Annotated in this window: 43 protein-coding genes; 34 read left to right on the forward strand and 9 right to left on the reverse strand. The window is 68.0% G+C overall.

Annotated features, from left to right (window positions below):
* The 6 genes from DI526_RS11460 to DI526_RS11485 all read left to right on the forward strand — a co-directional run.
* Positions 1-3,441, forward strand: a 3,441-nt coding sequence (locus DI526_RS11460; RefSeq protein WP_304277720.1) for a translocation/assembly module TamB domain-containing protein, incomplete at its 5' end; no start/stop codon positions are given.
* A gap of 148 nt (positions 3,442-3,589) precedes the next feature.
* A complete protein-coding gene (locus tag DI526_RS11465; RefSeq protein WP_304277722.1) occupies positions 3,590-4,846 on the forward strand; it encodes a hydrolase in 1,257 nt (418 codons plus the stop codon).
* Positions 4,847-5,851 (forward strand): arginine N-succinyltransferase, encoded by a 1,005-nt coding sequence (locus DI526_RS11470; RefSeq protein ID WP_304277724.1) that lies wholly within the window; start codon positions 4,847-4,849, stop codon positions 5,849-5,851.
* Positions 5,848-7,299: a succinylglutamate-semialdehyde dehydrogenase gene (gene astD, locus DI526_RS11475; RefSeq protein WP_304277726.1), complete on the forward strand. Its 1,452-nt coding sequence runs from the start codon at positions 5,848-5,850 to the stop codon at positions 7,297-7,299. The genes DI526_RS11470 and astD overlap by 4 nt, the downstream gene beginning before the upstream one ends.
* Positions 7,296-8,636, forward strand: a complete 1,341-nt coding sequence (astB, locus tag DI526_RS11480; protein ID WP_304277728.1) for an N-succinylarginine dihydrolase — start codon at positions 7,296-7,298, stop codon at positions 8,634-8,636. Before astD ends, astB begins: the two co-directional genes overlap by 4 nt.
* A complete protein-coding gene (locus DI526_RS11485; protein ID WP_304277730.1) occupies positions 8,633-9,130 on the forward strand; it encodes a GNAT family N-acetyltransferase in 498 nt (165 codons plus the stop codon). The genes astB and DI526_RS11485 overlap by 4 nt, the downstream gene beginning before the upstream one ends.
* On the opposite strand, the gene DI526_RS11490 is transcribed toward DI526_RS11485, so the two are convergent.
* Positions 9,127-10,062: a LytTR family DNA-binding domain-containing protein gene (locus tag DI526_RS11490; protein WP_304277732.1), complete on the reverse strand. Its 936-nt coding sequence runs from the start codon at positions 10,060-10,062 to the stop codon at positions 9,127-9,129. The genes DI526_RS11485 and DI526_RS11490 overlap by 4 nt on opposite strands.
* Here DI526_RS11490 and DI526_RS11495 point away from each other — a divergent pair.
* Positions 10,061-11,278, forward strand: a complete 1,218-nt coding sequence (locus tag DI526_RS11495; protein ID WP_304277733.1) for an acyltransferase family protein — start codon at positions 10,061-10,063, stop codon at positions 11,276-11,278. The genes DI526_RS11490 and DI526_RS11495 overlap by 2 nt on opposite strands.
* Here the strand turns inward: DI526_RS11495 and phhA are convergent.
* Together phhA and hspQ are read right to left on the reverse strand one after the other, a co-directional pair.
* Positions 11,233-12,117 carry a phenylalanine 4-monooxygenase gene (gene phhA, locus DI526_RS11500; RefSeq protein ID WP_304277735.1) on the reverse strand — a complete coding sequence of 295 codons (885 nt, stop codon included), beginning with the start codon at positions 12,115-12,117 and terminating at the stop codon, positions 11,233-11,235. The two genes, DI526_RS11495 and phhA, sit on opposite strands and share 46 nt — an antisense overlap.
* A gap of 81 nt (positions 12,118-12,198) precedes the next feature.
* Positions 12,199-12,528 carry a heat shock protein HspQ gene (gene hspQ, locus DI526_RS11505; RefSeq protein WP_099535869.1) on the reverse strand — a complete coding sequence of 110 codons (330 nt, stop codon included), beginning with the start codon at positions 12,526-12,528 and terminating at the stop codon, positions 12,199-12,201.
* 163 nt (positions 12,529-12,691) lie between these two features.
* On the opposite strand from hspQ, the gene DI526_RS11510 reads away from it, so the two are divergent.
* The 9 genes from DI526_RS11510 to DI526_RS11550 all read left to right on the forward strand — a co-directional run bounded on the left by DI526_RS11510 (position 12,692) and on the right by DI526_RS11550 (position 22,329).
* Positions 12,692-13,798, forward strand: a complete 1,107-nt coding sequence (locus DI526_RS11510; RefSeq protein ID WP_304277738.1) for a Ppx/GppA phosphatase family protein — start codon at positions 12,692-12,694, stop codon at positions 13,796-13,798.
* Positions 13,795-14,502 carry an RlmE family RNA methyltransferase gene (locus DI526_RS11515; RefSeq protein WP_304277740.1) on the forward strand — a complete coding sequence of 236 codons (708 nt, stop codon included), beginning with the start codon at positions 13,795-13,797 and terminating at the stop codon, positions 14,500-14,502. Before DI526_RS11510 ends, DI526_RS11515 begins: the two co-directional genes overlap by 4 nt.
* Entirely contained in the window at positions 14,499-15,545 is a 1,047-nt protein-coding gene (locus DI526_RS11520; protein WP_304277742.1) for a TrkA family potassium uptake protein, read from the forward strand. Before DI526_RS11515 ends, DI526_RS11520 begins: the two co-directional genes overlap by 4 nt.
* Before the next feature lie 136 nt (positions 15,546-15,681).
* On the forward strand, positions 15,682-15,885 hold the full coding sequence (locus DI526_RS11525; protein WP_304277745.1) for a hypothetical protein: 204 nt from the start codon (positions 15,682-15,684) through the stop codon (positions 15,883-15,885).
* 135 nt (positions 15,886-16,020) lie between these two features.
* The gene (guaB, locus tag DI526_RS11530; RefSeq protein WP_304277747.1) at positions 16,021-17,484 is read left to right on the forward strand and encodes an IMP dehydrogenase; all 1,464 of its coding nucleotides are present in this window, start codon (positions 16,021-16,023) and stop codon (positions 17,482-17,484) included.
* Between the two features lie 9 nt (positions 17,485-17,493).
* Positions 17,494-17,883: an MAPEG family protein gene (locus DI526_RS11535; protein ID WP_369691982.1), complete on the forward strand. Its 390-nt coding sequence runs from the start codon at positions 17,494-17,496 to the stop codon at positions 17,881-17,883.
* Complete coding sequence (locus DI526_RS11540) at positions 17,883-19,163, forward strand: RsmB/NOP family class I SAM-dependent RNA methyltransferase (protein ID WP_304277751.1); 1,281 nt, start codon at positions 17,883-17,885, stop codon at positions 19,161-19,163. The genes DI526_RS11535 and DI526_RS11540 overlap by 1 nt, the downstream gene beginning before the upstream one ends.
* A 30-nt stretch (positions 19,164-19,193) precedes the next feature.
* Entirely contained in the window at positions 19,194-20,756 is a 1,563-nt protein-coding gene (gene guaA / locus DI526_RS11545) for a glutamine-hydrolyzing GMP synthase (protein ID WP_304277754.1), read from the forward strand.
* Positions 20,757-21,072: 316 nt separating this feature from the next.
* Positions 21,073-22,329 (forward strand): tyrosine-type recombinase/integrase, encoded by a 1,257-nt coding sequence (locus DI526_RS11550; protein ID WP_304277757.1) that lies wholly within the window; start codon positions 21,073-21,075, stop codon positions 22,327-22,329.
* 15 nt (positions 22,330-22,344) lie between these two features.
* Here DI526_RS11550 and DI526_RS11555 read toward each other — a convergent pair whose 3' ends face one another.
* A complete protein-coding gene (locus DI526_RS11555; RefSeq protein ID WP_304277759.1) occupies positions 22,345-22,635 on the reverse strand; it encodes an AlpA family transcriptional regulator in 291 nt (96 codons plus the stop codon).
* A 527-nt stretch (positions 22,636-23,162) separates the two neighbouring features.
* Here DI526_RS11555 and DI526_RS11560 point away from each other — a divergent pair.
* From DI526_RS11560 to DI526_RS11570, 3 genes are all read left to right on the forward strand, one after another.
* The gene (locus DI526_RS11560) at positions 23,163-24,770 is read left to right on the forward strand and encodes a hypothetical protein (RefSeq protein ID WP_304277761.1); all 1,608 of its coding nucleotides are present in this window, start codon (positions 23,163-23,165) and stop codon (positions 24,768-24,770) included.
* 544 nt (positions 24,771-25,314) lie between these two features.
* Positions 25,315-25,632, forward strand: coding sequence for a DUF736 domain-containing protein (locus DI526_RS11565; protein ID WP_304277763.1), 318 nt, complete (start codon positions 25,315-25,317; stop codon positions 25,630-25,632).
* 375 nt (positions 25,633-26,007) lie between these two features.
* A complete protein-coding gene (locus DI526_RS11570) occupies positions 26,008-26,340 on the forward strand; it encodes a DUF736 domain-containing protein (protein WP_304277765.1) in 333 nt (110 codons plus the stop codon).
* Positions 26,341-26,349: 9 nt separating this feature from the next.
* Here the strand turns inward: DI526_RS11570 and DI526_RS11575 are convergent, their stop codons facing one another.
* Positions 26,350-26,844 (reverse strand): helix-turn-helix transcriptional regulator, encoded by a 495-nt coding sequence (locus tag DI526_RS11575; RefSeq protein WP_304277767.1) that lies wholly within the window; start codon positions 26,842-26,844, stop codon positions 26,350-26,352.
* 335 nt (positions 26,845-27,179) lie between these two features.
* Between DI526_RS11575 and DI526_RS11580 the strand changes: the two genes are divergently transcribed.
* The 3 genes from DI526_RS11580 (at position 27,180) to DI526_RS11590 (ending at position 30,779) form a co-directional block, all read left to right on the forward strand.
* Entirely contained in the window at positions 27,180-27,797 is a 618-nt protein-coding gene (locus DI526_RS11580) for a GntR family transcriptional regulator (protein WP_304277769.1), read from the forward strand.
* Positions 27,798-28,295: 498 nt separating this feature from the next.
* Positions 28,296-28,940: a lasso peptide biosynthesis B2 protein gene (locus DI526_RS11585; RefSeq protein WP_304277771.1), complete on the forward strand. Its 645-nt coding sequence runs from the start codon at positions 28,296-28,298 to the stop codon at positions 28,938-28,940.
* A 3-nt stretch (positions 28,941-28,943) separates the two neighbouring features.
* Positions 28,944-30,779 carry an asparagine synthase C-terminal domain-containing protein gene (locus tag DI526_RS11590; protein ID WP_304277773.1) on the forward strand — a complete coding sequence of 612 codons (1,836 nt, stop codon included), beginning with the start codon at positions 28,944-28,946 and terminating at the stop codon, positions 30,777-30,779.
* On the opposite strand, the gene DI526_RS11595 is transcribed toward DI526_RS11590, so the two are convergent.
* The 4 genes from DI526_RS11595 to DI526_RS11610 all read right to left on the reverse strand — a co-directional run bounded on the left by DI526_RS11595 (position 30,674) and on the right by DI526_RS11610 (position 38,000).
* Positions 30,674-33,115 (reverse strand): prolyl oligopeptidase family serine peptidase, encoded by a 2,442-nt coding sequence (locus DI526_RS11595; RefSeq protein WP_304277775.1) that lies wholly within the window; start codon positions 33,113-33,115, stop codon positions 30,674-30,676. The two genes, DI526_RS11590 and DI526_RS11595, sit on opposite strands and share 106 nt — an antisense overlap.
* Positions 33,116-33,152: 37 nt before the next feature.
* A complete protein-coding gene (locus DI526_RS11600; protein ID WP_304277777.1) occupies positions 33,153-36,068 on the reverse strand; it encodes a TonB-dependent receptor in 2,916 nt (971 codons plus the stop codon).
* A gap of 292 nt (positions 36,069-36,360) precedes the next feature.
* A complete protein-coding gene (locus DI526_RS11605) occupies positions 36,361-37,401 on the reverse strand; it encodes a FecR family protein (protein ID WP_304277779.1) in 1,041 nt (346 codons plus the stop codon).
* Positions 37,377-38,000 carry an RNA polymerase sigma factor gene (locus tag DI526_RS11610; protein ID WP_304277781.1) on the reverse strand — a complete coding sequence of 208 codons (624 nt, stop codon included), beginning with the start codon at positions 37,998-38,000 and terminating at the stop codon, positions 37,377-37,379. Before DI526_RS11610 ends, DI526_RS11605 begins: the two co-directional genes overlap by 25 nt.
* Positions 38,001-38,019: 19 nt before the next feature.
* Between DI526_RS11610 and DI526_RS11615 the strand changes: the two genes are divergently transcribed.
* From DI526_RS11615 to DI526_RS11670, 12 genes are all read left to right on the forward strand, one after another.
* Positions 38,020-38,238: a helix-turn-helix domain-containing protein gene (locus DI526_RS11615; RefSeq protein WP_304277783.1), complete on the forward strand. Its 219-nt coding sequence runs from the start codon at positions 38,020-38,022 to the stop codon at positions 38,236-38,238.
* Between the two features lie 102 nt (positions 38,239-38,340).
* On the forward strand, positions 38,341-38,562 hold the full coding sequence (locus DI526_RS11620) for a helix-turn-helix domain-containing protein (protein WP_304277785.1): 222 nt from the start codon (positions 38,341-38,343) through the stop codon (positions 38,560-38,562).
* A 159-nt stretch (positions 38,563-38,721) separates the two neighbouring features.
* Entirely contained in the window at positions 38,722-39,465 is a 744-nt protein-coding gene (locus tag DI526_RS11625) for a DUF2285 domain-containing protein (RefSeq protein ID WP_304277787.1), read from the forward strand.
* 119 nt (positions 39,466-39,584) lie between these two features.
* Positions 39,585-39,872 carry a helix-turn-helix domain-containing protein gene (locus DI526_RS11630; protein ID WP_304277789.1) on the forward strand — a complete coding sequence of 96 codons (288 nt, stop codon included), beginning with the start codon at positions 39,585-39,587 and terminating at the stop codon, positions 39,870-39,872.
* A 13-nt stretch (positions 39,873-39,885) separates the two neighbouring features.
* Positions 39,886-40,344 carry a DUF2840 domain-containing protein gene (locus DI526_RS11635; protein ID WP_304277791.1) on the forward strand — a complete coding sequence of 153 codons (459 nt, stop codon included), beginning with the start codon at positions 39,886-39,888 and terminating at the stop codon, positions 40,342-40,344.
* Positions 40,341-40,853 (forward strand): S26 family signal peptidase, encoded by a 513-nt coding sequence (locus DI526_RS11640; RefSeq protein ID WP_304277793.1) that lies wholly within the window; start codon positions 40,341-40,343, stop codon positions 40,851-40,853. The genes DI526_RS11635 and DI526_RS11640 overlap by 4 nt, the downstream gene beginning before the upstream one ends.
* Position 40,854: 1 nt before the next feature.
* Positions 40,855-41,691, forward strand: coding sequence for a lytic transglycosylase domain-containing protein (locus DI526_RS11645; RefSeq protein ID WP_304277795.1), 837 nt, complete (start codon positions 40,855-40,857; stop codon positions 41,689-41,691).
* 225 nt (positions 41,692-41,916) lie between these two features.
* Positions 41,917-43,635, forward strand: coding sequence for a DUF3363 domain-containing protein (locus DI526_RS11650; protein WP_304277797.1), 1,719 nt, complete (start codon positions 41,917-41,919; stop codon positions 43,633-43,635).
* A gap of 13 nt (positions 43,636-43,648) precedes the next feature.
* Positions 43,649-45,604, forward strand: a complete 1,956-nt coding sequence (locus DI526_RS11655) for a conjugal transfer protein TraG (protein ID WP_304277799.1) — start codon at positions 43,649-43,651, stop codon at positions 45,602-45,604.
* Between the two features lie 8 nt (positions 45,605-45,612).
* Positions 45,613-46,029, forward strand: coding sequence for a CopG family transcriptional regulator (locus DI526_RS11660; protein ID WP_304277801.1), 417 nt, complete (start codon positions 45,613-45,615; stop codon positions 46,027-46,029).
* Between the two features lie 331 nt (positions 46,030-46,360).
* Entirely contained in the window at positions 46,361-47,011 is a 651-nt protein-coding gene (locus tag DI526_RS11665) for a hypothetical protein (RefSeq protein ID WP_304277804.1), read from the forward strand.
* Positions 47,008-47,547, forward strand: a 540-nt coding sequence (locus tag DI526_RS11670) for a hypothetical protein (protein ID WP_304277807.1), incomplete at its 3' end; no start/stop codon positions are given. The genes DI526_RS11665 and DI526_RS11670, both read left to right, overlap by 4 nt.

Raw genomic sequence — 47,547 nt, forward strand, 5'->3', positions numbered from 1 at the left:
GATCTGAAGGCCAAGGCCGACGGAACGATCAGCCAGGCGGTCTTCGATGTTGTCGCCAAGTCTGGCGCCGACACGCCCCTGCAGGCCAGCGGCGCCTGGACGCCGCAAGGCGGCTCGGCGCGCGGCCGCATCGATCTGGGGGCCTCTCGTCTGACCCAGCGCCTGGAGAAGATGTTCGGGGCCGAGGCCAGTTTCAATATCGATGGAAAGAAGGCGACCGCCGATGGTCTCTCGGCCCTGACGCTGGACGTCCGCGCCGAAAATCTGAGCCTTCAAGCGCGCGGCCTGGCTGACTTGGCCAAGCGCCGGACAGGCCCGGACGGTCTGGCCTTCAGCGCCCGCATCGGGGCGCTCAAGCGCATCGTCTCGATTCCGCAGATGGGGCAGGGGCTCGCCGACGGGGTGTTCAAGCTGGAGAAGGGCGGCTTCTCGGTCGAAGGAACCGCCGATGTCGCCGACCTGGAACTGCTGGGCTATCGCCTTAAGCGCGCCAAGGGCCCGGCCCTGGTGCGCTGGGCCGACGGTGAGCTGGAGATCAAGGCCCAGGCGACCACCTCGGGCGGCGGCGGCTCGGGGCTGCTCGCCGTGCTCGGCGCGAACCCCAAGGCCAGCTTTGAGGGCGCCCGGGTCAAGGGCGGGCGCTTCCTGATCCGCTCGGCCCGGATCGACGCGCCCAACCTGGTCGTCACCGGCAAGGGCGAGCGGGGCGTGTTGGGTGGGCTGTCGTTCGATGGCGAGATGAAGGTGGCGAGCCTTGGGCCGGTGCGTCCCGGCGCGCAGGGCTCGGTGATCGCCAAATGGACCGCGTCCAGCTTCGCGGGCCGGCCGTGGGCCTTCACGGTGGACAGCCGCGCGGCCAACTTCGCCACCGGCTATGCCGAGATCGACCGATTGCTCGGCGCGACGCCCCGGCTGAGCGGCAAGGCGAGCTGGAACGAGGGAGTCCTGAGCGTCGCCGAGGCTCGACTGGACGGCGCGGCCGCCAGCGCCACGACCTCGGGCAAGCTCGGCCAAGGCCTCTCGCTCGACTTCGGCCTCGACTGGACCGCCACGGGACCGTTCCGCGCGGGGCCGGTCGAGGTCACGGGCAAGGCCAGCGGCGACGGCAGGATCGGCGGCGTCCTCTCGGCCCCGAGAGCCGAGCTGAACGCTAATTTCGACGCGATCGATCTGCCTAGCCTGCCGTTGACCAAGGCGCGCCTGAGCTTAGTTTTCGCGCGCGGAGCCAACGCGACCGACGGAACCGCGGCGCTGCAGGCCCAGAGCGCCTATGGCCAGGCGCTGGGGCGGACCGCGTTCCGCTTCTCGCCCGGCGGAATCGAGTTGAGCGAGCTCGACGTGGACGCCGGCGGCGCCAAGGCGCGTGGCGCCATGTCGTTGCGCAATGGCCTGCCGGCGACGGCGGACGTGACCGTCGCCATTGGCCCGGGGGCCTTCATCCCGCAGGGACAGATCAAGGGCTCGGCCCGCCTTGTCGACGCGCCTGGCGGTGGCGCGGCCCAGGCGGTCCTGAACCTGACGGCCCAGGAGATCAGCTTCGGCGGCTGGAAGGTGCGAACGGCCGCGATCAAGGCCGATGGCCCGCTTTCGCGCCTGCCGCTCTCGATCGACGCGCGGGGCGACGCCCCCAACGGCCGCTGGCGGTTGGGCGGTTCTGGCGAGCTGGCGCAGGCCGGTCGCGCTTACGACCTGACGCTGAATGCGGCGGGCCGCGTGGGGCGGACCGAGATCAAGACCAATGAACCGGCCAAACTCCGCTTTGGCGATGGCCCGACCCAGGCGCGGCTGCGCTTGGGGATCGACAAGGGACGCGCCGATATCGACGCGGACCTCGGCGGCGCGACCGCGATGCTGCGGGCTGAATTGGCGGGGGTCGCCCTGACGGCCTTCAACCCCGACCTGGACGGCGACATCGACGGCGCGTTCAATCTGCGCGGCCAGGGCGAGACCTTGGGCGGCGACTTCACCATGCGGCTGTCGAACGCCCGCGAGCGCGGCGCGAAGGTCGAGCAGTCGCTGGACGCCAAGATCCATGGCGATCTCACCGACAGCCAACTGACCATCGTCGCCGACGGCGACAACCGGCAAGGCCTGAATGCCGAGGCCAATCTCGTCCTGCCCGTCGAGGCTTCCGCCAAGCCGCTGCGGCTGATGATCAACAAGAAGCGCGGCGTGCAGGGCCGGTTCTCGGCCCAAGGCGAGATCAAGCCGCTGTGGAACCTGCTGATGGGCGCCGACCGCTCGCTCTCGGGCCGCATCAACCTGCAGGCCAGCCTGGGCGGCACTCTGGCCGATCCGCGCCTGCTGGGCACGGCGACGCTCGACAACGGCGGCTTCGAGGACGGACAGACCGGGCTAAGGCTGCGCAACGTGACGCTGCGATCGTCGATGGCCGACAACGCCATCGACGTCCTGCAGGCGATCGGCGAGGACGGGCAGGGCGGCTCGGTGTCGGGCGCGGGGCGGATCAGCCTGGCGCGCGACGGCGTCGGCAGCTTCAAGCTCGACATGAAAAGCTTCCGCCTGATCGACAACGACCTGGCCTCGGCCGTGGCGACCGGCTCGGCCAGCGTCAACCGGTCGGCGGACGGCAAGATCAAGCTGTCTGGCGCGGTGACCCTGGATCGCGCGGACGTGTCGGCCCAAACCAAGACCCCCGCGGGCGTCGTGGCGATGGACGTCGTCGAGCGTAACCGGCCGCAGGACCTGGATCAGGGGCTCCAGCGGCGCCCGACCACCGGCGGCATGATCCTGGATCTGGATCTCAAGGCGCCGCGCCGTGTCTTCGTCCGGGGGCGTGGCCTGGACGTCGAGCTCTCTCTGGACGCCCATGTCGGCGGCACCTCGCTGGCGCCGGCGCTGAGCGGCGTCGCGCGTGTTGTCCGCGGGGAATATGACTTCGCCGGCAAGCGCTTCGAGTTCGACGACGACGGCACCGTTTATCTGTCCAGCCAGCTCGACCGAATTCGCCTCGACCTGTCGGCCACGCGGCAGGACACCTCTCTCACCGCCGTCGTGCAGATCAAGGGAACGGCGGCCAAGCCTGAAATCACGCTCACCTCGAAGCCCGAGCTGCCCAGCGACGAGGTGCTCAGCCAGGTGCTGTTCGGCTCCTCGGCCGCCCAGCTCTCGCCGATCGAGGCCGCCCAGTTGGCCTCGGCCCTGGCCTCACTGGCGGGCGGCGGCGGCTTCGACGTTATCGGCAACCTGCGCAGCTTCGCGCGCCTGGACCGTCTCGCTTTCGCCGAGAGCGCGACCGGCATGACGGTGGCCGGCGGCAAGTACCTGACCGACGACGTCTATCTGGAGATCATCGGTGGTGGTCGCGAAGGACCGGCGGCCCAGGTCGAGTGGCGTATCCGGCGGACGCTTTCGCTGGTCTCGCGGATCGGCGGCCAGAACGACGCCAAGCTTTCGGTGCGCTGGCGCAAGGATTACTGAGCGTCGGGCTTGCGCGACGCTCCGGACTCGGCTCGAAATAACCGAGCTCCAGCAAGGCTGTTGCGCGGGCCCTCGGTTACCTCGCTTGAGGTAAGCACGATTTGCCCGCGGCCCTTGGTTATCGTGACTGAGGGAGGACAGGCTATTGATGCGTCTCGATTCAGACGACCAGACGGTTCTAGACCGCGTCGCGCAGGCTGGCGGTCAGATCGTCGACCGCGCCGTGGACTGGTGCGCGATCAATTCCGGCAGTCGCCACCTGGCCGGGCTGGAGCGTCAGCGACAGGTCCTGCTGGACGCCGCCGCCGGGCTGCCGGCCGCTGCGGTGGAGATCCCTCTGTCGCCATCGCGAGAAATCGCCGCCGATGGCCGCGAAACAGAGCTGGCTCATCCGCCCTCCATCGCCGTGATCGCCCGCCCCGAAGCTCCGGTCCAGGTCGTGCTGACCGGCCACTATGACACGGTCTATCCGGAGATGAGCGTCTTCCAGCAGGTTCGCACGCGGCCTGACGGGGCGCTGCACGGCCCTGGAATCGCGGACATGAAGGGCGGCATCTCGGTGATGCTGGCGGCGCTTCAAGCGCTGGAAGGACATCCCGCCGCCGCCAACCTCGGCTATCGCGTGCTGCTGTCGCCGGACGAGGAGATCGGCTCCATCGCCTCGGCGCCTGTGCTCGCCGACTTCGCGCGACGCGGTCATGTCGGCCTGACCTACGAGCCGGCCTTGGCCGACGGCGCGCTCGCCTCGGCTCGCAAGGGCTCCGGAAACTTCCACATCGTGGTCCACGGCCGCGCGGCCCATGCCGGGCGCGACTTCGCGGCGGGGCGGAACGCGGTGATCGGCGCGGCCCGCATCGCCGAGAAACTCCACGCCCTGAACGGCCAGCGCGACGGCGTCACCGTCAACGTCGCCCGCATCGATGGCGGAGCGCCGCTAAACATGGTCCCGGACGTGGCGGTGGTTCGCTTCAACGTCCGCTTCCCCCAGGCGGACGCCGCGGCCTGGTTCGAGGCCGAGGTCGCGCGGATCGTCTCGGAGATCGGCGATGACCTGCACGCGCATCTGCATGGCGGGATCACTCGAGCGGCCAAGCCCTTCAACCTCGCCCAGCAGCGTCTGTTCGGCGCGATCAAGGACGTCGGCGCGCTGCTGGGACAGGATATCGCCTGGAAGCCCTCCGGCGGGGTCTGCGAGGGCAACAACCTGTTTGCGTCCGGCCTGCCCAATGTCGACACCCTGGGCGTTCGCGGCGGCGATATCCACAGCGAGGCCGAGCACGCCTGGCCCGAGAGCTTTGTCGAGCGCGCCCAGCTCTCGGCCCTGATCCTCATAAAACTGGCGACCGGCGAGATCGACGCTCGGGCGATCCACGACGCCATGACCGCCCTGCGGGAGACCCACTAGATGCTCATCGTCCGCCCCGCCGGCCCCGCCGACTTCGACGCCCTGATGGAGCTGGCCGTCCTCTCGGGACGCGGCTTCACAAGCCTGCCGGAGGACGAGGCGACCCTGCGCGCGCGTCTTGCGCTTTCAGAGGCCAGCTTCCAGGCCGGGGTCGCGCCGCCCGAGGCCTGGTACACGCTGATGCTCGAGGATCTCGACAGCGGTTCGGTCGAGGGTGTGGCGGGCGTCAAGGCTGGCGTCGGCCTCAAGCGCCCGTTCTTCTCGTTCCGGGTCGTGACCCTGGCGCAATCCTCGCCGACGCTCGAGATGCGCTTCGATCACAAGGCGCTCGTGCTGGTGAACGAATGCGCCGGCTGGTCGGAGGTCGGCTCGCTGTTCCTGCGGCCGGAGAAGCGCAAGGGCGGGGCCGGGCGTCTGCTCGCCCAGTCGCGCTACATGCTGATCGGCATCGAGCCCCAGCGTTTCGCCGAGATGGTGCTGGCCGAGCTGCGGGGCTGGTTCGACCAGGACGGCCGCTGTCCATTCTGGGAGCACGTCTCACACAAGTTCTTCCGCCTGGACTTCGACCAGGCCGACCTGATGAGCGCTTCGACCGACGGTCAGTTCATTCTCGACCTGGCCCCGCGCCATCCGATCTATACCGAGCTGCTGCCCGAGGAGGCGCGCGACGTGATTGGGCGCGTCCATCGCGACGGCGAGGCGGCGCGGGCGATGCTGGAGCGTGAAGGTTTCCGCTACCAAGGTCTCGTCGATCTGTTCGACGCAGGCCCGACGGTCGCCTGCCCGCGCGACGACATCCGGACGGTCCGTGACGCCAAGCGACTGCGGGTCAAGGCGGGCGAGGACGCCTTTGGCGAGGAGGCGCTGATCTCGACGGGCGAGGTGTCCCGCTTCCGGGCGATCCGCGCGCCGGTGCTGATCGACGGCGATGCGGCCATCCTGGGACGCGAGGCGTTGGAGGCGCTCGGCGTCGGCGAAGGCGAAGTGGTGCGGGTGAAGGCATGAGCGGACTGTTCATCGACGGCAAGTGGCGCTCGGGCGAGGGGCCTGAGCTGGTCTCGATCGACCCGGCGACGGGCGAAGCGGTCTGGCGCGAGGCGACCGCCACCGAGCGCGATGTGGTAGGCGCGGTCGAGGCCGCGCGGCTCGCCTTTCCCGCCTGGGCCGACCGTCCGCGCGAGGCGCGGATCGCCATCCTTCGCCGCTACAAGGAGATCCTCGTTGAGCGCACGGGCGTCTTCGCCGAGGCGCTGAGCCGCGAGACGGGCAAGGCGCTCTGGGAGACCAAGGCTGAACTGGGCTCGATGGCCGGCAAGGTCGACCTGTCGATCAAGGCGTATGACGAGCGGACCGGCTCGACTGAGAACGCCATGCCGTTCGGCCGCGCCGTGCTGCGTCACCGCGCCCATGGCGTGATGGCGGTGCTTGGCCCGTTCAACTTCCCGGGGCATCTGCCGAACGGCCACATCGTGCCGGCGCTTCTGGCCGGCGACACGGTGGTGTTCAAGCCGTCCGAGGAAACGCCGCTGGCCGGCCAGCTGATGGTCGAGGCGCTGGAGGCGGCGGGTGTTCCGGCGGGCGTCGTGAACCTCGTGCAGGGTGGCCGCGAGACAGGCCAGGCCCTGATCAACCAGGAGATCGACGGCCTGCTGTTCACGGGCTCGGCGGCGGCCGGGGCCTTCTTCCGTCGTCACTTCGCCGATCGGCCCGACGTCATCCTGGCGCTCGAACTGGGCGGCAACAATCCCCTGGTCGTGTGGGACGCCGACGACGCGGAGGCGGTCGCGGCCCTGGTCGTGCAGTCCGCCTATATCACCACGGGCCAGCGCTGTTCGTGCGCGCGGCGGCTGATCGTGCCGGACGACGCCTTCGGCAAGACGGTGATCGAGGCGACGGCGGCGCTGGCCGACCGGCTGGCGATCGGACGTTGGAACGGCGACGCCGAGCCCTTCATGGGGCCGCTGATCTCGGCGCGCGCCGCGAACGCCGCCCGCACGGCGGCCAGGGCCATGCCGGGCGAGACGGTTCGCGCTCTTGGATCGGCGCCGGGGCTGAGCGAGGCGTTCGTCACGCCAGGGCTGATCGACGTTACCGGTGTGGAGACGCCTGACGAGGAGCTGTTCGCGCCGTGGCTGCAGGTCCGCCGCGTCGCCAGTTTCGACGATGCGCTGAAGGCCGCCAACGCTACGCGCTATGGCCTGTCGGCGGGACTTATCTCAAATGAGTCAAAGCGTTGGGAGCTGTTCCTGAACCGCATCCGCGCCGGGGTGGTGAACTGGAATCGTCCGACGACGGGCGCGGCCGGCTCCATGCCTTTCGGCGGACTTGGCGCGTCCGGCAATCATCGTCCCAGCGCCTATTACGCCGCCGACTACTGCGCCTATCCGGTGGCGAGTTTCGAGGCCGAGGCGGTCGCCGATACGCTGAAGGATATCAAAGGCTTGCGAGCATGACCTTCGCCGTCGAGGCAAACTGCGACGGCCTGGTCGGGCCGACACACTCGTATGTCGGGCTCTCGCCCGGAAACCTGGCCAGCACCCGCAACGCCGGCGAGGTCTCGAACCCCCGCGCCGCGGCGCTGGAAGGGCTGGCCAAGATGCGTCGTCTCAGCGATTTGGGTCTGCCGCAGTTCGTGCTCGCGCCACATGAGCGTCCGGCCATCCGCTTCCTGAAATCCATCGGCTTTTCCGGCGCGGACGAGACGGTGCTTGAAGACGCCTGGAAGGCCGCGCCGGCGCTGGCGGCGGCGGCTTGCTCCTCCTCCTCGATGTGGGCGGCCAACGCCGCGACGGTGACGCCCAGCGCCGACGCCGCCGATGGCCGTGTGCACTTCAGCCCCGCCAACCTCCTGACCAACCTGCATCGCAGCCTCGAGGGCGAGCAGACCACCCGCGCCCTGCGACGCCTGTTTCCGGACGCGCGGCGTTTCGCGGTTCACGATCCGCTGCCGGCCCAGCCGCACTTCGCCGACGAGGGCGCGGCCAACCATGTGCGGCTCTGCGCCGAGCACGGCGGACCGGGCGTCAATCTCTTCGTCTGGGGACGCCAGGCCTGGGAGGATTGGGATGGTGCGTTTCCCGCCCGTCAAACGCGGGAGGCGTTCGAGGCGATCCAGCGTCGCCATGGCGCGGCGCGGGGCGTCTTTCCGCGTCAGGCCAAGGCGGCCATCGCGGGCGGCGCCTTCCACAATGACGTGGTCTGCGTCGGGACGCGCCAGTGCCTGTTCTTCCACGAGCGCGCCTTCGAGGATCGCGTGGCGATGGAGCGCGCGGTGAGAACCGCCGCCGCCGATCTGTTCGAGCCGGTGTTTGTCGAGGTCTCGGAAGCCGAACTGCCCATCGCCGATCTCGTCGCCAGCTACCTCTTCAACTCCCAACTGCTTGCGGTCCCCGGCGAGGATCGCCTGGTTTTGCTGGCCCCGGCCGAGACGCGCGACAATCCTCGCGCCTATGCGGTCGCCGAGGGACTGGCCGCCTCGAATGGCCCCATCGGCCGCGTCGACTATGTCGACGTCCGCCAGAGCATGCGGAACGGCGGCGGGCCCGCTTGCCTGCGTTTGCGCGTCGTGCTGACCGACGAGGAGCTGGAAGCCGTCAATCCCGCCCAGCGCTTCAGCCCGGATCTTCACAAGACGCTGGCCGATTGGGTCGAGCGTCGCTATCGCGACAGCCTTGCGCCGGGTGACCTCGCGGATCCGCTGTTGCTGACCGAAAGCCGCGAGGCGCTGGACGAACTGACCCGGATCCTGAGTCTGGGCGGTGACTTCTATCCGTTTCAGAGGACCGCTTGAACATCACCATCCGCGCCGCGACGCCTGCGGACAGAGACGCCATTGTCGCCCTGCACAAGGCCGCCGCGGTGACGCCGGGGGCCCTGGCGCGTGCGCCGGAAGAGGTGACGTCGGCCTATGCGCAGAACGCGATCAACAGCGACATCTGCCTGGTGGCGGTTGGCGCCGAGGGCTTGGTCTGCGGCGAGATCCACGCCAAGCGCGAAACGGTCGCGCTGTTCGCCCATGTCCTGGGAGGCCTGACCGTGGCGGTTCATCCTGAACGGCAAGGGCAGGGGATCGGCTCGAAGTTGTTCGAGGCCCTGATCGCTTGGGCGAAGGCGCAGGATCCAGCGATCCTGCGTATCGAACTGGCGGCGGGAGGCGGCAATCCTGGCGCGATCCGCCTCTATGAGCGGTTGGGGTTCAAGCAAGAGGGGCGGCAGGTCGCGCGGGGACGGCTGCCGGACGGTCGCTTCGAGGACGATATCCTGATGGGAATGCTGCTGCTCTAGCCGCGCAGCGCGGCCAGGGCGTCGGGAAAGCGCCGGGAGAGCGGGGCTTCGACGTCGCCCAGCTCGACGGCGTAATCGCCGGACCCTTCCGGCTTCAGGCCGGTGACCCGCGACGTATTGACCAGCCAGGACTTGTGAGTGCGCACGAAGCCGTGCCGAGCGAGGCTCTCAAGCGCGGCGGTCAGCGATGATCGGGTGAGGGGACGTCGGCCATCGCCCAGGATGAACTCGACATAGTTGCCGGCGGAACGCACCGCGACGATCTCCGCCACCGGCACGCGGATCAGGCGGGCCCCGTCCTGGATGTCGAAAACCGCTGGCGGCGCGGAGCCGCGGTCGGCCAGCTTTTGCGATCCACGCATCAGCGCCAGCCAGCAGATGATCGTCGCCGCCGCATAGCCCAGCATGTCCTTGCGGAACTCGTAGAGGAATTCGCCGGGCAGCGGACCGAAGCGATAGGTCTCGTGAAGCAGGACGCTGTGCGCGACCTTTCTCAAGGCCACGAAGGCTGCGACGTGGATCGCCGAGTAGACGAGCGCCACGATAATGTGGGCGGGCGCGGCGGCCCACCAGCGCGGCTTGGCCCTCACCATCCAAACGGCCATGGCGGCCGGAATGGCGGTGAGCGCCAGGATGACCAGGGCGCTGCTGATTTCCCAGATCGCCGGCCTGATCGGGCCCAGGCTCGGCGCGTCGTGCTGCACGGTCAGGATGTTGACCAGACAGATGGCCACGAACAGGCTCACGCAGAGCGCGTAGGCGCGGGTCAGCCAGAGACGCTCCTCGCCGGTCATCCCCCACAGAGCGCCGCTTGGCGTCGAACCATCGCCGCTTGTCCCCAGCGCCGGCCGCTTGTCACGACGTCCTTGGCCATTCGGGGCGAGGCGCGGCAGGTCATGGGCGTCGCCGTTCAAGCCGGACTTACCTTTCATGACCACGACCGCCTCCCCCATCGACCGACGCTATGACCTGGACTGGATTCGCGTGGGCGCGTTCTTCCTGCTGATCCTCTATCACACCGGCATGTTCTACGTGCCGTGGGAATGGCATGTGAAGACGCCCCACGTCGTCGAGGGCCTGATGCCCTTCATGCTGCTGACCAATCCCTGGCGGCTGACGCTGCTGTTCCTGGTCTCTGGCGCGGCGACGCGGTTCATGGCCGACAAGACCTCGGTCGGAAAATTGACCAGCGCGCGGATCGCCCGCCTGCTGCCGCCGCTGCTGTTCGCGATGTTCGTGATCGTGCCGCCGCAGTCGTACTATCAGGTTGTCGAATACATGGCCTCGCACCCCGGCAGCGGTCTGTCGGTCGACAACTTCTGGATCCGTTATGTCACGGCGTCGGGCCATTGGTGCGGCGCGGACGGCGAATGCCTGACCACGCCCACCTGGAACCACATGTGGTTTGTCGCCTACCTGCTGTTCTACACGCTGGTCCTGGCGCTCGAGCTGCTGGTCTGGAAGAAGGCCGGCGAGCGCATCCAGCAGGCCTCGGAATACCTGTTGAAGGGCGTTGGCCTGTTCGCCTGGCCCATCCTGTTTCTCGCGATGCTGCGCGCCACGCTCTACGCGAAGTACGGCGAGACCCACGCGCTGGTCGGCGACCACTATGTCCACGCCGTCTCGTTCAGCGCCTTCCTGCTAGGCTTTGGTCTCGCCAAGTCCGAAACCCTGCGTGAACGCTTGGTCGCGGTCCGCTGGCCCGCCCTGACCGCCGCTGTCGCCGCTTGGGCGGGCTGGAGCATCTATGTTTGGATCTATCGCCATGACACGCCTATCCCGTCGCCGCAGTTGAAGCTCGTGATGCGGTTCGTCTTCGCGACCGACACTTGGTGTGCGATCGTCGCCATCCTGGGTTTCGGGGCCAAACACCTCGCCGCTAAGGGGGGGCCGGTGCTGCGCTACCTGACCCTGGGCGTGTTCCCGTTCTATCTGGTTCACCAGACCCTGATCGTGGTGATGGCCCATCATCTGGCCAAGCTGCACCTGCCGCAGGCGCTCGAGGGCGCGATCCTGGTGGCGGCGACCTTCGCGGGGTGCTTCGCCACCTACGAGATCGTGCGGCGCATTCCAGGCGTGCGAATCCTGTTCGGCCTGAAAGGTCAGCCGGCCGGGACGCTGGACAGCCGACCGCCGGCCCTGGCGTAGGCCTGGGTGCCACGGGTGATCACGGTGTCGCCGGGAGCGATCTCGGCGACGCCGATGTCGCTGGCGCCGGCCAAGCGATCGTAGAGCGCGCCGAAGTCGCGCAGCGTCACGTCCTGCAAGGTCTGGATCGAGTCGATCACGAAATAAACCTGCTGGAAATCGTCGATCCGATAGAGCGTGCGCATCACCCGCTCCAGGTCGAAGCCGATGCGGTTGGGGGAGGGATCGTCCAGGGCGAAGATCGACTCCGTTCGCGACGAGACGATGCCGGCGCCATAGATCCGCAGGCCCGCCGGGGTGTTCATCAGGCCGAACTCCACCGTGTACCAGTAGAGCCGGGCCAGATTGGCCAGACGTCCCAGGCCCAGGGCGCGGCGGCCGCCTTCGCCGTAGGCCTGCATGTAGTCGGCGAAGGTCGGGTCGGTCAGCATCGGCACGTGCCCGAAGACATCATGGAAGATGTCCGGCTCTTGCAGATAGTCCAGCTGGTGCGGCTTGCGAATGAACTGGCCGGCCGGAAAGCGGCGATTGGCGAGGTGGTCAAAGAAGACGTCGTCGGGCACGAGGCCAGGCACCGCCACCACGCTCCAGCCGGTCAGCCGCTGAAGCTCCTCGTTGATCCGCCTGAAGTCGGGAATGCCGGCCCGATGCAGGTCCAGGGCGTCGAGGCCCCGCAGGAACGCGTCGCAGGCCCGGCCGTGCAGCATCTGGGCCTGGCGTTCATAGAGGGTGATCCAGACGTCGTGCTCGGCCTGGGAATAGGCGTCCCAGCCCTGATCGATCGTCCAATCCTGGTTCGCTCCCGGCGGGGGCGAAATGTTGAAGCCTTCTCCGCTCATGAGAGAACGCTACGCCCCGATTTTCGCAAAAGCTGTTCGGAGTTTGCGCCGAATGCGCGATCACGCGGACGGGTTTGCCGGCTAGTGCGAGATTCGAGGACGAAGCTTGTACTGGCCGTGATCGAACGACTCGAAGATCACCGCCGTCTGCGGATGGCCGACGGGCTCGCCACTGTCATCGGGCAGCAGGTTCTGTTCCGACACATAGGCGACGTAGCTGTTGTCCTCGTTCTCGGCCAGCAGGTGGTAGAACGGCTGGTCCTTGGTGGGACGGATCTCCTCGGGGATCGACTGCCACCACTCTTCCGTATTGGCGAACACCGGGTCGACGTCGAACACCACGCCCCGGAAGGGGAAGATGCGGTGGCGGACGACTTGGCCGATCGCAAACTTGGCGAGTCTCGAATTCATGGTCTGAAGATTAGCACGGCTAGCTGACTGAAAGCTGAACGTAGAGACTTCAGCCAACGGAAGACACGGCGGGCGCCTTCCTGAGCGCCAGTCACGTGCTATGGTCGAGTCGAAGTGAGGCGCCGCACCGTTCGCGACGCTTGCGAGACAGGTGGTTTGAACCATGTCGGAGGCGCCGCGCGCGCCCGGCGCCCCGCAAGGGCGGCGCCGGCGGTCGCCGGAGGAGTCGTCGTGCTATGCGGCGCTCGATCTTGGCACCAACAACTGTCGCCTTCTGGTGGCGACGCCTTCGCCGCGCGGCTTCCGCGTGGTCGAGGCCTATTCCCGTATCGTCAGGCTGGGCGAGGGGCTGTCGCAGAGTGGCCAGCTCTCCGAAGCCGCCATGGATCGCTCCCTGGCGGCCTTGAAGGTCTGCGCCGAGAAGATCCGCCGCCGCAAGGCGGTGCGGGTCAAGGCCGTGGCGACCCAGGCCTGCCGGGGGGCCACCAATGGTCCCGACTTCGTGCGCCGCGTGCACGAAGAAACCGGGCTCAAGTTGCAGATCATCACGCCCCGCGAGGAGGCCCAGCTTTCCGTGGCCGGCTGCATGAGCCTTTTCGACCGCCAGCAGGACGCGGCCCTGGTTGTCGATGTCGGGGGTGGTTCGACGGAGCTGTCCTGGGTGGACTTGAAGGGCGGTGGGCTCGACGCGAAGCCTCGCCAGTTCGCCGCCTGGAAGCTGCCGATCAAGGCTTGGCTGTCGATCCCCGTCGGCGTTGTCACGCTCGCCGAGCGCTTCCCCGAGGGCGAGGTCGCCACGGAGGCCTGGTTCCGGGCTATGGTGGACGACGTCAAGGCGCGGATCGAGGGCTTCCCCCACGCCGAGCCGATGCGGCAGGTATTTGCGGAGGGGCGCGCGCATCTGGTCGGCACATCGGGCGCGATCACCAGCCTGGCGGGGCTGCATCTTGGGCTGCCGCGCTATGATCGAAACGTCGTTGACGGCCTCTGGATGCGGCGCGACGATTGCGACGCGGCGGCCGCGCGCCTCCTGGCCCTGACCTCCGCCGAACGGGCGCAGGAGCCCTGCATCGGCGCGGACCGGGCCGACCTGGTGCTGGCCGGCGCGGCCATCCTGCAGGCCGTGCAGGAGCTATGGCCATGTTCGCGCGTGCGTGTCGCCGACCGAGGGCTTAGAGAGGGGCTTCTGATGTCCCTGATGTCCGACCAGCAAAAGCGTCCGCGCCGGCGCCGCCGCGGCGGCGCATCCAAGAAGCCGGTGTCCGCATGAGCGAAGATCCTCCCCGCCGTCGCATGGTCAAGCCGCCCTCGGGCGGCTCTGAAGGCGGCCGCGGCAAGCCGGCGCGCCTGAAGACGGCCTATGGCCGCACGCCCAGCCAGCAGGCCTGGCTGGAGCGGCAGATCAACGATCCGTTCTCGGCGAAGGCGAGGGCGCTGGGCTATCGCAGCCGGGCGGCGTTCAAGATCAGCGAGATCGACGATAAGTTCCACTTCTTGCGCAAGGGCGCGAGGGTCATCGACCTGGGCTGCGCGCCCGGCGGCTGGCTGCAGATCGCCGTCGAGCGGGGCGTGACCAACCTGGCGGGTATCGACCTGCTGCCGGTCGATCCGGTCGCGCCGGCCCATATCCTGGAGATGGACTTCACGGCCGACGGTGCGCCCGAGAAGCTGATGGAACTGCTGGGCGGCGAGCCGGACCTGGTCATGTCGGACATGGCGCCCAACACCGTGGGACATCGTGAGACCGACCACCTGCGGATCGTCGGCCTGATCGAGATCGCCGCGGAGTTCGCCGTGGATGTGCTGAAGCCCGGCGGGGCCTTCGTCGCCAAGGCCTTCCAGGGCGGCGAGACCGCCGACGTCATCGCCAAGCTCAAGCGGCACTTCACCAAGGTGCAGCATTTCAAGCCCAAGGCCAGCCGGCAGGACAGTTCGGAGGTCTTCCTCGTCGCGACGGGGTTCAAGGGACGGTGAGCGACCGGGGGGGCGTCATCGGAGGGCTGGTCGCCAGACCGTTTCGCAATCTGGCGATCGCCGTCGGCTTCGTCCTGCTGGTCGCCGCCTGCGCGATGGTCGGCTACATGCACGCCGGCTGGTCGTTCGACGACGCGCTCTACATGGTCACCCTGACCATCTTTACGGTCGGCTATGGCGAGGTCCGGCCGATCGACACCGATTACTTGCACGCCGTCACCATGGCCACGATGGTGTTCGGGTGCACGGGCGTCATCATCGTCACCGGCTCGCTGGTGCAGGCGCTGACCCAGTCCCAACTCGAACAGTTCTTTGGAAAGCGCGTGGAACGCGACATCGACCGGCTGGATGGCCACATCATCATCTGCGGCTTCGGTCGCATCGGGCTCATGCTGGCCGCCGAGCTGGCCTCGGTGGGCGAGACCTTCGTCATCGTCGAGCGTGACGAGGCCCGTTGCCAGGAGGCGAGGGACCTCGGCTACCTCTGCCGGCACGCCGACGCCACCGACGAGGAGGTTCTTCGCGCCCTGCACGTCGAGAGGGCGAAGGTCGTCGCCACGGTGCTGCCCGACGACGCCGCCAACGTCTTCATCACCCTGTCGGCCCGCAGCCTCAATCCCAAGCTCGAGATCATCGCGCGCGGCGAGCGGCCCACCACCGAGCGCAAGCTGCTGCAGGCCGGCGCCAACCGCGTCGTGATGCCGACCCATATCGGCGCGGAACGCATCGCCGAGCTGATCCTCCATCCGCGCCTCGCGCACTTCCTCCATGGGGCGGAGCCACAGGGGGACCGGACGGACGAGCGGCTGGCCAAGCTGGGTCTGGACCTGCGTGTTATCACCGCGCCGCCCAACCTCGGCGCTCGGAGGGCCACCATTCGGGAGCTTGAACGACGGGGCGGCGGCATACTGGTCGTGCGTATCCAGCGCGCCGACGGAACGGTGATCGAGAGCCCTGCGCCTGGCGAGATCATCCGGACGGGCGACGCCCTGGCGGTGGTGTCCAAATCCGGAAGCGCGAACCTCGACGGGTTCGACGACTGACGTCAGAGTTGTTGTTTCTGGAGTGCGCTCTTTTAGGTCGCTGAATTTTCTCGGAAACTTGTGTTTCTGATCTCTCGTTCGCGTTGGCGTCAGCGCGATCTCCCGCGGAGCCGTCCGCGCTTACGAGAGACATGCCATGTCCAAGACCCTCAGTCTCGCCTTCGCGCTTGCTGTCGCCCTTTCCAGCGCCAGCGCCGCCTATGCCGCCGCGCCGTGCCGCGACGCCAAGGGTAAGTTCATCAAGTGCCCGGCCGCCGCCGCGCCGGCCAAGCCGACCAAGTGCAAGGACGCCAAGGGCAAGTTCGCCAAGTGCGGCACGCCGGGCGCCAAGCCGGTCTAGGCGGTGAGGGCGGCGTCGCGCCCTCGTTGACGCCGCCGCTGTCCGCCCGGAAAAATTCCTCTCCATTTCGCGCCGACTCCGGGTCGACAACCGTCGACCTCGCGGCTATATCCGCGCCGCAAAATGGAGACTCCGATGGAGATTCGCGAAGGGCTCACCTTCGACGACGTTTTGCTCGAACCCGGCCCGTCCGACGTCATGCCCACCCAGGTGACGACCGAGACCCGGTTCACGCGTGAAATCAGTCTGAACATACCGCTCGTGTCCGCCGCCATGGACACGGTGACCGAAAGCCGCCTCGCCATCGCCATGGCGCAAGCCGGCGGCCTGGGCATTCTTCACCGTAACCTCACCAACGAGGAGCAGGCCGACCAGGTCCGCGAGGTGAAGCGCTACGAAAGCGGCATGGTCATCAATCCGCTGACCATCCACCCCGACACCACCCTGGCTGAAGTCCGCGAGATCAAGGCCCGCCGCAAGATCTCGGGTTTCCCGGTGGTCGAGCGCGGCTCGGGCAAGCTGGTCGGCATCCTGACCAACCGCGACATGCGCTTCGAGGGCGACGACAAGGTCCCGGCCTCGGCGCTGATGACCCGCGAGAACCTGATCACGGTGGGCGAGGGGGTCGATCACCGCGAGGCGCGCGAGCTGCTGCGCAAGCACAAGATCGAACGCCTGATCGTGGTCGACGAGGCCTATCGCGCCGTCGGCTTGATCACGGTGAAGGACATCGAGAAGGCCCAGGCTCATCCCCTGGCTGCCAAGGACGACAAGGGCCGCCTGCTGGTCGGCGCGGCCTCGACCGTCGGCGACGCCGGCTTCGAGCGCTCGATGGGCCTGGTGGACGCCGGCGTCGACGTCGTCGTCATCGACACCGCCCACGGCCACTCCAGCCAGGTCGCCCAGGCGGTCTCTCGTCTGAAGCGCGAAGCCAACCGCGTCCAGATTGTGGCCGGCAACATCGCCACCTACGACGCCGCCCGCGCCCTGATCGACGCCGGCGCCGACGCGGTGAAGGTGGGCATCGGCCCAGGCTCGATCTGCACCACCCGCATCGTCGCGGGCGTGGGCGTGCCGCAGCTGACCGCGATCATGGAAGCCGTGCGCGCGGGCCGTGAGAGCAACACGCCGATCATCGCCGACGGCGGCATCAAGTACTCGGGCGACCTGGCCAAGGCCATCGCCGCCGGGGCCTCGACCGCCATGATGGGCTCGATGTTCGCCGGCACCGAAGAGGCGCCGGGCGAGGTGTTCCTGTACCAGGGCCGCTCGTACAAGAGCTATCGCGGCATGGGCTCGGTGGGCGCCATGGCCCGCGGCTCGGCCGACCGCTACTTCCAGAAGGAAGTGACGGACAGCTTCAAACTGGTGCCGGAAGGCATCGAGGGGCAGACCCCGTTCAAGGGCCCGATCTCGCCGGTGCTGCACCAGCTGGTCGGCGGCCTGCGCGCGGCCATGGGCTATGTCGGCGCGCCGACCATCCCCGAGCTGCAGAAGCGCGCCAAGTTCGTTCGGATCACCGGCGCGGGCCTGCGTGAAAGCCACGTCCACGACGTGATGATCACCCGCGAGGCCCCGAACTATCCGAGCGCGGTTTAGCCGATGCGCATGGCGTTCGAACTTCAGATGCTGGGCGTGGCGGTCCTGATCGGCCTCGTCCACCTGCTGGCGGCGGCCCTGGCGGGCGTGTCGCAGCGGGGCCTGAAGTGGAGCGCCGGTCCGCGCGACGAGCCCGTTCCGGTCAGCGGCCTGGCCGCGCGGCTGGAACGGGCCTTCGCCAACTACCGCGAGAGCTTCCCGTTCTTCGCCGCCGCCGTGCTGGTCGCCTATCTGGGCGGTCGGTTCGGGAGCCTGACCTTGATCGGTTCGGGCCTCTATGTCGGCGGTCGCATCGCCTTCCTGCCGCTCTACGCACTGGGCGCGCCCTGGGTGCGCAGCATCGCTTGGGCCGTCTCCTTCACGGGGATCTTCCTGACCCTCCTGGCTCTGGTCGTCTGATGCGCGACGGAGGACGGGTTTCGGCGGCGATCGAGGTTCTGACCGAGATCGAGGCGCGGCATTTTCCGGTCAAGATGGCGCTGAAGCGCTGGGGCGAGGCCGCGCGCTACGCAGGCTCCAAGGATCGCGCCTTCGTCTCTGGCCTGGTGCTCGACGCCCTGCGTCGTAAGCGCTCGCTGGGCTGGATGATGGGCGATCCGAGCGCCCGCGGCGTGGTGCTGGGCGTGCTGGCCTTCACCTGGGCCTGGACGCCGGACCGCATCGCCGAGGCTGCCGCCGAGGAGCATGGCTTTGGCCCGCTCACGGACGCGGAGCGCGAGCGTCTTTCCAATCCTGTTCCGCTCGACGGCGCGCCGGCCCCGGTGGTCGGCGACTATCCCGATTGGCTGGAGGAGCGGCTGATCCGCACCCTGGGCGCCGACGAGGCCGTCGAGATGCGGGCGCTCTCCGAACGCGCCCCGGTCGACCTGCGGGTCAACACCCTGAAGACCGACGCCGAGCGCGCCGCCAAGGCTCTGGCCCCGATCCACGCCGCGCCGGCGGGCGTCCTGCCGAACGCTTTCCGCATTCCGGCCCCGGCCGCCGCTGACCGCACCCCGTCGGTCGAGGCCGTGCCGGCCTTCTCCAAGGGTTGGTTCGAGGTCCAGGACCTGGGTTCGCAGATCGCCGCCGCGGTGGCGGGCGAGGTCAAGGGCAAGCAGGTGCTGGACTTCTGCGCCGGCGGGGGCGGCAAGACGCTCGCGCTGGCCGCCGCCATGGGCAACAGCGGCCAGATCTTCGCCCACGACGCCGACGCCCGTCGCCTCGCCGACACCATCCGCCGCGGCCAGAGGGCAGGGGTCCGTAACCTGCAGATCCGTTCGCCGATCGAGGCGACCCCGCTGAAGGGCCTTGAAGGCAAGATCGACGTCGTCTTCGTCGACGCCCCCTGCACGGGCGCGGGCACCTGGCGTCGCCACCCGGACGCCAAGTGGCGCCTGTCGCCCGACCAGCTGGCCAAGCGCCAGATCGAGCAGGATAGCGTGCTGGAGGACGCCGCGACCTTCGTGAAGGCCGGCGGCCGCATGGTCTACGTCACCTGCTCGCTGCTGACCGACGAGAACGAAGACCGCGTCGCCGGCTTCCTTGAGCGCCACCCCGAATTCACCGTCAAGCCGATCGCCCTGCCGGGCGTCGAGCAGCACGTGAGCCCCGAAGGCTATCTGCGCCTGACCCCTTACCGCGCCGGGACGGACGGCTTCTTCGCCGCCGTGCTGGAGCGCTCCACCTACACGCCCTGATTTGACCGCTAGACCGCTGGAGACCCGCCAATGACCCCCGAACCGAACCACCAGCGCGTCCTGATCGTCGACTTCGGCAGCCAGGTGACCCAGCTGATCGCTCGGCGGGTGCGCGAGGCCGGCGTTTATTGCGAGATCCACCCGTTCGACAAGGCCGAGGCCATCGTCGACGAATACAAGCCCAGCGCCATCATCCTGTCGGGCGGTCCGGCCAGCGTGCTGGAGGCCGACAGCCCCCGCATCGGCCGCAAGCTCTTTGATCTTGGCCTGCCGATGCTGGCCATCTGCTACGGCCAGCAGCTGCTGTGCGACGTTCTGGGCGGCAAGGTCGAGGGCGGTCACGCCGGCGAGTTCGGCCGCGCCGAACTGACGGTCGGCAAGGTCAGCCCGATGTTCCAGGGCCTGGCCGGCGTCGGCGAACTGGAAACCGTCTGGATGAGCCACGGCGACCGCGTCACCGCCATCCCCGAGGGCTTCGAGGTCATCGCCACCTCGACCGGCGCGCCGTTCGCGGCCATCGCCAATGACGAGAAGAAGATCTACGCCCTGCAGTTCCACCCGGAGGTGTACCACACCGTCAACGGGGCCAAGATGTACCGGAACTTCCTTTTCAACATCGCCGGCCTGAAGGGCGACTGGACGATGGCGGCCTTCCGCCAGGAGATGGTCACGAGGATCCGCGACCAGGTCGGTTCGGGCAAGGTGATCTGCGGCCTGTCGGGCGGCGTCGACAGCTCGGTGGCCGCCGTCCTGATCCATGAGGCGATCGGCGACCAACTGACCTGCGTGTTCGTCGACACCGGCCTGCTGCGCAAGAACGAGGCCGATCAGGTCGTCACCCTGTTCCGCGACCACTACAACATCCCGCTGGTCCATGTGGACGCCGGCGAGCTGTTCCTGGGCGAGCTGGCGGGCGTCAGCGATCCGGAGACCAAGCGCAAGACCATCGGCAAGCTGTTCATCGACGTCTTCGACAAGGAAGCCGCCAAGATCGACGGCGCGGAGTTCCTGGCCCAGGGCACGCTCTATCCGGACGTGGTCGAGAGCGTCTCGGCGCGCGGCGGGCCGTCGGCGGTGATCAAGAGCCACCACAATGTCGGCGGCCTGCCGGACTACATGAAGCTCAAGCTGGTCGAGCCGCTGCGTGAGCTCTTCAAGGACGAGGTCCGCGCCCTGGGCGTCGAGCTCGGCCTGGCGCCGGCCTTCGTCGGCCGCCATCCGTTCCCCGGTCCGGGCCTGGCCATCCGCATCCCGGGCGAGATCACGCCCGAGAAGGTCAAGGTGCTTCAAGAGGCCGACGCCATCTATCTGGAAGAGATCCGCAACGCCGGCCTCTACGATAAGATCTGGCAGGCGTTCGCCGTGCTGCTGCCCGTGAAGACGGTCGGCGTGATGGGCGACGCCCGGACCTACGAGAACGTCCTGGCCCTCCGCGCGGTGACCTCGACCGACGGCATGACCGCCGACTTCTTCGAGTTCCCCTGGCCGGTGCTGGGCAAGACCGCCACGCGGATCATCAACGAAGTGCGCGGCGTCAACCGGGTGGTCTACGACGTGACGTCCAAGCCGCCGGGCACCATCGAGTGGGAGTGACGGGGCGTCATTTTAGGGCTTTCGGCAGCGTTCCGAAAACAGGCTAAAGCGCTGAAATAAATCGTGTTTTCTTTCATCAAGGAGCGCTGGCAATCGCCAGCGCTCTTTTGCTTTGACGGTACCCGTGACGGTATTCCCCAAAGGCTTGCGGGATTGATCTTAGGCGCTATACGGTCCGAAATTACGTCATGACGGTATTTTTCTCGAACCCAAGTCCCTGAAAATCCGACGGAAATTGCGCGAAAGTCGGCCTCAAGTGGTCTGACGGTATTTTTGCGCGTCCGAACGGCGATTTGGGGCCATTCGGAGACCGTCAATGCTCACGGACAGCAAGCTCAAGTCCCTGAAACCACAGGCGAAAATGTACAAGGTGGCGGATCGTGACGGTATTTTCGTCGCGGTCGCTCCGACCGGGTTGGTGTCGTTCCGGCTGGACTACCGGATCAACGGCCGCCGAGAGACGCTAACCCTTGGCCGGTATGGGGTTGGCGGCATTACCCTGGTGCGCGCCCGGGAGCTGGCCATGGAAGCCCGCAAGGCCGTCCGCAATGGTCAATCGCCGATGATCGAGCGCCGGCGCGCCAAGGCTCAGCAGCGTGACTGCGGGACCTTCGGCGAATGGGCCGAGCGCTGGTTCGAAAAGGCGACCATGGCCCAGAGCACCCGCGACATGCGCCGGTCGATCTATCTGCGCGATGTGGCCAAGGTGTTCCAGAACCGGCGCCTGCATGAGATCGAGGCGACCGACATTCGCGTCCTGTGCGAGACGATCGTCGGGCGCGGGGCGCCGGCCACCGCCATTCACGTCCGGGAGCTGGTCAAGCAGGTCTATGCCTTCGCCCGCCTGCACGGCGTCAAGCTCGACAATCCCGCCACCGAGGTCAGTCCCGCCTCGATCGCCAAGTTCCAGCCGCGCGAGAGGTCTCTGACGCCCAAGGAAATCCGGATCTTCTACAGCCTGCTGGAGATGGTCCCGACTCTGCCCACCATCCGCTTGGGCATGAAGCTCATCCTGCTGACCCTGGTGCGCAAGAGCGAGCTGGTGTTCGCCACCTGGGACGAGGTCGACTTCGTCAACGCCCTCTGGTGCATCCCCGCCGACCGAATGAAGTGCGGCCGGCCGCACAACATCTATCTGTCGCGCCAGGCGCTCGACATCCTGATCGCCTTACGAACCTGCGCGGGCAATTCGCCCTACATCTTGCCGTCGCGCTACGAGGCCGACCAGCCGATGTCGCGCGCCACCTTCAACCGGGTGACCACCGCGATCGCCGACCGCGCTCAGCAGAACCAGCAGGCCTTGGCACCGTTCACGGTCCACGACCTGCGCCGGACCGGCTCGACCCTGCTCAACGAGGTCGGGTTCGAGGCCGATTGGATCGAGAAGTGCTTGGCCCACGTCGACCGCAGGACCTCGCGGCGGGTTTATAACGTCGCCGAATACGCCCACGCGCGGGCGCACATGCTGCAGGAGTGGGCCGACATGGTCGACGCCTGGGCTGCTGGGCTAAAGCACACGCCGACCCTGCAGCCGTCGGCGAACCACGGCGTGGTTCTGGACCCGGGGGCATGAGCCTGGGCGACGCGTTCACCCCCTGACGGGACGAGCGCGGCGCAAACGCACGTCTGGCCCAGGCGCGCAGGAGTCTGGGCTTGTGGCGGCCGCCTTGCGCGCCTTCAGCCAGGACTCGACCTCGGCCAGATCCCAGACCACGCACCGACGGGTCAGGGGGAAGCGGCGGGGAAACTCGCCGCGCTTTTCCATCTCATAGATCGTGGTGTCGGCCAGCGGCACAAGCTTGCGCAGCTCTGGACGGCGGATCGCTCGGGTGGCGGGCAGGGTTCCGAACGGGTGGGGCGGCGCGGGGGGCTGGGACATGGCGATCTCCTTTGCCGGCCAGCAACACCGGCGGGCGGGCGCGGGGCAAGGCGTTGGCGGCGCTGATCGCGCCGTGGCGTGCAAAGACAGGCGAACGGCGGGTTCCCGCCGGCCGCTTTCGCTGCCGGCTTCACCCGGGGAGGGTGAGCGGCCGGCGGTCACGCTCGGATCCCGCGGCTTTCGCCGCTCCCTCGGGCGCGACGCCATGCGGGCAGGCTTTGGCCTGCCGCCGGCCGCTCGACGCAGCTTCCCGCCACGCGCGATGCGCGGGCTCCTGTGCAGGCTTCATCTTTGCTGGGCGGGCGGCGCCCGCCGGGGCTTAGGGCTCCGCCCTCGGCGCGCTTCGGATCGGCTTCCGCCCAGCTTCGGGGCCTTGGTCGACAAGGCGACAAGAGCGGGCAGGGCGGGCCCCTGCAGCCGGGTCCCCGCGAAGCCGCCCCTCCGCTTGCACACCCGGTCTCGCCGACGGGCGCCGGGGTCAGGCGCGCTTTTTGCGCCTGACCCCCACGCCCCCAAGGAGGCAGATCATGACATCCCTTCACAGCCCAGCGGCCGAGGCCGCGATCCCGGCCGCCCATCAGGGCGGCCTCGTGACCGGCGCCGCCGGTCACGGCCAAGCCAGTAGCCCCAAGGCCACCCTCGAAGCCCTGGACGCCGAGGCGCGGGAGCTCATCGACCAATGGGCCGATGTCGATCCGCTGCCGCAGGAGGTCGAGGATCGGCTGACGGCGATCGAGGACGCGCGCGAGGCGATCGGCGACGGCTACGGCTTTGATGCGCGGGAGAAGGCCCGGGCCGGGGTCCTGGTGGTCCTGACCCCTTATGGCGAGGCCCGGATCGACCGGGGGTTCGTGCGGCCCGAGGACCAGGCCGCGCCGCAAGCCGACGACGCCGAAGGCGGCGCGGACGACGAGGACGGCGTGGCCCCCAGCGCGCGAGAGGGGGACGGGTACAGCGACGGGGACGAGGACGGGGCGGACGCGCCGTGGGATGACGAGCCCGACGCCGAGGCCGACGCCGAGCCCGCCGGGGACCCGGCCGCGCCGCTGCCCGAGCGGGTGGTCGCCGACCTCACCGCCCACCGCACCGCCGCCTTGCGCGACGCCCTGGCTCAGGATCCGGACCTTGCCCAGCTCGCCCTGGTCCACGCCCTGGTCAGCCGGGTGTTTGGCATGGGCGCCGCGGCTTCCTGCCTCGACATCCGCTGGGGCTCGCGCGAGCTGAGCGGCTATGCCGAGGGCATCGAGGAAAGCCCCGCCGCCCTGGCGATCGCCGAACGGCATCGCCAATGGGCGCGGCAGATGCCGACCCAGGCCGAGGACTTGTGGGACTTCGTGGTCGGGCTCGACGGCGACAGCCGCGCCAGCCTGCTGGCCCACTGCGTCAGCCTCACCCTCGACGGGGTGCGGGCCTGGGAGCGGCGTCCGGTCCCGGTCTTGGCCCATGTCGAGACCCTGGCCAGCGCTCTCGCGCTCGACATGCGCGCCTACTGGCGCCCGACCGGCCGTCGCTATCTTGACCGGGTGACCAAGGCCCAGGTGCTCGCCGCCATCGCCGACGCGGTGTCGCCGGACGCCGCCGCGCGGCTTTCCGGCCTGCGCAAGGCCGAAATGGTCGAGGCCGCCGAGCCGCTGCTGGTCGAGGCCGGATGGCTGCCGGGGGTGCTGCGCACGGCGGGGTGGCGGACGATCCTGGCGACGAGGGCGTCGCCCAACCCACGGCGGACCCTGCCGAGGGTGCTGAGGAGACCGAGGACGACGGCGCGCCGATCGCCCCCGAGGACGTCGCCGCCGACCTCGACCAGACGCCGCGCGACGAGGCCGAGGTCGCCGCGATCCTCGCCGAGCCGGCGGCGTAGGTCCAAGGACGGGTGGCCCGCGCGGGCCGCCCGTCATCATTGCTGGCCGTGCGCGGCCGATCCTCAAGGATCGGCCGCGTCCGTGCGCATAGGCCCAGGGTGCGGGCGGCTAGGGGAGAACTGCGCGGCGCGCCGGGCGCGCCCTGCGTTCCCGGCGGCGGCCAAGCCCGCCCCGCCGAGGCGGCGAGACCGGCGGCGGGGCAGTCCTCCCTGGCGCCAGCGCTGCGCGACCAGACCAGGGGGTGGGCGCCCTCGATCACCACCAGGGCGGCGTTGATCGCCGCGCCGAATGAGGGATCGCCCTGCCTGACCGACAGCGACGCGCTGTTGTCCGGCCGGCCGTCGTCCAGCCGGCGCCGAGATTGGCCTTGCCGGAGGTGATCCGGAAATCGGGGCTTGCCGCTGAGCGTGTCAGCCGGGCGGATCAGCGTGGTCTTGCCGTCGATGGCGAGGCGTCAATGGCCCGGCGAACGGTGCGTCGGCCTTGGCCTGAAAGCGCCGAGGGCTGCCTTGGGGGTCTCTCCAGGGCGTCAAGGCCGAGCGCGTCGAGCGCGTCCTCTTCTGGCCGGATCTGACCGGGCGCCGCCCGCCGCGCAACCGCACGGCCTGCCTTTCTTCCCCTGGGCCGGCGGCGCCGCGCCCATTCCTCGCGAGACAAGAAACTTGGCCGTTTTGGTCCTCCGCCAAGCTCCGGAAGCGCGCCCGCATGTTTCCATCGGCGGGCAGGGGCGCGCTCTGCGAGACGGGCCAGGGCCCCGGTCCATCGATCGCCATCGAGGCCGCGATCGGCGCGGCCCGGACCTTAGATTGGAGAGACCCCCATGGCCACCATCGGCACCTTCACCGCCAACGCCGACGGCTCGTTCACCGGCGCCATCAACACCTTGGCCATCAACCTCAAGACCGTGCAGATCCGCCCGGCCGACAAGGTGAGTGACAAGAGCCCGGATTTCCGGATCACCGCCGGCAAGGCCAATCTCGGCGCGGCCTGGAAGAAGACCAGCAAGGACAACAACGACTATCTGTCGGTCAAGCTGGACGATCCCTCGTTCGGCGCGGCGATCAACGCCGCCCTGGTGGTGATCGAGGGCGTCCACACCCTGGTCTGGTCGCGCAGCACCAGCGCCAAGGAGGACTAGTCGGCCGCCCGCCCTGCCACCTCGGCGGGGCGGGCTTGGCCCGCCTGGAGGGCCGAAAAGGGCAGGCGCGTGGCGCGCGCCAGCTTGGCCGAAACCGCCGATTCCACGCTATCGCCTGTCGTTGCACGACGCTGGCGCGCGCCGTCTTGAGCGCGGTCCAGAGCCGGCTCAGAACCGTCTGGCGGATCTTGCGAGGACGCTTCCAACCGCCCGCCCAGGCGTTCCTTCGCACCCCGCGCCGTCGCCGCCTCTCGTCCCCCCGGAGCGCGGCGAGGCGGCGGTTCGACCGACCGGCTCAACTCCCCCCGCCGGTCCCTCGAGCCGCCGCCAGACGGGCCTTCGCCGCCCCGGGGGCGGGCCAGCAAGGACAACGCCATGACCACCATTGGACACTTCCGCCGCGAGGGCGAAGGCTTCGTTGGCCGCATCGCCACCTTGAGCCTCGACGTCGCCGTCACCCTCGTCGCGGCCGAGAAGTTCTCGCCCAAGGCGCCGGATTACATCGCCGAGGTCGGCGGGCGCGAATGCGGCGCGGCCTGGCGGGTCAGCGACACCAGCGGCGCGGTGCTCAGCCTGAAGCTCGATGACCCGACCTGGCCTGAGCCGGTCAGCGGTCGGCTGATGGCCGCTGAGGACGGGGCGCTGCCCCTGGTGTGGATCCGCCGGGCCGAGCCGCCGCCGGCCCAGGCCCCGCCAGCGCCAGCCTAGGTCGTTCGCCTAATCCTCGGGGGACGATCTTTCGCCGCCGCGATAGAGGCGACTGATCTCTTGCTCAAGCCAATGCTCGGCGCCGTTGCGGCGCCGGGCCAGGAGCTCCTTCAGAGCGGCGAACGCTTGCCGAAAGGCTTCGAACACCGCCGTGCCGGGCAGCAAGCTCACCGCGTCGCCAACGTCTTCGCTAAATTCGCGGTGGGCCAGCCACAGGATCGTCGACGACTTGTTGTCCATGGCCCGATAGGCGATCTCCGGATCCTCGAACATCACGCCATGGACAATGGCCAGGGCGTCGCTGCGCGTGGCTTCGGCGAAGCGTTTTATGCGGTCAAAATTGAGCCGTCCGCGTCCGGCTTCAAAGTTCTCGTAGGTTTTCTCGGCGATGCCCATGGCGTTGGCGAGCTCAAGCTGCGTTAGCCGGCGCTCACCTCTGATTGTCTTGAGGATGGTTGAAAGCAGCGCCGATTGCCGCGCGTAACTGGCGTCTAGCTGGGACATACACACTCCGCACTCGACACGCGATCAACCTAGAGCCGAGCCACTATCTGATCCTCGTCCGGTTACGGATCAATCACCGAGGGTTGCAAGCCTCAGCCCTGGGCCGTCTTTTTGCAATCCTGGAGACCCGCCGCGCCGAACCAGGCCGCCCGTGGCCTTGGCGTCGGGAGATTGCCGCACGATCCTGGGGAAACGGGCGTCGGGTTCAGGCGGAGAACCCGAAAGACCCTTCTTGCGACCGCGAAAGTTGGCGCGGCGAAGGCGCAAGACAGGAGCGTGGCTCGACAGGCGCGCGTCTGGTCTTTCAGCCTCATCGCTTTAGCGGTGGGGATAGCGTGAGCCGAGATCGCGATCCGTTCGAGCGGGCGCTGGAGGCCATCCGTATCAAGCTGCGGAGCGGGGAGGGTCTGCAAGGCCGCGCGCTGGCGATCAATCTGCTGGCCCGTGAGCTCGGCGTCAGTCAAACGCCGGTGCGCGAGGCGCTGGCCTGGCTAGCCGGCGAGGGGTTGGTCGTCCGCGGCCATGCCGGCTATGTCGGCCGAACCTTCGACGGGGCGAGCCTGGCTGAGCTCTATCGGTTAAATCTCGCCCATGTGCTGGCGGCCTTGTCGGCCGACCTCCGCGCCGCGACCCCGGGGTTGGCGGGGCAGGGCACGCGGCCGCCTTGGCCGTTGACCGACAGCGCCGATCCCAATGCGACATTCGATGTTCTGGTGGCTCAGGCCGCCGATCGCACCTTGCTGGCCTCCCTGCGGCGAACGCGCGAGCCGCTGTCGCCGTTCGTGGCGGCCGAGGCGCCGCTGATCGGCGACCAAGAGGCGACGATGGAGGCCCTAAGGCTCACCTACCCCGATCCGGCGGGGCTGAGGCGCGCCGCGCGGGCGTTCTATCGGCGCCGCGTCCACGCCGCGTCGATGCTCTTCTCGGCGACGCTTGAGCGCCTCCAGATATAGGCCGGATATAGTTTGAATATACCCCCTGCCGGTCGCCTCCTGGTTGGGCCGCAACCCGCGGCTGAATGAAAGGAGACTGCCATGCGTGACTCCACCCAACTGATCCGTCTCGGCTCGGCGATGCAGCTGACCCAATCGGGCGGCGGCACCCAGCTCGCCGAGTCCGTCGAGTTCATCCGCTACGACCCGGTCTGAACCCGTCGCCGGCTCGCGGCTCGACTCGAGCCGCCGCTGGATCCGCCTCGCGCGGCGTCGGCGACAAGCCCGCGCCGCGCGATCTGGCCGCGTCCCGACGCGGCTTCCCGTAAAAGGAGACGGTCCGATGACACGTCTGTTCCCCTTGATCCGTCTTGGCGGCGCGATGCGCCTGACCCAGGCCGGCGGCGGCTCGCTGCAGATGGAAGAAGGCCTGCCGCTTTACTACGACCCGGCCTGATCCGGGCCTCCGGCGCCGGTGGCGCCGGCCCTCGGCTCAACGATGATTTCAGCGGAGGCGGCATGTCGCTGCGCCTTGCCGACCACGTTCATGGCGTGACCATCGACGGTGATCTGGTGCTGCTTGACGCCAGCGCGGACGCCTATTTTTGCCTGCCCAATGTTCCTGGGATCGCGGTCGCGGCGGACGGGCGGGTTGCCGGCGCGCCCGGTGGACTAGCGGACTCGCTCGTTGAAGCGGGTTTGGCCGAAACCTCGCCGCCCCGACGCGCGCGACGCGCCCCGGTTGGCGTCGCGCGGACGGCGCGCCACCTGATCCGCGCCGAGCACCAGGCCGCGTCGCCGGGCACGCCCCGTCGGTGGCGCGCCATCATCGGGGCGGTGATCGATGCGCGCCGCGGTCGTCGCCGGCCATTTTTGGACCTGGTGCGATCGCCAAGACCGCGGGTGGAGACCCTCTCGCCGGCATTGCTCGACGATCTCCGCGCCTATCGCCGCCTCACGCCTTGGTTGCCCGTCGATGGCGCATGCCTTTTCCGAAGCCACATGTTGAGGTCCTATCTGCGCGCCCTCGGTCATGACGCCGATTGGGTGTTTGGGGTCAGTGTCTGGCCATTTCGCGCGCACTGCTGGCTGCAGGTCGGCGACGTCGCCCTCGATGACGAGGCCGAGCGATTGGCCGGCTATCGTCCCATCCTGGTGGCGTGAGCGATGGGCTATCTCGTCCTCGTTCGAGCGCCAGGCGACGCCGACACGGCTTTCGAGGCGATGCTCGCCGAGCTGACGGGCCAGCAGGGCTGGCGCCGAGCCCTGGAGGCCTATGGCCTGGCGGTCCTGGTCAAGGGCGTGGTGACGCCCGAGGTGCATGGGCTGCAGGGCGCCGGCGGCGTTGGCGGCGTCGTGCTCGGGACCGTGTTCGACCGTGCTGCGTCGGCGTCGGGCGAGGTTCGTCGCGCCGATCTGCGTGGACTGATCGACGCCGAGCCACTGGAGGCGGCCTCGCGGCTGATCGAAGGCGCCTGGGGCGGCTATGTCGCCATCATGGCCCGCCGGCGCGAGGAACCGCCGGCGGTCTTGCGTGATCCCACGGGGCAGCTCGACGCCTTCGTCTGGGCGCGCGACGGGGTCACGCTGATCGGCTCGGAGGCCCCCTTCGGATGCGCCGCGCCCGTCGGCCTCGCCATCGACTGGCCAAGGCTCGGCGATCTGCTCGACGATCCTCGGCGAACCGGCGCGGCGCCGCCGCTGCTCGGTCTGGTCGCTGTTGATCCAGGCGAATGCCGTTACGGTCAGGCCGGACGCGAAAGCGCGCGTCTTTGGTCGCCACGCGCCTTCGCCAGGGCGCCCCGCGCGTCCGCAGGCCTTCTTGAAGATCTGCGGCGCTGCGTCGACATCAGCGTCGCCGCGGCGGCCGATAGGGATGAAGCGCTGCTCTGCGAGATCTCCGGCGGTCTAGACTCGGCGATTGTCGCCACCACCCTGGCCCGGCTTGGCCTCAGGCCCGCCGGCGCGATCAATTTCTATCGCGATCAGCCCGAGGGCGACGAGCGACGGTGGGCGCAAGCCGTCGCCGACGCGACGGGGACGCCCTTATGCGCCGTTCGCCGCGCGCCGTTCGCCCTGGACCAGGCCGCGTTCGACTTTGGCGCCGCCGGGGTGCGGCCAAGCCTGAATGCCCTCGATCCGGACTATGATCGGCTTCTATTGGAGGAGGTCGAGCGGCTGAAGGCGCAGGTTCTTCTCACCGGGCACGGCGGCGACGTGGTCTTCTACCAACTGGGCGCGGCCGAGCTCGCCGCCGATCTGTTGCGAGGGCAGCCCTGCGACGGCAGCCGGTTGGCGCGGCTGGGCGACATCGCCAGACGCACGCGGCGATCAGTCTGGAGCCTGGCGCGCCAAGCGGTGCTCGGCGCGCCGGTTGCCCGGCGGAGCGCTGAACAAGAGCGGTTCATTCGCCCCGTGGCGAGGGCAGCGGCTCACCCGTGGCTCTCCGACTTGGCGGGCGTGTCGCCGGCCAAGCGCGTGCAGGTCGCGGGTCTGGTCAACAGCCTCAATGTCGTGGCCCGCACCCGTCGCGGCGAGGCGACGCGCCTGGCCCATCCCCTGCTAAGCCAGCCTATGATCGAGCTTTGCCTTTCCATTCCCGCGACCCTGCTGAGCGCTGGAGAGGACGAGCGCACCTTGGCGCGCCAGGCGTTCGCCGATCGCCTGCCAAGGCTTGTCGCCGAGCGGCGCTCGAAGGGCGACATCACCGCCTTCTTCGGTCGCAGCGTCGCCGCGAGCCTCCCCGTCCTTCGGGAAAGGCTGCTGGACGGACGGCTGGTGGCGCGAGGACTGATCGACCGCGAGCGCCTGGAGCTCGCCCTGCGTCCCGAGACCCTGGTCTGGAAGGACTTCTATGGAGAAATCCTAGTCGCCGCGGCGCTGGAGGCCTGGGTCGGTCACTGGGAGGGGCGGATCAACGACTCCGCCTCCGCCGGCCGTGCCGCGTTGAGCGGAGACGGGTGCGAGAGGGCGGTGTCAAGGAAGGCGAAGGCGCGGCGATAGAGGTCGCGCACATTGTCTGGGCTCAGCACCACATGGCTCTCGCCGCGATAGAGCAGGAGCTGGGCGTCCTTGCCCTGGCGGTAGAGCGACGAAAACAGCGTCGTCACCTGTCCAAGGTCGGTGTCGAGATCCCCGTAGATCAACATCACCGGCGCGTTGATCTTGTCCGACTGGAGACCCGGGCTGTTGCGCAGGTACTTGTCGGGGGCGAGCCAGGGCGGCCCGCCCATCTGGCCTTGGCCATGCTCGGCCCATCCCAGTTCCGACGGCAGGGTCATCAGCTCTGGCGACGCCAGCGCCTCGGGATGGATGGCCCCATAGTACGACAGAAGGTTGGTGATCGGCGCCGAGGCGATGATGGCCCCAAACCGGGAAGACTCGACGCCCGCCGCCAAGGCGCCGTAGCCCCCATAGCTCTGCCCCCACACCGCCAGGGGGCGATCTCTCAGGATGGGGTTGGCCGCGACGGCGGCGTCGACGGCCAAGAGCATGGCGTCGGCCAGGCCGGGCATCGGGTCGCGATCGCGCTCCATCGGCAAGCTGGGGACGATGACGGCGTAGCCGGCGGCGGCCATCAGCTGGACATTGGCGTCGAACGACCGCGCGCCGGGCTCGGCCGCCGATGGCGGGCGGGCGTATCGCGCGCCGGGATAGGGCGTGACGATGAGGCCCTTGGGACCGTTCGGCGGCACCTGGGGTGGCAGGTAGAGCCAACTGGTCAGGGGCGCGCCGTTCATCGCCCTATGCATGACGGGGGCTGGGTTGGCGAACGCCGTCTTAGCCAGCTCGGCATTGACGGTGGCGACCTCTCGCACGGCTTCGTCCGGTCTGACCAAAACCAAGGATCCAACCCCGTGAGCGTCCGTGCTGAGCGCCGCGACGCCACCCCACGTCTCCGACAGGGCGAGGATCTGGGCCCGCTCGGGCAACTGCAGCGGTCGCGACAGCACGCCGCCCGAGGTCAGCAGGCGATGGGTCCCAGCGTCAAAGACCAGTCCCGCCGAGCGCGGCAGGCCGGGGAGCGGGTCGATCGGCGCTTTTACGACCGCGTCCGGGCCGGCCAGTCGCGCGCCTAGGCGTCCAGACGGGTCTAGCCAACGGAGACCCTCGGCGCTGCGTAGCGCCAGACCCTTATTGGCGCTGACGAGCGCTGGCCCTTGGGGTTCGGGGCTGTCGCGGGTCAGGCGTACCGGGGCCCCTCGACCGAGGCGCCACCAATCGCGTCGCGCCGCCTCGCCCTCGCGCGCGAGGACCAGAGGATCCTTGTCCGGCCACGCGATCGCCGGCAGGGGACGCGGATCACGCCCGCCCGTGTCGGCCAGGGTCAATCCCGGCGCCAGGACGGTGGGCTGCCCCACCACCGGAAGACGCCAGTAGCGATAGTCGGCCCATCCATCGCCATCGGGCCTGGCCGCCACCGCCAGGGCCTCGCCCCGCGGCGACCAAGCCCAGGCGCCGCGAACCAGATCGCAGCGTGGGCAGGGCGTCCGCCGCGCGCCGGTGGTCAGGTCGACCATGACCAGACGCAGCCGGCGCGGCGGGTAGCCGACGCGAATGAGGCTCTGCGCGGTGGGCTCGGTTCGCTCGGCCTCTTCCAATACGGCGGCCGTGCGTCCGCCTGGGGCCAGCAGCAGGTCGGCGAAGGCGCCGTGGGCCAACACCCGCGAGCGACCGGTGACGACATTGAAGGCGACGAGAGCCGCTTGGCTGGCGGGCGGGTTCATGGCGGTGAAGCGTCCGCTGCCAAGCGCTGTCACCGAGAGTTTTCCCTCGGCGCTGGCGGCCCAGGCCTTCGACACGCGCTCGCGCCCCTGCCAGCCGAGACCGGACAGGCGGGCGATCGCCTCCGGCGGCCGCGACATCGCCACCACTTCGTTGTTGTCGCGCCAACGGGCCTGGGCGAACCAAAGCTCGGGTTCGACCAGGCGGCCCGACCAGGCGACCGCGCCCGTCGCCACGGTGACCACGCCAAGTTCGCGAGCGTGACCACGTTGGCGAACGACGATGATCCGCGCGCCGTCCGGCGAAAAGGCCCCCATGGCGTCGCCGCTGCCGGCCTCCGCCACCAGCAGGGGCCGAGCTGGCCCGGGCGCTTTCAGATCGACGACCATCAGCTGGCTGGCCGCGCTCCCGACCATGAAATCCTGGTCAAAGCGCGGAGCCGACTTCCAGGCGGGATGGCGTTCGAAGACGAACCATCGGCCATCGGGCGAAAAGGCGGCGCGTCCGATCTCTTCGAGCGACAGCAGGGCTTCGACGGTGAAGGGCGTCGCGGGGGCGGCGGGGGCGGCGGTCGCCAAGCCACAGGCGAGCGCCAGCCATGCGCAGGAACGCATCGCGGTCTCCTAGGTTCGAGGGGAGGTGAGGGCGGGCCTACCAGGCCTTGGTCAGTTGCAACGCCAACAGTCGGCCGGTCGGATCGTAATTGGCCGGGTCGTAGCCGACGCCCGTGCGAGCGTCGTAGAAGGGCGGGTCGGTATCGAAGAGGTTCTGGACCGTGACCGCGAGGGAGAGATTGCGCATGGGGCCGTCCTTGGCCGGCGCGGTCCATTGTAGCTGGAGGTCCAGGGTGGTTTGGCTCGCGACCCTTGCGCCGCCGACGTCTCGCAAGTCTCCGACGTGATTGAGGCTCGCCGTGGCGGCGAAGGGCCCATGGGTCCAGGTCGCGAAGGCCCGAGCGCGAAGATCGGCGGGATAGGTCGCCACGCCCGCCAGGTCGACCGCGCGCGCCGCCGCGGTGATCCGGCGCTTATAGGCCATCAGCCAGGAGAGATTGCCGCCGACCGCCACCGGGTCACCGCCAAGCTTGAAGGCGTAGGCGCCCGTGAGGTCCAGGCCGCGAACGTGGAACGAGCCGGTGTTCACATATCGGGCGTCGGCGATCGCCCGGTAGCTTGTGGCGGGGTAGAGGGCGGCCGCCGACGAGGTGGCGTTGCGCAGGAGGGCCTGCACCAGCGCCAGGTCCGCCGGATTGGAGCCCGGACTGACGAAGGTGCGGAACGGGGCGAGATCGGGCGCGGTGAGGACCGTGGAGATGTTGTCGTTGGCGGGCCGGCCAATACGGTCGGTGAAGCGCGTGTCGAACAGCGTCGCCGAAAGCCGGGTTCCGGGCGAAGCCGGCGGCGACCATTCGACGCCCGCGGTCCAGGATTTGGCTTGTTCGGGCCGCAAGTCGCGATTGCCCCCGTAGCGGATCAGGGTCAGAGCCGTGCCCGCGCCATGACTGACATTGGTCGGTGAGGCGGTCTCGGGATCGGTTTGCTGACTGAGCGACGGCGCGCGGAACGACTCGCCATAGGTCGCCTTGAGATTGAGGCTCGCCGTCGGTCCCCAGACCACGCCGACCTTGGGCACCGTGCTGGTCAGCCCCCCGGTATAGTGTTCGCGCCGCACCGCGGCCGACAGCTCCAGCCGCTCCAGGCCCGGGCGACGGAAATCGCCGCCGAACAGCGGCACGCGCGCTTCGGCGAATAAGGCGCCCACCCGGCGCTCGGCATGGCGCTGGAAAGCTGGGCGCGGCAGGGCCGCCACGCTGCCCGAGACCCCGATGGTCTTCAGGCCCTCCTCGCGCCACTGGGCGCCGAGGGCCAGCCGCACGGCCCCGGCCGGCAGATCGAGCAGCGCGCCGTCGGCGGTGGCGCTCAGCGTGTCCAACCGGCCCACGGTGCGCCGCGTGTCATAGCCGGAGGTCACGAAATCCAGCACGGTCTGATTGTTGCGGCCCTGTCCGATATACGGATTGAAGTAGCCATCGCGGGCGGCGCTAAAGGCGGTCAGCGGATTGTCGGGCGTCGCGCCCAGCGCTTCGTTGAGGAACGCGGTGTTGAGGCCGTGGCTGGCCAGGCTGGTGGCGATTTCCTCGCCGTGGCCGCCATAGAGATCCAGTCGCCAGTTCGCCGGCAGGCGGACCTTGGCGCCCAGCGAGAACGCCCGGCTCTGGACCTCGCCGGTGTTCTTCAGGCCGCCCGTTTCGTTCTGGAAGGAATAGGCCACATAGTTGCTCGACGCGCCGTTGGGCGAGACGAAGTAGGGATTAGCCGAATTGACGACCATCACCGTGAGCGGCGCCACGGAGTAGGCGGTGTAGCGCCGATCGCTGTAGCGAGCGTCGGCGCTGAGGGTGACGCGGTCGCCAAGGTCCTGCGTCAGCGCGGCGTAGACGCCGCCGCGCTCCTGGCTCGGCAGATTATCGACGGGGGCGCGCCAGTTGGTCTGGTTCTGGCCGCCCGAGATGAAGTCTGAAGGCCGCAGGCGCGTGCCGTCCTGACCGGCGGGCACCGCCCACATCGGGACAAGCTGAAAACTGACCGGGTCGACGCCAAGGATGGTGGCGGGCATGGAATAGTAGAGACGGTGATCGGTTCCGCCGAGGGAGCGTAGGTCGGCATTTGTGGTATAGGCCCGGTCGGCCGCGCGGCTGCGCCCGCGGCGCTGGTACTCGCCCGTGAGCAGGAGCGAGCCGCTGTCCCAGGTCTTGCCGAAGGTTTGCGCCACTTGACGCTGGGCCAGGTCGCCATGGGTCGAGCCGCCGATGCGCGCGCGGGTCTCGGCGCCCTCGTAGCGATCGCGCATCACGATATTGACCACGCCCCCCACCGCGTCCGAGCCATAGAGCGCCGAGGCGCCATCGAGCAGCACCTCGACCCGCGCCACCGCGGCCAGCGGGATGGACGAGAGATCCGCGAAATCTCCGAGCAGACCCGCGCCCGCCAGGCGTCGGCCATTGACCAGGACGAGCGTGGCGTCGGCGCCCAGGCCGCGCAGATTGACCGCCGTGGCCCGAGCTTGGTTGGTGCCCGTGGTGTCGGCCCCGGTGGTGGCCGTGTCATCGCTGGCCGTGCCGCCGAAAGCTTGCGGAAGCGCCGTCAAGGCCTCGGCGAGGGTGGCGTAGCCGGCGCGATCCATCTCTTCGCGGCCGATCACCAACACTGGAGCCGCGACGTCCCTCGCGCCGCGGATGTGGGTGCCGACGACGATCTCCGAGACCATATGAGGCTCTGTACCCGGCGAAGCCGGATCGGCCCCTGGCGCGAGGTCGCCCATCGGGGCGTTCGCGGCGGCGTTCGCCGGAGCAGTGGACGTTGTTATTGAGCCGCCGTTCGTCTGGTCTAGGGACGCGCTCGGGGGAGAGGAGAGTTTGGCGCGCGGATGAAGCACCAACACCCCAGGACCGGCTTGGCGGACATCGATGTCGGCGCCGTCCAGGAGCTGTGACAGGGCCGCCGACGGCGTAAGCAAGCCGCTCACCCCCGCCGTTCGACGTCCGGCCACCAGCTGACTGGTGAACATGATCCGCAACTTCGCCTGTCTGCCGAGCGCGAGGAGCGCTACGTCGAGCGGACCGGGCGGGATCTCGAGTTGCACGGCGGCTTCGGCGGGCGCCGCGCTGCTTGGCGTCGCGGCGAGGCACGCGATCGGAGACACAAAGGCCAAAAGGACGCGGCGAGACGACAACGACATTCAAACACCCCCAGCTCGCCAGCCGGGCCGCATCATCGTGATGGGCGCTCGAAGCGGGCGTTATGGGGGGAGACACCTGGGAGGGTGGTTCACCCTACCGGCGCGTGAAAAAATTATGACGTCAGGGCGGCGGCGAGGACCTCGCCCGCAGTTCGATGGCTTGAGCGCCGGCGACAGGACGGCGCTCGAGGTCGAGCATATTGCTCGCCGCCAGCGCAAATCCGTCGATGTCGCCGGTCGGAAAGGTGCCGTTGATCCGCAGGTCGTGCGGCGCGCCTTCGGCGAGCGTCACCTTCCTGGCGCTGTAGCGATTGACCTCAGTGACGGCTTGGCCAAGGGGCGTGTTGTGGAAGACCAACTGGCCCGACGTCCAACTCGTGTCCGCGGGGAGGTCGGCCGCGGACGGTTTCGAGACCGCCGAACCGCCCACGACAATCTTCTGGCCCGGCGACAGCATCCAGGATCGCGCTGGATCAGCGCGCTCGCGCACGGCCACCTTGCCTTCGCTCAGGGTCACCTGCACCGCGTCGGGCCGCCTATAAACGTCAAACCGCGTGCCGACGGCGGTGATCGACGTGTCGCCCGCGCGCACCACGAAGGGGCGGCTCTTGTCATGCGCGACCTCGAACAGCGCCTGGCCGCGGACGAGCGTGATGCGGCGGGCCTGCCGGGTCAGCTTTACGGCGATGCGGCTATCGGTGTTCAGGATGACTTCGGAGCCGTCGTCGAGGCGCACGACCTTGCGCTCGCCGATCTTGGACTCGTAGCGCTGCCCCGCGCCCTGGCCGAGGCTGATGGCACCAACGACCAGACCCGCGGCGAGCAGAACGCCCGCGCCGACCCCGATCCGGCCTCCAATTCCCGCGCGCCGCGCCTGAGCCCGGGACGCGCGCGTCATGGCCTCGTCCGCGAGAGCCTCCAGGCCCGGATCGCCGCGCAAGGCTCGAAGTTTGGCGGCGGCCGCAGAGACACGGTCATAGACCGCTCTGTGCTCGGGGGATGAGCGGCGCCAGGCCTCGAACCGCGCGAGGTCGGCATTGTCGACGACATTGGAGTTCAGGCGGGCGTACCAGTCGGCCGCCTCGGTTTCGATATCGGTCGGGCGGTTCGTTTCGTCGATCATGTCCGGCCCGGATATCAGTCGCGCATCGCCGCCGCGCAAAGCGCCAGCGCCTTGCTCATGCGCTTTTCGACCGCCTTCACCGAGATGCCGAGCAACCTCGCGATCTCTGGGTAGGTCAAGCCACGCACGTGGTTTAGCACCAAAACATCGCGCAACTTTGGCGGCAGGGCCAGCATGATCTGCCGAAAGAGCACCGCTTGCATCTGCGGCCCCTCGACCCGCGCGGCCGCGATGGCGATCTCGTCGAGCGGTTCGGTGGCGCGCTTGCGCCCGTCGCGGTGGCGGTTCCTGGCCAGGTTGCGGGCGATATGAAGCAGGTAAGCCCGTGCGTCGCGAAGCGTCTCGGCGGGCGGAAGCTTGGCGAGGCGAACGAAGGTTTCTTGGGTCAGCTCGTCAGCGGCCTCAGCGCCGTAGCGGCGTCGGAGCGTGGTGGCGAGCCAGGTCGCGTGGTCTCGAAAGAGAGCTTCAGAATTTAGAGCGGCGGTTTTGCTTTGGGGTGGGGGCCGCAACGTCGGCGAAGGGACCGCTGTCATGGAGATTTGCGCATTTCCACTGGCGGTGCATCTGCGAGCTATCGACCGCTTCAACGGTCTGGTGGGGAGCAGATACACACTGTGAGTGTGTAGAGATTGAATCATCGCGCGGCGACTGTCCAGCGTGGTTGATCGTGACGAAATTTTAGGTTTGGGGCACCAAATTCGGCTGATCCGGAAAGCCCGTGGGATCAGCCAAGAAGAACTCGCCTACCGAGTTGGAATGCACCGAAATACAATTGGATGCATCGAGCGCGGGGAGCGAATGCCGAGTCTCGAATCTTTGGGTGAAATTGCGGGCGCTTTGGGCGTCTCTATTAAGTCATTATTTCCAGAGCGATAGAGCAGGGGCGACGACATGCGCTTGCTTCTCGCCTGTTGATCGATTGAATATACACACTGGCAGTATGTAGTGATCTGCCGATGACCCGTCGAAATCTACGGGGTGGCTGCGAATGATGATCTCGCTGCCTTGGGGCGCGAGATTCGGCGCAGGCGCAAGGCGATCGCCCTCAGCCAGGAGCAACTGGCTGAGTTGGCCGATCTGCATCGCAATTACGTTGGCTTCCTCGAGCGGGGCGAGCGCAACCCAAGTTTCACAACGATCCTAAAACTGGCGAGGTCGCTCGGCATCACGGCGGCTAGCCTGATGGGTGATATAGCCTAACGCCGTCTTGGAGCTTGGGAGCGTTTCCGCTTGGAAATGGGAACAGGTCCGCATTGATCGGTGGGACAGTTTCCCAAACTGTAGGTGTTGGTGGCCGTTTCGAGCGCTGCAGAGCAGCGTACGCTCGTCATCGGCTAGGTTGCAGTTTGCGCTGCTTAGATGGCCGCGCCGCTCCTCCGTTCTGTTCCGGATCGGCCGCTGGGCGGAAGCGCCGGCGGGGGATGGCGGCCGCTCCTGCAACTGAGTGTTCCGGCGTTTGCTTGGGAATTCCTGCGCCGAAATCCGGACTACCGATCTGATTTCGCAGGCCATACCGTCGATGTGGATCCGCGCTGGGGGCTACGCTTTCCGGCCGATCCGGCTTTGCCGCACGCTCAGGCGGGGGTCTTTTGGCGCGAAGATGTTGCGCCGGGCATCGTCTTGCCGATCGTTGGTCCTGCACCAGAGACCAGCCCCTATTTGTCAAAACCACAATGGGAAGGCGCGCCGCGCGAGGGAGAAGACGGACTTCATCTCCGACTCGTCGCGGGGCTGCAGTTGCTCTTTCGTCGACCACGCGAGCGGTCCGGACCCGTTCTCGTTGTCCTGCGATTTGACCAAGAGTTTGGTCTTCGCGTGCGCGCGGTGCAGGCTCTTGAACGTGCGGTAAATAGCCGAAGCGCGCCAAGGTCTCGGCTGACGGCGGCACAGCGTCTTCGTTTGGCGCGCAGCCTCGTCGCCTTGGACGGATTCGAGCGGCGGGACACCTATCGGGACATCGCGCGTACGGTGTTCGGAGACGAAGCCGTCGAGCGCGAAGCCTGGCGAACCGCTTCGGTCCGTGACGCAACGATCCGCCTTGTCAGGACCGGCCGCCGCCTGATGCGCGGAGGCTATCTCAAACTGCTTTGGGATGGACTTTGAGGGTGGCGTTTTGAGGCCCCCGAGCTTTCGCCATCCCTCCGGCCGCATTCAATCCGCCAGGGTGACCGAAACCCGCCGCGGTCGCGAAAAGGCCCGGCGACAGTCCCCGGAGCGCCCACGTGTCCACATCGAAGCCTGGTGTCCTGCCTGACGATCTGGTTGGGCACCTCAGCACGCCCCAAGCCGGTCGTTTCTTGAATCTGTCCAGCCGCACGCTGGAGAAGCACCGGACGTTCGGTACGGGACCTGTTTATCGAAAGATCGGCGGACGCGTCGTCTACACCGTTGAGGATCTGCTGGCCTGGGCCGAGCGCGGGGCGCGCCGCTCGACCACCGATCCGAGCGCGGATCTGGTCCCGGCGGCCAAGCCGCTCGCACCTCCCCAGCACCCCTCCCGCCATGACTGAGGGGGGCAAATCCATGCTGACCGAGGTCGAATTGCTGTGGTTGGACGGCCAGATCGAGCGCTGGATCCGGTTTGGATCTCCAGCCGGCGAGCGCATCATCGACCGGCGTCGCCGGATCGTTTCGTTCAAGCCTGGCTCCATCTTCGCGCTCGTGCGCTGGCGGTCGGGCGAATACGGGACCGTCGAGTCGAGGATCGCGGTTCTGCGCGCTGCGCACCCGGGGCAGGCCTTCACGACCTATCCCTTCGTCGCTCCGGGGGCTGAGATTCTACTCGATCTGAGCGGCTGGACGCGCGTCCAAGCGATGCTCGCGACCGTCGACCGCATAGAAGCGCTGCGCATCCATCCGGCGTCAGTCGCGCCAGACTATTGGCGCCATGTTGGCGCCAGGGTCGGCGTCGGCCTACAACCTCGAGAGTACGATAGGGCTCGTCATCGCGCCTGGCTGCTGCGGCGGAGGTTGACGCTGTGAGCCCTAGCGCCGCGCGATACCTTGCCGCGAGCTGCACGGGCTGCCTCGTCCTGGCGCTCGCCAGCGCCTCTCCCCCGACCGAGCGCTTGGTCTTCAACACGACGGCCAGCGCGCCGCTGGGCTTTTATTGGCGCACAGGCTCTGCTGCGACGGTCGGAGATCTCGTGCTCGTGCGACCGCCACCAGCGCTCGCGGCCTGGATGGCGAGGCGAGGGTATCTGCCGCTCAATGTTGGCCTGATCAAACACCTCGCGGCGGTCGAGGGGCAGATAATCTGCGGACACGGCGACCGCTTGTTGATTGACGGGCGTCGCGCGGCCGATTTGCGCGACCGCGATCGGCAAGGGCGAAGATTGTCGCGCCTCTCGGGGTGCCAGAGGCTGAGAGAGGGGGAGGTGTTCCTCCTCAATGCACAGGCACCCGATAGTTTGGACGGTCGCTACTTTGGCCCGCTATCGCGCACAACGATCGTCGGCCGCCTTCACCCTCTCTGGACCTGGGAGCGCTGAGATGCCGGTGCGTCTAGGTCTTTCCTTGTTCGGCCGTTCTGCGCGATCTTTCCTCGTCCCGGCCAAGACCGCGTTGGCGGTCGCGCGCAGGCGCGGTCAAGGGCGGCCGGATGGCCGGCGCGCCTTGCGCGCTTCCCTCGACGGCGACGAGCACGGCCGCACGCTTGTTGTGGTCGGGTTGGGAGCAAAGACTTCGCGTGCCCGGCGTGCGTCCGCCATCGCCAGCACGCTGGCGATCTGTCTGGCTCTTGTTCGAGCGGCGGCTGCCCAGGCGCATTTTCGAGGCGCCGAACAGCCCGAGCTTGGCCTCTACGTGGCCGAGGCCTCTCGCGTATCAGGCCTGCCAGAGACTTGGATCCGGGCCATCGCTCGGGTGGAGAGCGGCGGCGCGGCCTGGGCGATTTCGCCAAAGGGCGCGATGGGCATGATGCAAATCATGCCCGGGACCTGGCGCGAGCTGCAGGCAGATCTGGCGCTTGGAGGCGACCCATTCGACCAGCGCGACAATCTCGTGGCCGGCGCTGTTTACCTGCGTCGCATGTTCGATCGCTTCGGTGAAGATGGGTTCCTCGCCGCCTACAATGCCGGTCCCGCGCGCTACCAAGCCTTCCTCGACGGTAGAAAAAGCCTGCCGCCGGAGACCATCGCCTACATCGCGCGCGTCCGGGCGAGCGTGGGCAGGATGGCGTCGGCGCAAGGGTCTAAGCGCGCGCCAAGCGTCATGGGATGGCGTGCTTCGGGCCTTTTCGTGGGCGGCGCTATCGCAAGTCCGAAGGTTCAGTCCGGGCCGCTCGAAGCGCCCCTATTCGCTCCCTTCACATCGGAGGCGGGCCGGTGAAGCCGGGTCTGTTGGTGATGAGGAAAGGGGGCGGAAGAGTGCGTTCTTGGTCAGATTGTCTGTCCGGGAAAGATGGCGAGATTAAAGGGACGGGACCCTTCAGCTCCATGTCCTTGGTGGTGCTGGAGAATTTCCGGGACCTCGATTTTCAGCCAGGTCCCGGATTTCGGGCCTCCTGCTTTCAGATCAAGGGTTTGTCCGGGACCTTCCGCCGGAGCAGGCGCCATGGCTGAGGATCTGGACTTCTTCCTGCGCCTGGGCCGTATCGGCGATCGCGGCGCAAGCAACGGCGCACGGACCCGCAGCTTCGTCAGCGAGGTGCTGGGCGCGGCGCGTCAGAGCGGGCAGGGGGCTCTGGGTCTTAAGACCCCAGGCCGCTACCGACGCTCCGGACGGGGCCGCCACGCCACTCGGCCGGCCAGAACCTTCAGCCGGCGTGTGGTCGTCAAGGCCCGGATCGTACGACATAGGGGCAACCGCTACACCGCCGCGCCGCTGGCCATGCACTTGCGCTATCTTCGGCGCGAGGGGGTCACGCGTGACGGCTCGGTCGCGGAGATGTTCGACCGCGACGGAACCGCCGACCACGCCGCCTTCGCCCAGCGTTGCGAGGACGACCGCCATCATTTCCGCTTCATCGTCTCGCCCGAGGACTCCGCCGCGCTGGCGGACCTTCGAGCCGCCACGCGCGACTTGATGGCCCAGGCCGAGGTGGATCTTGGCACAAGGCTCGACTGGGTTGCGGTCGACCACTGGAATACCGACCACCCTCATGTCCACATCCTCATCCGGGGCGTCGGCGACGATGGACGCGACCTCGTCATCGATCCCGACTACATGACCCGCGGCTTGCGTCAGCGCGCCGAAGCCCTGGTCTCGCTTGAGCTTGGTCCTCGCACGCCCGAAGAGTTGGCGGCCAGTCTGGATCGCGAGGTCGAGGCCGACCGATGGACCAGTCTCGATCGGGCGCTGCAGAAGCAGATCGCTGATGACGGCTTGATTGATCTGCGACCAGAGGCGGGAAGCGCGAAGGGCGCCGAGCAGCGGCGGCTGATCGGTCGGGTTCAGCACCTGAAGCGTCTCGGCCTGGCGGAAGACCATCAGGGCCATTGGCGTCTGGCCGAACACCTGGAGCCACGACTTCGAGCCCTGGGCGAGCGCGGCGACATCATCAAGACCCTTCATCGGGCGTTTCAGGACGCCGACCGGGATCTCGCCGATCTGCGGATCCAGGCCGAAGATCTTGAAGCTCCGATCATGGGCCGTCTGGTCGACCGAGGTCTCCATGACGAGCTCACTGGCCGAGCCTATGTCGTCGTCGACGGTCTCGATGGCCGGCTGCATCACTTCCGCTTCAGAGACCTAGGCGCGACGGGCGACACGCCGGTCGACGGCCTGGTCGAGATCAGGACGCGCCACGTCGAGGGCGGCAAGCCGGTGCTTGACCTGGTGCATCGCGCCGACCTGCCGCTCGAACGTCAGGTCCAGGCCTCCGGTGCGACCTGGCTGGACCGCCAGCTCGTGGTCCCCGATCCCGCGCCCCTGGCCGATCATGGCTTTGGCCGGGAGGTCCGCGACGCCATCGAACAGCGGCGCGCTCAGCTTCAGGCCCAGGGTTTGGCGGACCGCCATGGTCGGCCCCGCCCGGGGCTGATCGCCAAGCTTCGGGCAAATGAACTGCAGCGCACCGCGGTCAACGTCGCCGCCGAGACGGGCGCGAGCTGGGAGCAGGTCAAGCCAGGCGACGAGGTCGCGGGGATCTATCGCCGACGCCTCGACCTCATCTCCGGCCGCTTTGCGATGATCGACGACGGCATGGGCTTTCAGTTGGTGCCTTGGACGCGGGCGCTGGAAGAGCGGCTCGGCCAGGAGGTGAAGGGAACGATGAGCCTGGGTGGCGGGGTCGACTGGGCGCTGGGACGCAAGCGGGGGATTGGACTTTGAAAGGTCAAAACCCATGAGCGGAACGAAAATCGTTTGGGACCAGATATTGGTCGTCGCCGTCTTGGCCGTGGCTGGTGTCTGGGCCGCCACGCAGTGGACGGCATGGAGTCTGGGCTTCCAGGCACAGTTGGGTCCACCCTGGTTCTGGCTTGGCGACTGGCCGATCTATCCGCCGCCGGCATTCTTCATCTGGTGGTTCGTCTACGACGCCTATGCGCCGGCGGTGTTCGCGCGCGGCGCGTTTATCGCGGCCGCCGGCGCGTTGAGCGCCGTCTTCGTGGCGATCGGCATGTCAATCTGGCGCGCGCGCGAGGCCAAGAAAGTCACGACCTACGGATCGGCGCGCTGGGCCAACCTGGAAGAGGCGAAGGCGGCGGGCCTGCTCGGCGCCGACGGCGTGATGCTGGGCCGTCTGAAGGACCACTATCTACGTCACGATGGGCCAGAGCACGTTTTGTGCTTCGCGCCGACCCGATCGGGCAAAGGTGTCGGCTTGGTCGTTCCGACCCTGCTGACCTGGCCGGGCGCGGCCGTCGTGCACGACATCAAGGGTGAGAACTGGGAGCTGACCGCCGCGTGCCGAGCAAAGGTGGGGCCGGTGCTTCTTTTCGACCCGACCAACCCGGCGTCGTGCGCCTACAATCCGCTCCTGGAGGTGCGTCGGGGCCCCACCGAGGTCAGGGACGTTCAGAATATCGCCGACATCCTGGTGGACCCTGATGGGGCGCTGGAGCGCCGGTCGCACTGGGATAAGACCAGTCACAGCCTTCTGGTCGGCGCCATTCTACACGTTCTCTACGCCGAGACCGACAAGACTCTGGCGGGCGTGGCCAACTTCCTGGCCGATCCGCGCCGGACCATCGAGGCGACCCTGAGGGCGATGATGGCGACGCGCCATCTCGGGGACGTGATTCACCCCGTTGTGGCCAGCGCGGCCCGGGAGCTACTGAACAAAAGCGACAACGAAAGATCGGGGGTGTTGTCGACGGCGATGTCGTTCCTTGGCCTCTATCGGGATCCGATCGTCTCGACCGTGACGGCGCGTTGCGATTGGCGGATCGACGACCTGGTAGCGCCTAGCCGACCGGCGACGCTTTACCTGGTGGTGCCGCCGTCCGACATCAGCCGTACACGACCCCTGATCCGATTGATCCTCAACCAGATCGGCCGCCGCCTGACCGAAGGCCTGGAGACAGCGCGTCATCGACCTCGGTTGCTGCTGATGCTCGACGAGTTTCCGGCGCTTGGAAGGCTAGACTTTTTCGAGCAGGCGATGGCCTTCATGGCCGGCTATCGGATCAAAGCTTTCCTGATCGCGCAAAGCCTCAATCAGATCGCCAAGGCCTACGGCGAGAACAATTCCATCTTGGACAACTGTCACGTCCGGGTGGCGTTCTCGACCAACGACGAACGCACCGCCCGACGCATCAGCGACAGTCTCGGCACCGCCACGGAGATGCGGGCCATGAAGAACTACGCCGGGCACCGCCTCTCACCCTGGCTTGGCCACCTGATGGTGAGCCGCCAAGAAACCGCTCGACCACTGCTGACGCCTGGCGAGGTGATGCAGCTTCCCGCGGATGAGGCTCTAGTGCAAGTGTCGGGGTTGCCGCCCATCCGGGCGACGAAGGTCCGCTATTTCTTGGATCGTGAGTTGGCCGGCCGCGTGGCCAAACCGCCGGCGAACCTCGGGGCGTTGCCCCAAGGACCATCGTTGGACTGGACCGCGGCGATCGCTACGGAAGTGGCGCGAACGCCGGCTACTAGTGGACAGGCGGATGAAGGCGGACATCGCCTTGCACCAGAGTTCGAGGCGCCTGTCCGGCCGCCGACCGAACAGGTGCCGCCGGAGAACTGGCTTGACCTGGACCCCGACGGCGATGAGGCGACACAGGCCGAACAGCAGCGCCGGTTTCGGGTTGCCGCGCGCCAGGCCGCGCTCGATCCCGATGACGGCATTCCGCTGTGAGCGGCGCCGTGAAAATCCAGACCAAGGTCTTCCTGACGCGGGATCTCTCCCAAGCCCTCGATGCCGCTGCCCGGCGCATGAAGCGATCGAAGTCAGAAATCGTCCAGGCGGCGGTGGCCTCATACCTGTCGCCAGACAGCGGCGAGGCGGCCGAAGCCGCGCTCACCAGGCGCCTTGACCGGATCAGCCGCGCGATCGATCGCCTGGAGCGGGATGTGACCATTTCCAACGAAGCGGTGGCGCTCTTCGTCAAGGCCTGGCTGACGGCGACCCCCAGCCTAACCGGGGGCGATCAGCGAGCTCAGAGTGCCAAGGGGCAGGAGCGTTATGCAGGATTTCTGGAGGCTCTATCGCGCCGGTTGGCTTCGGGGCGACTGCTGCGCAGCGAGGTGCTTGAGGAGAGCGAGGGGAAGGGGGGGAAGTGACTCTAAGGCGAACCTGGGAAGGTCCGCTTGCGGTCGGCCAGTATCGATTGATCTTCCGCACGATCTCGCCTTTCGGGCCGACCTCGACGATGCTCGTGAGAAACGGAGTGAACAGGCCGAACATGACGTGGCGAACTTCGTTGACAAAGAGTGCATCGCGCGCGCGTAGGTTCAACGGCCGTCGCTCGGCGCCCCGTGCAGATCCTGGTGTGCCGCTAGCTAACATCTCTCAGGAGGGAACCGGCGTACTCGAAGCGTGACCTTCCCACATTGTCGCGCGTACGTTGTGAGGCTAGCCTGTTGCAAACAGAGAGCGGGGGCTCCCGGCGTCTTGACCGTTTCCAATGTCTATATTGACGAGCCGACCCGGCAGTTCCGCGACGCCATGCGCCTGCTCTTCATTCTGGCCGAGTGCGGCGACGCCTTGGCCGATCCCCTGCCAGTTCCGCTCGCGGTTCTCGTTATCGGCTCTCAGAAGCGTCTGCAGAAAATGGATTTCTGGGTCCGAAATCCCGACCACCTCGCGCATGCGCTGCTCAACCTCTACAGCGAAACCAACGAAGCCAAGTGGCTGCGGCAGGCCCAAGCGATTTTGGGCACCGAGGAACCAGAAGTTCGTCGGGACGCCATGGCCAAATACCTCTACGGGGCCTTCGAGCCGATCGACACGGGCTTGGCGCCCCTGATCAGTTACGGTCTTGCCCAGACTTTGCGTCACCCACAAACCCGGCGCCAGCGCTACTTCCTTCTCCAGCGGGGTGCCGAGGTTGCTGCGCGGATGGTTGCCGAACTCGCCGAGGCGAAGTGGTACGCCGATCGCGCCCGCCTAGTCGGAGAGCTTTGCAGCGGGCGCTCGGGGGAGGATTTGGCTCGTATGCAATACCAACAACCAGAATACGCCAACGCGCCCAACGGCGAGACCATTGCGTCCATCGCCGCCCAAGTTCGCGCAAGGCTGGCCAATCTTGAGGGGCGCTCGTGAGCAAACCGGTGACCGATCATGAGGACGGCACGCCGGCCGCCACGCCAGCGCCGATCGCGCCGTTTCGCGAAGCCGTCGCCGACAAGGCGAAAGTTACGCTCGCCGTAGTCGATCTGCTTTTGGATGAACTGAAGGTCCAGGAGGAAGCTCCGAGCCGACGAGCCGATCACCTGACGCTCCGCCGCCTGATGTTCAGCGGAACGAAGAGGGATACGGGCCATACAGACGGTGCCTACACCTTCGAATGGAGGGACCTTACTGTCGGATTGTACGCGGCCCTGAGCAACGGCACCAACCAAGTCGGCAAAAGTACTATCCTGGAAGTCGCGCTCTGGGCGTTGCGCGGTGACACCCGGGCGCTAAAGCCCGAGGTGCGATCTTGGATCGACACTGTCGAGCTTGAGTTCTCGATAGGACCTGATCGCTACAGCGTCGACTTCATGGACTTCGACGCCGTCCCCCGGGGAAAACTCGTGCAAGTCTTCCCTGGTCCAGCCCGAATTCTGAAGACTTTTGAGGGCGACGACGACTTCGAA

Origin of the sequence: Caulobacter segnis, from assembly GCF_003243465.1 — a bacterium.
In the GTDB taxonomy this organism is placed as follows: Bacteria; Pseudomonadota; Alphaproteobacteria; order Caulobacterales; family Caulobacteraceae; genus Caulobacter; species Caulobacter segnis_A.

Excerpts from the sequence above, each read along its gene's own strand:
- DI526_RS11465 (WP_304277722.1), top strand. The coding sequence starts at position 3,590 with ATGCGTCTCGATTCAGACGACCAGACGGTTCTAGACCGCGTCGCGCAG.
- DI526_RS11470 (WP_304277724.1), top strand. The coding sequence starts at position 4,847 with ATGCTCATCGTCCGCCCCGCCGGCCCCGCCGACTTCGACGCCCTGATG.
- astD (WP_304277726.1), top strand. The coding sequence starts at position 5,848 with ATGAGCGGACTGTTCATCGACGGCAAGTGGCGCTCGGGCGAGGGGCCT.
- astB (WP_304277728.1), top strand. The coding sequence starts at position 7,296 with ATGACCTTCGCCGTCGAGGCAAACTGCGACGGCCTGGTCGGGCCGACA.
- DI526_RS11495 (WP_304277733.1), top strand. The coding sequence starts at position 10,061 with ATGACCACGACCGCCTCCCCCATCGACCGACGCTATGACCTGGACTGG.
- DI526_RS11490 (WP_304277732.1), bottom strand. The coding sequence starts at position 10,062 with ATGAAAGGTAAGTCCGGCTTGAACGGCGACGCCCATGACCTGCCGCGC.
- phhA (WP_304277735.1), bottom strand. The coding sequence starts at position 12,117 with ATGAGCGGAGAAGGCTTCAACATTTCGCCCCCGCCGGGAGCGAACCAG.
- hspQ (WP_099535869.1), bottom strand. The coding sequence starts at position 12,528 with ATGAATTCGAGACTCGCCAAGTTTGCGATCGGCCAAGTCGTCCGCCAC.
- DI526_RS11510 (WP_304277738.1), top strand. The coding sequence starts at position 12,692 with ATGTCGGAGGCGCCGCGCGCGCCCGGCGCCCCGCAAGGGCGGCGCCGG.
- DI526_RS11515 (WP_304277740.1), top strand. The coding sequence starts at position 13,795 with ATGAGCGAAGATCCTCCCCGCCGTCGCATGGTCAAGCCGCCCTCGGGC.
- DI526_RS11525 (WP_304277745.1), top strand. The coding sequence starts at position 15,682 with ATGTCCAAGACCCTCAGTCTCGCCTTCGCGCTTGCTGTCGCCCTTTCC.
- guaB (WP_304277747.1), top strand. The coding sequence starts at position 16,021 with ATGGAGATTCGCGAAGGGCTCACCTTCGACGACGTTTTGCTCGAACCC.
- DI526_RS11535 (WP_369691982.1), top strand. The coding sequence starts at position 17,494 with ATGGCGTTCGAACTTCAGATGCTGGGCGTGGCGGTCCTGATCGGCCTC.
- DI526_RS11540 (WP_304277751.1), top strand. The coding sequence starts at position 17,883 with ATGCGCGACGGAGGACGGGTTTCGGCGGCGATCGAGGTTCTGACCGAG.
- guaA (WP_304277754.1), top strand. The coding sequence starts at position 19,194 with ATGACCCCCGAACCGAACCACCAGCGCGTCCTGATCGTCGACTTCGGC.
- DI526_RS11550 (WP_304277757.1), top strand. The coding sequence starts at position 21,073 with ATGCTCACGGACAGCAAGCTCAAGTCCCTGAAACCACAGGCGAAAATG.
- DI526_RS11555 (WP_304277759.1), bottom strand. The coding sequence starts at position 22,635 with ATGTCCCAGCCCCCCGCGCCGCCCCACCCGTTCGGAACCCTGCCCGCC.
- DI526_RS11560 (WP_304277761.1), top strand. The coding sequence starts at position 23,163 with ATGACATCCCTTCACAGCCCAGCGGCCGAGGCCGCGATCCCGGCCGCC.
- DI526_RS11565 (WP_304277763.1), top strand. The coding sequence starts at position 25,315 with ATGGCCACCATCGGCACCTTCACCGCCAACGCCGACGGCTCGTTCACC.
- DI526_RS11570 (WP_304277765.1), top strand. The coding sequence starts at position 26,008 with ATGACCACCATTGGACACTTCCGCCGCGAGGGCGAAGGCTTCGTTGGC.
- DI526_RS11575 (WP_304277767.1), bottom strand. The coding sequence starts at position 26,844 with ATGTCCCAGCTAGACGCCAGTTACGCGCGGCAATCGGCGCTGCTTTCA.
- DI526_RS11585 (WP_304277771.1), top strand. The coding sequence starts at position 28,296 with ATGTCGCTGCGCCTTGCCGACCACGTTCATGGCGTGACCATCGACGGT.
- DI526_RS11590 (WP_304277773.1), top strand. The coding sequence starts at position 28,944 with ATGGGCTATCTCGTCCTCGTTCGAGCGCCAGGCGACGCCGACACGGCT.
- DI526_RS11595 (WP_304277775.1), bottom strand. The coding sequence starts at position 33,115 with ATGCGTTCCTGCGCATGGCTGGCGCTCGCCTGTGGCTTGGCGACCGCC.
- DI526_RS11600 (WP_304277777.1), bottom strand. The coding sequence starts at position 36,068 with ATGTTCACCAGTCAGCTGGTGGCCGGACGTCGAACGGCGGGGGTGAGC.
- DI526_RS11610 (WP_304277781.1), bottom strand. The coding sequence starts at position 38,000 with ATGATTCAATCTCTACACACTCACAGTGTGTATCTGCTCCCCACCAGA.
- DI526_RS11625 (WP_304277787.1), top strand. The coding sequence starts at position 38,722 with ATGGCCGCGCCGCTCCTCCGTTCTGTTCCGGATCGGCCGCTGGGCGGA.
- DI526_RS11635 (WP_304277791.1), top strand. The coding sequence starts at position 39,886 with ATGCTGACCGAGGTCGAATTGCTGTGGTTGGACGGCCAGATCGAGCGC.
- DI526_RS11645 (WP_304277795.1), top strand. The coding sequence starts at position 40,855 with ATGCCGGTGCGTCTAGGTCTTTCCTTGTTCGGCCGTTCTGCGCGATCT.
- DI526_RS11650 (WP_304277797.1), top strand. The coding sequence starts at position 41,917 with ATGGCTGAGGATCTGGACTTCTTCCTGCGCCTGGGCCGTATCGGCGAT.
- DI526_RS11655 (WP_304277799.1), top strand. The coding sequence starts at position 43,649 with ATGAGCGGAACGAAAATCGTTTGGGACCAGATATTGGTCGTCGCCGTC.